Genomic DNA, 57,671 nt, shown 5'->3' with positions numbered 1-57,671 from the left:
AATTGGTGTAACCCACAGCAATTACAACACACTTAGTTTGGTAGGTTTCTTTGTTTGTAAGTATGGTATAGCCAGCTTCTGTTTTAGTGATCTCAGAAACCTTTTCGTTTTCTACTTGTACAACATGTGGGTATTGTGTGGTAAGTTGCTCTTTACCTTCTTCTAAAATAGTTGCTCCAGTAGTTCCAGGTGTTAAACCCAATACATTATTAAATAAGGCATTTTGTAAATGTGAGGATTTTTGGTGCATGATAATACCAATACGCTTGTTTTTAGCAAAGGCCTTGTTTTGTGCAGATCCTAAAACCAAAGCACAAGACATTCCTGCTGCTCCACCACCAATAATTAGAGCATCAAACATTATTTGCTGTTTTTAACTTGTTTGTTTACTTTTTTAGAAAGCCTTAAAACTTGCAATAAAGCAATACCACATAGAGAAGTGAAAATAGTAATTAGTGCAACGACGCTTTGTCCTTCAAAAAGATTATTAAAATCTATTTGTGTGACATTAAAAATTATCAAAATAGCAGCTATAACGGTAAATACGATGGTGAATATTTTCATGTGTTTTTATTGGTTTTAACCTTTAATTTTGGCTGTTCTAATTATATGAACAGCGCTTTAATATTATGAGCAAATAACTTTACTGCAATAGCTAAAAGAATTACACCAAAAACTTTTCGGATAATACTAATTCCGTTTTGGCCAATAAGCTTTTCTATTTTAGCAGATGTCTTTAAAACAATAAAGATAATTAAAACGTTAAGCAAAACAGCGATTATAATATTTTCTATTCTAAATTCGGCACGTAAAGAAAGTAAGGTAGTTAAGCTTCCTGGTCCTGCAATTAATGGGAATGCTAGCGGGAATACCGAAGCGGTTATTGCGCTGCTGCCTTCATCATCTTTATATAAGGTGATACCTAATATCATTTCTAATGCAATAAAAAACAAAATAAAAGAACCTGCAACGGCAAAACTATTTACATCAATACCAATTAGAGAAAGTAAACTTTGTCCTAAAAACAAAAAAACAATCATAATAATACCAGCAATAATGGATGCTTTTTCACTTTGTATATGACCTACTTTTTTTCGTAAGTCGATAATAATAGGAATATTTCCTATAATATCGATTACCGCAAAGAGTATCATAAAAGCGGTAAGTATTTCTTTAAAATTAAGTTGCATGATTTTTAACTTTTAATTTTCGGTGCAAATGTCGTTATAATAAAAGGATTCCTAACATTAAATAATTGTAAATTTTATGTGCAAAAATTGTTAGCTTTTTTATTTCAATATCTAGTATATTTGCAATATGTTTCAACTAGGAAAAACAATAGTTTCAGAAGATATTATTCAAAAAGATTTTGTGTGTAACTTATCTGCATGCAAAGGTGCTTGTTGTATAGATGGAGATGCTGGAGCTCCTTTAGATAAAGAGGAAGTTAAAAAATTAGAGGATATTTATCCAAAAGTAAAACCTTATTTACGTAAAGAAGGTATTGCTGCAATTGAAGAACAAGGCACTTCTATTGTTACCGATTTTGGTGATTTAGAAACACCATTAATTAATGGTGCAGATTGTGCATATGTGATTTTTGATGATAAAAAAACAGCGCTTTGTGCTATTGAAGAAGCGTATAATCAAGGAGATATAGATTGGAAAAAGCCAGTTTCGTGTCATTTATATCCTATTCGCGTTAAAGAATATTCGGAGTTTTCTGCTGTAAATTATGATAAATGGGAAATTTGTGATGATGCTTGTACGCTTGGTGCAGCCCTTCAGGTTCCTGTTTATAAATTTGTTAAGCAAGCTTTAGTAAGAAAGTTTGGTGAAGATTGGTATACTGAACTAGAAAAGGTTGCAGATAAAATGAATAGGTAATTAAGCAGTTCTTAATTTTATCTCTTCCGTAGGAATTTCAATAACTACTTTGGTTCCGCTTGCTAGATTATTAGCATCATATAAATCGATGATTTCTAATTTATAATCGTTTGTAAATTGTTTAGAAAAATTATCTAATCGCTCTTTTGTAATAGAAATACCTACAGATTTTCGTTTTAGTGTTTTTTGCTTATTGATTTTTTCGGAAGCCACTCTACCAATACCATTATCTGTTATGTAAATGGAAACCGAATTGTGTTTTGGTTTTTCAATATGTACATGAATTTCTTTGTTTTTTGTTTTTGAAGACAAACCATGCCATAAAGCGTTTTCTAAAAAAGGTTGTAAAATAAGGGATGGCACTTTTATGTTTTCGGCATTTACATTTTTATCAATTTCTATTTTATACTTAATTTCGTTGTCAAAACGAATATTTTCAATATTCATGTAAAGCGTCATGGTTTCTACTTCTTCGGCTAAAGAGATTTCTTTTTCTGTAGATGCGACTAAAATTTTTCGAATAAGTTTTGAGAACTTGTTTAGGTAGTAAACTGCATTTTCCTTTTCGTTATTAATAATGTACAGCTTAATAGAATTTAGGGTATTGAATATAAAATGCGGATTCATTTGATTACGCAACATGTCTTGCTCTAGCATGATAATTTGCTTTTCGCTTTTTAAACTTTTTTGTCGGTTTAAAACATATAGAATCCCTAAAGTTAATAGTGCGCCAAATACACTTAATAGTAGTATTCTTTTGTTTTGTGCTAAACGTAGTTTTACAATTTCATTTTCGCTAGCTAACTCTTTTATCTGATTACTTTTCTTTTCGCTTTCATATTTAATAACCAAGTCATTTACATATTGTAAATTTCTTTCGTTAGTTACGGTTTGGTCCAGAGCTACATGTGCTGTGAAGTATTCGTGAGATTTTTTGTAATCTCCTTGTAGCTCATATAATTGGGAAAGGTATTTGTACGCGTCAATTTTTGAAGTCACTAGATTTAAATCATTAGATTTTTGTAATCCTTTTTTTAAATTTATTTCTGATTCTTCAAATTTCTTTTGTTTTAATTGTAGCCATCCTAGATTTATATAAACGGGGATAATGTGGTATTGGTCAGTTAGTAGTAAAGCTTTTTGTAAAGCAATGTTGAGGGTGTTTTGTGCTTCTTTATATTTCCCTTGTTTGATGTAGATTACAGCAATACTATTGTTGCAAATTACGCGACCAATATTAGAGTTTATTTGATTATTATAATCTAAAGAGGTTTTGTAATCATCAAGTGCGTCTTCTAGCAAACCCTTGCTTTCTTTAACATAACCAATGTTTTGGTAGTTAATAGCTAGTCCTAGTTTATTGTCTAGCGCTCTTTCAATTTCTAAAGAGTGGTTGAATTGTATAAAAGCTAAATCATATTGCTTTAGCGATAAATAAATGTTACCCATGCTATTTCTGGAAACGGCAATACTTCGTTTTAAATTTAGAGAGGGTTCTTTTACTGTTTCGGCAAGATCTAAAGCTTGTTTGTGGAAGTCTAAGGCATAGCGAATTAGGTCTAATCTCCTATTTACTACACCAAGCATGTTTAGGCTTATTACTTGTAGTTCTAAATTGTTGGCCTTTAATGCTAGCTCTTGTGCTTGTTTGTGAAAGGCTAAAGCTTCGGTGTATTTTGATGAGTTTCTATAATAAATACCCAGCATGTTTAAAGCATAACTTTCTCCTTCTAGGTATTTTGCTTCTTTACTTTTTGTAGACAAGTACTGCATTTTTAAGGTGTCATTACTAACGGTATTAAAAAGCGAATACAGGTCTTGGTAGCTATTAGGTTTCTTGGTTATAATGCTTTCTACTTGTGCTTTAAAATCAGGAGTTGCTGGCTCTTGTGCGTGCAGGTTGTTTCCTAACAACAAAATTGTAATTAGTATAAAACATTGTAATGGTATGTTTTTTAGTCTTTGCATCTTTTAAAGTCTGTCTAGAAAATCTAATTTACGCTGTCTAGCAACAGGGATTTTATGGTTAGATTGCATAACAACATAGCCTTCGGTTTAATAAACTCTTTTACTTTGTTTAAGTTTATAATATACGAGTTGTGTATTCTAAAAAACATTTTGTCTGGCAATAAGGCATCGACCTCTTTTAGTTTTTTGGTTACTACTAGTTTTTGGTTGTCTTTTAAAATAAGTGTGCTATAGTTGCCATCAGACTCGATAAAAATAATGTCGTCTACATTTAAAAAAATGAGCTTTCCGTCGGTGTTTATCGTGATTTTTTGCCTGCTGTTTTCTTCATTAAATTTATAAAATAATTCTTCTAGCTTATCGTAATTAATATTTTTAGTAGTTAGGTTTTTTAGCTTATTAATGGTGCTGCTTAAGTCGTCGGAATCTATTGGTTTTAATAAATAATCTATAGCCTCATGTTTTATGGCTTTAATAGCGTACTCATCATAAGCAGTTGTAATAACAACAGCAAAATCTTTATTGGTTAGTTTTTCTAGAAACTGAAAACCATCCATTGTTGGCATTTGTATGTCTAAAAATAGACAGTCTGGAGTATTTGAGGTTTTGTTTAAAAATGAAATGGCCATTTCTGGGCTAGAAAAAGTTTCAATAACTTCTATGTCTTTACTGAAATGATTAAGCTCCCAAGTTAGACTTTGGATTGCTTTTGGTTCATCATCTACAATTACTGCTTTTATCATAATATCAAATATAATAATATAAAATGAGGCGGTAACTTTATTATGTGTAGCTGGTTGCTTTTTTTGTATACTAAGCGCTGTTTCCTGTTTTATTAGATGGTATTGCTGTTTTATATACCAACTATACAAAATTTCTTACCAACTATACATTTGTGTATGTGAGTTTTGTATAAAATCGAGATATTAGCATTGCTATTAATTGTAAAAAACAATCAGTATTAATTTGCTATTAATCGACATACATGATTTTGAAAAACTAAAATCATGTATTTATATTGATTGATTTTTTTAGTTATTTCAGTTAGTTATTTTAGGGAGAAAAACGAGTGCTATAGGCGCTCGTTTTTTTTGTTTTGTAAAATTATGAAACCCCTTGTTTTACTGATGTTAACAAAACTTTAATATTTTAAACATCTAATAATCAGTAAGTTAGTTTAAATGGGTCAAATCCGTTGAAAAACTAGGTAAATACTCAGTTGTTAAAAACTTGTTGACAACGTTTACAAAATACCCTTTCTTTTTTAACTACAATTGTCAATCTTTGTTCAAGCCAAAAAACGAAATAGATTTTCTATATTTTTTATTAAAAAAAGCGATAGGAAATCCATTTTTTTTGAAGAAAGCTTCCTTTTTGATACCTATAAAAGGAAAATTATAACACGTTTTTACAGATTTATTATTAAGTTTTTGAATGATAGAAGTCATTCCAAATAACAAACTAGCTATTTAATTAAAAGATTATGGAGATTACGCAGATTATTAAAAGAGATTATGAAACAAGCCCTTTTGTTTTAAATAAGATTTCTAATGCCATTGAGAAAGCAATGCTTTCCGTAGGAAATGGTTCTAAAGAAGATGCGAATGCCATTTCTGTAAGCGTTTTAAAAACGTTGTTAGATAGAAAAGAAAAAGACTTTAAATATATTCCAACGGTAGAGCAAGTACAAGATCTTGTAGAAGAAAAATTAATGGGAAGCCAATTTCCTGATGTTGCTAAAGCATATATCTTATATAGAGACGAGCAAACAAGAAGTAGAAAAACAAATATTTTTGAAAAACGTATCAACCTTAAGCCATACGAATATCCTGCGCTTAACGATTATGTAGATGCGATTAGACATTCTTATTGGATTCATTCAGAATTTAACTTTACAAGTGATATTCAGGATTTTAAAACAAGACTTACCGTTGTAGAGCAAAATGCGATTAAAAATACCATGCTTGCTATTTCTCAAATTGAAGTTGCAGTAAAGAATTTTTGGGGAGAGATTTATAATAAAATGCCAAAACCAGAAATTGGATCTGTAGGAGCAACCTTTGCAGAAAGTGAAGTGCGCCATCAAGATGCATATTCGCATTTATTAGAGATTTTAGGACTTAACAACGAGTTTAAAAACATAAAGAAAAAGCCAGTAATTATGCGTCGTGTGCATTATTTAGAAATGGCTTTAAAAAATTCTAAAAGTGAAGACAATAAAGAATATGCAGAGTCAATTTTATTATTCTCTCTATTTATAGAACACGTATCTCTATTCTCTCAGTTTTTAATAATCATGGCATTCAATAAGCATAAAAACATGCTTAAAGGAGTTTCTAATGTGGTAGAAGCAACTTCTAAAGAAGAACAAATCCATGGGGATTTCGGAATTGATATTATTAGAATTATAAAAGAAGAAAACCCAACGTGGTTTGATGAAGCACATGCGGCTTCCGTACAAGAATTATGTAGAGAAGCATTTGAAAGTGAAAGTAAAATTATAGACTGGATTTTTGAAGCAGGCGAATTAGATTTCTTACCAAAAGACGTTATTAACGAGTTTATTAAAAATCGTTTTAACAACTCTTTAGAAAGTATTGGAATTGAAAAAGTATTTGAAGTAAACGAAAAATTAGTAGCACAAACCGAATGGTTTGATGACGAAATTATAGGAACAAAACATGGAGATTTCTTCGTGAAAAGATCTATAAACTATAGCAAAAGAACAAAAAGTATAACTAGCGACGACCTATTTTAAGATGAGCAACCAAACAAAACAGAACACCGAGGCAAATTTAAGTCAAGAAGCAAAAGCTTCTAATTATGACGAATTAATTAACGCTAGAAAAGAAACTAGAGAAGAAATTAAAAAGGAAGCAGGTAATAAAGAACCTGAAATTAAATGGTTAACCGAAAACAGTCGCAAGTTTTTAGCTTCAGGGTATTTAACAGATGATACTACACCAGAAGAAAGAATTAGAGAAATCGCGGAAAGAGCAGAAGACATTTTAAAAATTGATGGCTTTGCAGATAAGTTCTATGGTTATATGGCAGAAGGTTATTACTCACTAGCTTCTCCTGTTTGGTCCAACTTTGGGAAAAGAAGAGGTTTGCCAATTAGCTGTTTTGGTTCACATATCTCAGATGATATGGGAGATATCCTATATACACAATCTGAAGTAGGAATGATGTCTAAATTAGGAGGTGGTACTTCTGGTTACTTTGGTAAATTACGTCATAGAGGTGCTCCTGTTAAAAATAACGGAGAGTCTTCAGGAGCAGTACATATCATGCAACTTTTTGAAAAAATGGTAGATGTAGTAAGTCAAGGTTCTGTACGTAGAGGACGTTTTTCTCCATACTTACCTATTGATCATGCAGATATTAATGAATTTCTAGAAATTGGTACAGAAGGAAACCCAATTCAAGAGTTAACACATGGTGTAACTGTTGGTAATGAGTGGATGGAAGACATGATTGCTGGAGATCAAGAAAAAAGAGCTATTTGGGCAAAAGTATTACAACGTAGAGGAGAAATAGGATATCCTTATATCTTCTTTAAAGATAATGCAAACAGTACTGCACCAGATGTATATCAAGATAAAAATCATGAAATCTACGCAAGTAACTTGTGTTCAGAAATCATGTTACCAACAAACGATAGATGGTCATTTGTATGTGTACTTTCTTCTATAAACTTATTACATTATGATAAGTGGAAAGATACCGATGCAGTAGAAACAATGGTGTACTTTTTAGATGCCGTTTTAGAAGAGTTTATCACCAAGTTAGAAGTATATAGAGATTCCGATAACAGAGACGATAGACAGACGTTTATGTTCATGGAAAAAGCATATAACTTTGCTAAAGAAAACAGAGCTTTAGGATTAGGAGCTTTAGGATGGCATTCTTTATTACAATCTGAAAATGTAGCTTTTGATAGTACAGAAGCTTTCAATTTAAATAGTGAAATATTTAAAACCATTAATGATAAGTCTAATAAAGCATCACAAGAATTAGCAAAATTATTTGGTGAGCCAGAAGTTTTAAAAGGATACGGAAGACGTAATACTACATTAAATGCTGTAGCACCAACAACATCTTCAGCATTTATTTTAGGACAAGTATCTCAAGGTATTGAGCCAATTTGGTCTAATATATATGTAAAGGATATTGCTAAGATTAAAACCACGATTAAAAATCCGTTTTTACTAGCTCTTTTAGAAGAAAAAGGAATGAATACGAAAGAAATTTGGAATAGCATTCGTGATTATGATGGTTCTGTACAACATTTAGAAGGACTTACAGACCATGAAAAAGAGGTGTTTAAAACCTATTCTGAAATTGACCAAATGAGTATTATATACCAAGCGGCAAACAGACAAAACCATATCGATCAAGGACAGTCTTTAAATATCATGGTACATCCAGATATGCCAGTAAAAGACATCAATAAACTATATGTTACAGCATGGAAGTTAGGCGTTAAGTCGCTATACTACCAACACAGTATTAATGCTGCACAACAGTTTAAGCAAAAGAAAGAATGTGCTAGTTGCGAAGGGTAATTAGTAATATTTAATTAAGTGTTAAGGAAAAAACCATCTCGTCATCGAGGTGGTTTTTTGTTTGGTATAAAGAATATTAAATTAGAAGTATGTAAAAGCAATTGGAGGTGTTTATTTGTTATTAATGAATAGTAATCATTGCCTTCTTACCCTAAAGGAGTTGTTTAAAAACAAGAATTGTACATTAGATCATAAAAAAAACCATCTCAATCGAGATGGTTTTTTGTTATATAAGAAAAGAGAAAACTATGCTTTCTCTGCGTCGTCTTCGGTAATTACAGCAGGTTTAATACTGCTATCGTGTGCACCGTGATATTCTTCTAATAAATTCATAGTAGCGTTTAGTAAATCTTTCGTTTCTAATAACAATCCAAAATAAAGGGTTGTATTTTTCGGACTAGATTCTTCCGTACGGGTACGAGCAACTTGCGCTTGAATCTTTTGTTTTACTAAATCGTATACTTCGGTCTTTTCATTTAAGATCGCTCCAATTTTTTCAAAAGAACCAGAATCGAAAGCTTCCTTAATATCATTAAATAATACTTCTACTTTATCATCTACTTGCTTCAATTCTTTAATTTGATTGAATTTAAGTTTTTTATGATTGTTATTAATGTGTTTATGACTTACTCTAGAAATGTATTCTAAAGACTGTGTCATATCTTGTAAATAACCTAAAATGTTTATGTAGAAGTTACTCGCTCCAATACTAGATTCGTCTAAGTTTTTAATAAAATAGAAGATGTTATCTCTAAGTTCATCTACTTCATCGGATAGCTTAATAACTTGTTTTTTATTCTTTTTAAGTAAGGTTAAATCTTGTTTAGCAAGTCCTTTAACGGCATTGGTATAAATTCTGTTTCCACGTTTTACAACACTTGCAATATTACTTGCACTTTCGTGAATTACTCCTTGTACAGAACTACTTTCTGCTTTAGTTAAGGTGTCTTCTGCCTTTTCTTCTTTACTCTTTTTATTGTGTGCTATATAGTTTCTTAATAATAAACCAAAAGCAGCAACCAATAATAAAGGAAACATTACTTGTAGGTTTAAGTTTAGTAAGTAAGCAACTAAGGCAGCAGCAACAAAGGCACTAAAAGCGGTAAAGAACCAACCTCCAATTACATTTAATACACCAGCTACTCTATACACCGCGCTTTCTGCTCCCCAAGCTCTATCTGCTAAAGAGGTTCCCATGGCAACCATAAAAGTTACATAAGTTGTAGAAAGTGGTAATTTGTAAGATGTTGCTAAAGATATTAATACCGCAGCAACCATTAAGTTCACCGCAGCACGAACCATATCGAAAGCTGGTAACTCATGCACCTTGTCTTTAGATATTTTTATTACTGGAACTTCAAATTGTTTGTCAATTTTGGCTTGCCATGTTTCTGGTAATATATAAGATGACATTTGAGACATTCCTATTGCTACTCTTACAAAACCACGAGATAAAAAGTTAGGTTGAAAACGTTCTTTAGTTGCGCTTTGACTAGATAAATCTAAAGATGTTTTAACTACATTTCTTGCTTTGGTAGAAAACCAGATGGTTAATACCATAATTATTCCTGCTATAAAAAGAAGCAAGTTGTTGGTTGGTACTTTTTCTGCTAATACATCCATAGGAAAAGCATCTGCAGCTAAACCAGAAGCAGTCCATTCTGTAAATGCATTATAAGCAGCTATTGGTACACCAATAAAGTTAACTAAATCATTTCCTGCAAAAGCTAATGCCAATGCAAAAGTACCTACTATAATAATTAGTTTATAAATGTTTGTTTTGAATAAGGTAATAGCAGCAAAAGCTAATAAAGACCAAATTACAGAACTTATAAGGATAATATAAAGTACTTGATGTTCTAAATAGTCTTTCATCGTGTCACCACCTAAAAGATCGAACGGTTGGTTTGCGTAAGAAGTTCCTTTTAAACCTTTCATGAAGATAAAATAGGTAATTGCGGTAAGTGCTAATCCGCCAAATAAAGCACCAACCCAATTTGCTTTCTTCTCAAAATTATAAGATAATAATAATCTGGAAACCCATTGTACTAAAGCACCAATGGAGAATGCGACGACTACCGAGAGTACGATTCCGAATATAATTTGGGAAGCTTTAGAGGTGTTTATGTAATTTACTACATCATCAAAATTTCCACCATCATGACCAATTTTTATTAAAGCCATGGCAACAGCAGCTCCTAATAACTCAAATACAATAGATACTGTGGTTGAGGTTGGCATACCAATGGTATTAAAGAAATCTAATAGTAGAATATCGGTTATCATTACTGCCATGAAAATAATCATGATTTCATTAAACATAAATTCTCCAGGGTTGAAAATTCCTTTACGTGCAACTTCCATCATTCCGCTAGAAAAAACAGCTCCTACTGCAACTCCTAAACTAGCGACAATCATCACTGTTTTAAAAGTAATCGCTTTAGAACCAATAGCCGAATTTAAAAAGTTTACAGCGTCATTACTCACTCCAACCACTAAATCGGCAACAGCCAAAATAGCAAGAGCAATAATCATATATAAGTATATATTTTCCATAATTTAATTTAAAAATGTTTGCAAATATCTTTAGTCTTCTTGATTAATATGTTACCTAATTGTTATGTTTTAAAAATGAATGTCAAATTGTAATCGGTACATCAATTCGTTATTCCCTTGAGTTACTTCTAGGTGGCTAATATCGGACTGTATTTTTAATTTATGACCAACAATATATTTGGAAACACCAAGTGTATATTGACTTTGATTCGCGTTACCTGTTAATTTGTCCCAATCTATATTGGTGAACCTTCCAGAAATTTCCCAATCTTTTTTTAATAAATATCCTGCTTGTAGGTTGATAGCACTACCTATTTGAACAGCGTCTATGTCGCCTTCTTCATTAGTAAAGAACACATCGTCTGCATTTCTATCTGCATATTCTGCCATAAAAGAAATGCCTTGGTATTTAAACATAGCATCTATGTATAAGGTAGAGATATTGGTTTCGTGAAAAACACCTTCTTCGTTTACCATGTAATCTCCTTGGTTACTTCTCGTTTTTACGGCGTTGTTATTAAAATCATAACTAACACCTAAAGCTAACTTTGGAGTTGGTTCGCGTTTTAAATCACTTCCTTTATAATCTCCTTGACTTGCAAAGTCTCCAAAAGGTAAAAATTCTAAACGACCAGTATATTGATGGCCTCCAAGGTTACCAGAAGTGATGTTTCTTCCTTCTCCTTGCGAAATAGCAAGTGCTTCTTTAATAATAAAGGTGTCTGTAATGTTAAAGTGATGTCTTAATTGAATCCCTAAATCGCGATCAATATTAAATCTGCTATTTAATAAAGAACGATCAACTTGTTGCAGATTGGCCGAAGAAATGACACGCTCTCTGTTTCCTGGTAGTTTGGTTTGTCCAAACCAAAGCACGAAGTTTTCATGGAAGTTCCATTTTATAACAGCATCCAAAATATATCTTGGTGCATTACTGGTATACTCTGAAGCTCCAGAAATATCTCTATTGGATAAGCCTAGTTCTAGTTTGTATTTTAGTTTTGGGCTATATGCAAAGCCGTTAAACTTTAATCTAGCACGACGAACTAAAAAATTGGACTCGTTAGCTTCTCCATCTTCCCAGTTGGAGATAGCAAGAAATTGCATTCTAGCGCCAATTTTCATGGTGAATGTGCTATCCTTTCCTACTAGGTTGAATAATCCTTTCCCAAATTTGGGAGATTGGTTTTCTTGCCCACGTATGGAGGTAATTGCAAATAGTAGCATTGCAATTAATAAAGAGTTAAGCTTCATTAAGTTACTTATTAGTTTTTGTCGCTACAAAGAACCAACACTAATGTTAACTTAATGTTTCTAAATTATTAAATTTAACAAACAAAAAAAGGCTGCTTTGGCCAAAAGCAGCCTGTAGAATTCATGATAATATAGTCGACAAAAACTAATAGATTATATGAAATACTAAAATTTGTATTTTAAAATACAAGCAAATATCTAATACAAAAATGATTTTAATGTAATGTAAATATTAAGTAATTATTAATAAATATCATTATTTTAACAGCGCTCAATAAATTGATAAACAGATAGTTATTGGTTTAATGTTAATTTAATGTTACGTAAATGTTTCGTAATTATTAATAAATGTGTATATTGTGGTATTATTAATTAAAAACCCATAATAATGAAGAAGCAATTTATTTTGTTTTTCGCTTTAATGCTTTCAGTGATTTCTTTTGCACAGCAAGAGAGAACATTAAAACTTAACGAACAAACTAGCTTAATTGAAGTAACGTACTATCACGACAATGGTGTAGTGAGTCAAACAGGATTCTATACAACAGATGGTAAACTTCAAGGAGAGTGGTTACGTTTTGATACCAAAGGCGATAAAACAGTTTCGGCGAATTATGATAATGGGAAGAAAGTCGGCAAGTGGTTTTATTGGAATGATAAAACTTTAAAAGAAATAGATTATACAAACAATGCAATTGCAAATGTGAGTGAATGGACAAACAAAACGTCTATTGCTACTAGACAATAAATAGCATTAAGAAAAATAAAAAAGCATCCTAATTAGGATGCTTTTTTTGATTTAGGGACTATTCAAATAAATTACTTATTCCACGGTCCAAGATGCTCCCCATGTAGCATAATCTGTTCCTGTTCCGTTTCCGTTACCAGAAATAAATTCAGCTTCTGTAAAGATTTCAGCAGTATCATTTTTCATGTTTAAAGTGACATCGGTAAAAGTGACATTGGTAACACTTAAATCTCCACTAATAACTCCAGCTCCTGTTGGGCTATCTCCAGCATCTCCATCTAAATCAAAACCTTCTTCAAAACCTTGAATTAAAACATTGTTGAATATTCCTTGTGTACCTGCTCTTAAACGAATTGCTTCATTTCCAGTTGCAGAACCTAATCCTATAATTGTTAAGTTAGTAACTGTTGGCTTAGAGTAATAACCAGCAGCATTACTAAAGTCGGTGTTAAAACCATCTGCTTCAATACCTTTATCGTGATCTACTCCATGCTTCACGTATGCATTTGTAATGGTTCCTGTGTAACCTTCTGTCCAGTCAATAGAATCATCTTGTGCATTTACTACAGAAACATAACTAGCGTTTACTGTTCCTCCAAAGAATTCGATACCATCATCTTTACCTTCAAAAGCTTGAATGTATTCTACAGAAGTTCCGCTTCCAACTCCATAAAAAGAGAATCCGTTGTTTTCCGACTGTCCATCTGCAGCACCACCAGAATATTCTACACGAACATAACGTAAGCTTCCAGAATTATCTGTTGCATCTGTTCCTCCAAATGGTAAGCTAGCAATTTCTGAAGTAGAAGTAGATGTTCCAGTTACTGAGTTGATAGGCGCTTTTCCTAAAAGAATTAATCCTCCCCAATCTCCAGCACTTGGTGCAGCAGCATCTGATGTTAATACAATTGGGTTGCTTGCAGTTCCGTTTGCAATAATTTGTGCACCTTGAGAAATAGCAATGTAAACATTTGCTCCAGCTGCTAAAGCTTCTAATGTCATTCCAGCAGGAATAGTTAATGTTGTTCCTTCTGCCATGATTAAAGAACCGTTTACTTTATAACAGTTGTTTGCGTCTAAAGTTAAATCTTCGATATACGTTCCGGAAAGGAAAATACAATCATCACTCGGCGTTTCACCACCAGAATTGTTGTTTACCGTACTGTTGTCATTGATTACGATATCTGAAGTATCATCTGTTGTGCAAGAGAAAAGCACTGTTATAATTGCTAATCCTAAAATTAAAGTATTTTTCATTGTTTCAAGTTTAATTAAATTCGTTTTTGATTTTATAGTTGTGATTAAAATTTATATTTAAGTTGTAGTCCAAGGTCGATACCTCTTTGGTAATCGGTTACTCCTTTACCGTTAGCAGAGTTTACTGAAACATCACCTAATGTTGTTTCTCTGTAATAATCGATGTTCGCGTTTAAAATATTTTTTGCGCTTAGGTTTATCTCTAGCTTGTCGTTTACTTTGTTTTTCCAGATGAAGTCTAATGTTGGTACTCCTTTTTCTATAACATTTCCTAATTGTCCGGAACCTAAAGCGTCAATTCGGTTAGAGAAATATGAGAATACTACGTTTGCTGTTGGTTTGTAGTTTCCAAAAGTTGGCGAATAACTAATATCAGCATTAAGTATTAATGGCGAAGCACCTTGTAGTTCTTCTTCACTTTCAGTAAAACTTACATCGTAAAAAGCACCATCTATATTCTCGTATAAATCTTGTTTTGTGTGCATGTAAGTTGCGTTAAAACCTGCAGAAAGTTTGGTGTTTTCATCTTCATCTGTCAGTAGGTTTTTTCTGATTTCTACTTCTAGACCATATACATTTGCTTTGTCTCCTGTTCTAAAGTAACGTTGTGTACCAGTTGCATCTGCACCAACCACTAAGTTTACAGGATCTTTAATTTCTTTGGTGAAAGCGGCTACAGATAGTATTTCGTTTTTGCTGAAAAACCATTCGTATTTTAAATCGATGTTTAATATTTTAGAATATCCTTTTTCTAATAAATCTGGATTACCACCAATTCTAGTAGAGATATCTTCGTAAACAAAAGGAGCAACTTCTTTAAATTCAGGAATAGAAACTGTCTGACTAGCAGAAAAACGAAGGTTCGCATCTTCCGTTAATGCATATTTTACATTTAAGGTAGGAAGGACAAAAGTTTCTTTAGAGGTTATTTCGCTATTTCCTAAGTTTCCTAAGTTGATAACATTAAAAGCGATTTTTTGTTCGAAAGACTCTAGGCGTACACCCGGAACAAATAGCCATTTTTCGCCAGATTTAATTTCAGCATCTACATAACCAGCATAAACATTAAGGTTTCCGGTATATGTGTTTTCGTATAATCCAGGTCTGTTAACATTAGATAACGTAGGAATAGGGTTAATTACTTGTATTTCATAAATCCCATCATCCCCATCGTTAAGGTTTAAATTATCTAAATTAAATACCGCATTAAAATTATTTGAATCTGCAATGGCGTATCCAGAATCTAAAATATCATATCCATAGCGAATGTTGTTAAACGTTCTTTCTTTACTTCTTCCGTTATATCCTACGTTGATTTTTACATTATCATTGGCATTGTATGCTAGATTGATTCTTCCGTTGTATTCGTTGTCTTCAATATTTTGAAAATAGCGTTGGTTATCAAAAACTACATTGCTGTAAAATGAAGGGTTTGTGTTAATGTCATTGTCTAATGCGAAATGATAATTTTCAACACTTACACGCTTTCTGTCTGGTTGTTTTGAGAATACATAGTTGTAACCAAATCCCCAATCTACATCTAGTTTTCCTGAAGAATGCTTTCCTAATAATTGGTTGACATACATTTGTGTTTGGTCAAATTGTACATTCATTTGGTAAAAACCTTCGTCTGTATTTAGAATAGCGTCACGACTTCTACCTTTTCCGTCTATACCAAAATAGCCAACTTTATCGGAAGAGTTATTAATAAATAAGGAGTTGTATTTAATGCTATTGTCGCTATCTATTTTGTAGTTAATAGATGCCATTGCTGTGGTGGTTGTGCCATATTCGTATTCTTCGGCATTATCTATAAAGGCTTTCTTTTCGGTTAGTGTGTAATCTACTGCAGAACCTTTTCGGTATTCGTAGGCATTTTCAAAAGAAGCAGTAGCAAAAACACTTAGTCTAGAACCATTGTTAAAGTTGAAAGACTTTCCAGCGGAAGCGCCATAACCAATATTAATTGGTGTACCTGCATTTTCAGGATCTACACCATGCGATAAAACTACAGCAAAAGGATTATGGTCATATCTGCCATAGTAGCCAAAATAACCAGTTCCTTCACTTCTTACAAAGTCTTTATCTATTGCATTTGTGTTAAACCCAGTGGAAACATAAGCGTCAAAGAAACCATTTCCTTTATAATCTTTCGAACTAATATCTACGTTACCAGCAGAAAAGTCTCCATAATATTTAGAGGAATATGCTTTGCTTATCGATACGTTTTCTATCACGTCGGAAGAAAATAGATTCAAATCAATATTCTTTTTATTCACATCATTAGACGGAAGCGATAAACCATTCATGGTGGTGTTTAAATATCGATCTCCTAAACCACGCACGTAAACATTACTAGATCCTTCTTGTTTGGAAACTCCAGAAATTTTAGCAACCGCACCAGCAGCATCGCTAACTCCTTTTCTAGAAAGTTCTTCGGCACCAATACTTTGTTTAATTTCTACCGCTTTCTTTTGTTCTAGTAATAAAGCAGTTTCACTTTCTCTTTTGGTAGTGGTCGTAATTACAACTTCATCTAAAGAAGCAGCACTTGCTCCCATAGTTACATCTAGGTTAGTAACTTTGTTTGCTGTAATTTCTACAACAATCTCTTGACTTTCGTAACCAACAAAGCTGTAAATAACGGTGTAGTTTCCAGCTGCTAAATCATTTATTGTATAAAGACCATCCATGTCAGAAGTTGTTCCTGTAGACGTACCCTTTATTATAACATTTGCAAAAGGAAGCGGCTCGTTGTTATACTCTTTGTCTATTAATTTTCCAGCTAAAGAACCAGAAGATTGTGCAAAGGTTGCTAAAGAAGTTAATAGTGTTATTGCTAATAAAAAATTTCTCATTACTTGTTTTAATTTCTTGAGGCAAAGAAACCCTAACTATGTAAAGTTGGTGTTAAGTGCAGGTTAAACAAGCGTAATAAAACGGTTAGCTTAATGTTATGAGATTTGCATATTATTTTTATTTGGAAATAATTTCTTAACACTAAAAATGTATCTTGCAAAAGATAAAATTGATATGATGAACTGGGAACAACTACTCTCTTTAAAGCGCTTTGGCGACACCAATAAAAGATTAAGAAAAGAACAAGACGAAACCCGTTTGGGGTTTGAGGTAGATTACGATCGTTAATCTTTTCTTCAGAATTTAGAAGCCTTCAAGATAAAACACAAGTAATACCGCTTTCGCAAACCGATTTTGTTCACACTCGCTTAACACATAGTTTAGAAGTTAGTGTTGTTGCAAGATCCTTAGGAAGGCAAGTAGGAAGAAAATTACTAGAGAAATATCCACACTTACAAAATATTCACGGATACCAAGCAAATGATTTTGGAGCCATAGTTGCTTCTGCTGCATTGGCACATGATATTGGAAACCCACCTTTTGGGCATTCGGGAGAGAAGGCTATTGGGGAGTTCTTTAAAACAGGAGCAGGGAAACAGTATAAAGAAAACCTTACCGCAAAAGAATATCAGGATTTATGTGATTTTGAAGGTAATGCAAATGGTTTTAAAATAGTTACCGAAAATAGAGAAGGTCGTCAAGGTGGTTTGCGTTTAAGTTATGCAACCCTTGGTGCTTTTATGAAATACCCCAAAGAGTCTCTTCCTAAAAAACCTACCAAACATATTGCAGATAAAAAGTATGGCTTTTTTCAAAGTGAAAAGGAAGCGTTTTTAGATGTAGCCAAAGAGCTTGGTTTAATTAGTAGAAGTAAAACAGATGTTAGTTTTTCACGTCATCCTTTAGCTTTTCTTGTAGAAGCAGCAGATGATATTTGTTACACTATTATTGATTTTGAAGACGGAATTAATTTAGGACTTATTCAAGAGGAGTACGCTTTAGAGTATTTAATTAATCTGGTTAGAGAAACTATAAACACCAAAAAATACCATCAATTAAGTAATACGCAAGATCGAATTAGCTATTTAAGAGCATTGGCTATTAATACACTTATTAATGAAGCTGTTGCTATTTTTATTGCAAATGAAGAGGCTATATTGAAAGATGAATTTAAAATCGCTTTGTTAGACAAAAGTAAATATGAAGCGCAAATAAACGATATCATTAAGATAAGTGTCGATAATGTATATCAATCTATAGAAGTGGTGGATAAAGAGATTTCTGGTTATCAAGTCTTGAATACCTTATTAAGTGTTTATACCAAAGCAATTAATAATAATTATAATGGCACACCTACTAATTACGATACACTTGTACTTAAGCGATTACCCAAAATGATTAATATAAATGAAGATAATTTATACTTAAGATTATTGAGTATTTGTAACTATGTTTCTTTGCTCTCAGACAGTAAAGCCATTATGGTCTATAAGAAAATTAAAGGATTAAGCTTTAACATATAAGATTTTTTTATATGTCTCTAGTTTTGTTATATTTGCTTTTACTAGAAAAAATAAATTATGAAAAAGATTACCTATCTATTTAGTGTTTTTTTTGTTTTCGTTTTAGTTGGATGTAATTCTAACCAAGAATCGAAAAATGATACGGCACAATTAAAAAAATTACATGCTGAAAATTTAGCAAAAAGCCCTTTTACAGAACAATTGAAGTTAAGTAAAACGGAAAGAAAAGAGCATAGGTTGACTCCTAACAAATATAATGAGGAAATGTGGGAATTAACCATGAATCCTGAATTAGGAAGACCAACTCCAGAAAAAGTATCCCAATTACAAAAAGAACTTCTTGAACAAAGAGCAGAAGCATTTGTAGAAGGAAGAGTTCCTGGTGATGCAATGGATAATGGTTGGGTTTCACGTGGACCTAATAATGTAGGAGGTAGAACAAGAGCTGTTATGTTTGATCCAAATGACACATCAAACAACACCGTATTTGCTGGTGGTGTAAGTGGGGGTTTATGGAGAAATTCTAATATATCTAGTGCTAGTACTGTATGGGAACGCGTAGGTATTCCAGAAAATTTAGCAGTTTCTGTTATTGTAGCAGATCCTAACGATTCACAAATATTTTATGTTGGAACTGGTGAATCTTATGGAGGTGGAGATGCAACAGGAGATGGTGTATGGCAATCTACAGATGGAGGTAGTACTTGGACAAGAATTTTTGGTGAAAGCACTGGAGATAGTTATTTTGTATCTGCTTCTAGTATTTCTGTTAATTCACCTGCTAGTATTGCAGGAGATTATCAATCTTTTGCAACAACAGCTTTTGGTACAGAAATTACCACTACTGTATCTGGAGATTTAATCTTAGCAAATGATCCTAGTCCTGTTTCTCCTCAAGTTGCAGAGAATGGATGTAATGGTTTTGGGCCAAGTGCATCTGGTAAAGTTGCATTAATACGTCGTGGAAATTGTGATTTTGATATTAAAGTAAAAAATGCAGAAATTGCAGGAGCAATAGCTGTTATTATGATGAATAACGTTGCAGGGGAACCTGTTCCAATGGGAGGAGATGATACTACGATTGGTATACCTTCGGTAATGATTTCTAAAGAAGATGGAGACGCAATTGAAGCTGCTTTAGCTTCTGGAACCGTAAGTGTTTCTTTAAATCCTGCTTCAGGAGATTTTACAGCAACTGTAATTCCTGGTGTATTATTGGTTAACGATATTATTGTTGTAGATAATAATGGAACTTCTGATATTTATGTTGCTGCTGGAGATGGAGTTTATAGTGCTTCTAATGCTACAACTTCAATAGGTGGAGAAACGTATGGTATCTATAAATCATCAGATGAAGGTGCAAACTGGTCTCAAATAAATATGCCGCTAACAGCAGATGTAGATGGTCATAAATTTGAACCTAACGATTTAGATTACGATGCTGCAGGTACCATATGGGTAGCTACAAATAATAGTACGCTTTATGGCGATGGAGGTGGAACCATTTTATCTTCTACAGATAATGGTGCAACATTTAATATAATTTATACGGTTACAAATGGTGTTAGAACGCAAATAGCAGCATCAAAAACAACTGCAAATAAAGTATATCTTTTAGCAGAATTGTCAACAGGAGGTGTAACAATGAAATATACTACCTCTGGTTTTTTCCCTGCATTCTTTATAGATGATAAAGCGCTACCAAATGATGCAGATCCTAGTATTGAAGCAACTGACTTTCCTAGATTACAAGCTTGGTATAATTTATATCTATCCTTAGATCCTAATAATGATAATGTATTATATACAGGAGGAATTGATTTATTTAAAACCACAAATGGAGCATCTTCTTGGACGCAACTTTCTCATTGGTATGGTGGATTTGGTAAACAGTATGTACATGCAGATCAGCATATCGCTGTTTTTGCTCCTGGAGATTCTAATAAAGTACTCTTTGGTAATGATGGTGGTGTTTATTATTCTAGTAATGGAGGTGTAACTATTGAAGATAGAAATAATGGTTTTGTAACTTCTCAGTTTTATACGGTTGGTGTAGGTCCAACAACAGCTTTTACTGGAGATTATTTTGCAGGAGGTTTACAAGATAACGGTACGCAACTTTTTCAAAATGCGAATCCTACAGGAACAGATAGTTCTTCGGAACCTTACGGAGGTGATGGTGCCTATACCTTTTTTGATCAAGATGGTACAGATAGATATTTTATTAGAAACTATGTGTATAACAGTGGTGTGAATCTTTATAATTTTGATGGAGCAAATGTTACTATTAATAATGAGTCTTCAAGTAATGGGTCATTCATTAATCCACAAGCATTAGATTCTAATTTAGATATATTATATTCTAATTATTCTTCTGGAACAAATAATATTATTAAAAGATACTCCGGAATTAAATCTAATGCAACGTTAGCTAGTACTAATTTAACAAGCACTGTAGAGTTAACTGCAGCGCCTACTGCATTAACGGTTTCTCCTTATACTACCACTTCTTCTAAGTTGTTAGTAGGAACAAGATTAGGGGATATTATTTTAGTGGAAAATGCAAATACAGGTTCACCAACTTGGACGAATCTAGATAATAGAGTAATTGTTGGTAGTATTTCTGATATAGAATACGGACAATCTGAAAATGAAATTTTTGTTACTGTACATAATTATGGTGTAAACAACATTTGGTATTCTGGTGATGCTGGAGCTAACTGGGAACAAAAAGATGGTGACTTACCAGATTTACCAGTGAAAGCAATTTTACAAAATCCTTTAAATTTAGAAGAAGTACTTATTGGTACAGAATTAGGAGCTTGGTATACTAGCAATTTCTCTGATGCATCTCCTACTTGGACACAAGCTTATAATGATATGAGCAATGTAAGAGTATTAGATATTGATTTAAGAGATGATAATATGGTATTTGTTGCTACGCATGGTCGTGGTGTTTTCTCTGGACAGTTTACTCCAGATTCTTTAAGTATTGATGAAAATACAGAGAATGCATTTAGCATTTATCCTAACCCATCTAACGGAACAATACATATTAAAACAACCCAAAATTACGGGAAGGCTGTCGCTGCAATTTTTGATATGAATGGTAGAAAAGTGTTTTCAGCAGAATTATCTTTAAACCAACAATCTACAATTGAAGCGAATAATTTGGCTACAGGTATGTATGTATTAAAAATTCAAGGTGCTAATTTCTCTCATTCAGAAAAGTTAGTTATCAAGAAGTAATTATAAGATACTATTAGATAAAAAATGCCACTTTTTAAGTGGCATTTTTTTATGCAATAAACTTTAGTGTTAAGTGATATTATTCCTACGTATAATGTGTGAATAGTTAAAAATCAGGCGTTTTGCGGATTAAAATTGCTTTTAATCGATATTTTTATTAAGTTTGATTTCGAATAGTATAGATGTTTAATAAAATTGTTTCTTGAAAACAATATTAAAAACTAAATTATGAAAAAGAACCTACTAGGAGCAATTGTTATATTCTTTGTAACGTTTGCGTGTTTATTGGTTATTAATGAAGTGTCCAGTAATCAGGATTCAGAAGTGGAAAATGATCAGTATTACGTTACCGATTAACAGATCTCTTCTATTTTTTTAGCAATACTTACTGCGTTTAACTCCAGTACGTGTTGTAATTCTAATGTACTACCTTGTTCTATAAAGTTATCTGGAACACCTAAAACGATTATTTCATTTTTATAATTGTTTTTTGCTGCAAATTCTAGAATAGCACTTCCAAAACCACCTTTAATAGTGCCATCTTCGATAGTAATAATGCTTTTGTATGTATTACATATTTTGTGTAATAATGTTTCATCCAGAGGCTTTATAAAACGCATGTCGTAATGTGCAACATTAATTTTATTAGAAACCAAATCTATTGCGTCTGTTACATTCGTTGCCATAGTGCCAATACTTAAAACGGCTATATTTTTTCCTTCTTTTAAACAGGTTCCTTTGCCAATTTCAATAGTAGTAAAAGGTTGTTTCCAATCTATTATTTCCCCTCTTCCTCTTGGATAGCGAATTGCAATTGGTAATTCTAATCCAAGTTGTGCAGTATACATGATATCACGAAGTTCTATTTCGTTTCTAGGAGAAAATAGGATGAGGTTTGGTATGCATCTTAAATAGGCTATATCAAAAACACCATGATGTGTGGCTCCATCTTCTCCAACTAATCCAGCTCTGTCTAAACAAAATATTACTGGTAGTTTCTGTAAAGCTACGTCATGTACTACTTGGTCATAGGCACGTTGTAAAAAAGTAGAGTAAATGTTACAAAAAGGAATATAGCCTTGTGTTGCCATTCCTGCTGCTAATGTTACTGCATGCTGTTCGGCAATACCAACATCTAAAGCACGATCTGGGAATTCCTGCATCATGTATTTTAAAGAACTTCCAGTAGGCATTGCGGGAGTAATACCAATTATTTTATCATTTTTTCTAGCAAGTTCTACAATAGTATGACCAAAAACATCTTGAAATTTTGGAGGCTGTATTTGGGTGGTTTTCTCATATAAATCTCCAGTTTCTGCATTAAACTTCCCTGGAGCATGATAGGTTACTTGGTTTTCTTCAGCTTGTTTTAAACCTTTTCCTTTTGTGGTAATGATATGTAAGAACTTTGGACCTTTAACTTCTTTAAGACGTTCCAATTCTAAAACTAGAGCAGGTAAATCATGACCATCTATTGGTCCCGAATAATTAAAATTTAAAGCTTCAAAAATATTATCTTGTTTTTGTGTTCCTTTTTTAACGTTGGTTAGATATTGTTTTAAAGCACCAACACTAGGGTCTATACCAATAGCGTTGTCGTTTAAAATAACCAATAGGTTAGCATTGGTAACTCCGGCATGGTTTAGTCCTTCAAAAGCCATTCCGCTTGCAATAGAAGCATCGCCAATTACTGCAATATGTTGTTTGTTTACTTCTCCTTTTAATTGGGAAACTAAAGCCATTCCTAAAGCAGCCGAAATAGAAGTAGAAGAATGCCCAACACCAAAAGTATCATAAATGCTTTCTTCGCGTTTTGGAAAACCAGAAATGCCACCAAGTTGTCTGTTGGTGTGAAAAGTATTTTTTCTACCCGTAAGTAGTTTATGCACATAGGCTTGGTGACCAACATCCCAAACTAATAAATCTTCGGGAGTATTAAACACATAATGTAAAGCAATAGTGAGTTCTACAACACCAAGACTAGCACCTAAATGTCCTTCTTTGGTGGCAACGATATTAATTATAAAGGCACGCAGTTCTTTGGCAAGTGCAGGTAATTGCTCTTGTTTTAGAAGGCGTAAATCTTTTGGGTAATTAATATGGTCCAGCATGGTATTCATCTACTGCAAATGTAATATTTGAAAATGATACTATTACTAATATCATTTGAAATTGTACTTTTACAAGAATTATTAATCCTTGAAGTTACCGCTATGATTACACCTTTTGATGACACGTATTTTATGAAAAAAGCACTTCAAGAAGCGGAAGCTGCTTTAGAAAAAGGGGAGGTTCCTGTTGGTGCTGTTATTGTTGTAGAAGACAGAATTATTGCAAGAGCACATAATTTAACAGAAATGCTTAATGATGTTACTGCTCATGCCGAAATGCAAGCTATTACTGCTGCTGCAAATTTTTTAGGAGGAAAGTATCTTAAAAACTGTACCTTATATGTAACGTTAGAGCCTTGTCAAATGTGCGCAGGTGCTTTGTATTGGAGTCAGATTTCAAAAATTGTGTATGGTGCTACAGACGATCATCGTGGTTGTGGTGTTATGGGAACAAAACTACATCCTAAAACAAAAGTAGAAGGTGGTGTTTTGCGGAAGAAGCTTCTGCAATTATGAAACGTTTTTTTAGTGATAAGCGGAATTTGAATTAGTGTTTTTATTTTGTTGGTGAAAAACACCAACAAAGGCAAGAATTAGTGTGTTTATAATTTGTTTTTTTTGGGTTGCTGAAAAACACCAACAAAGACAATAAAAAATACATGCAAAGGCTAAATTAAATTAGCCAATGTTGGTGTTTTTCACCAACATTTAAAACTAATGTTGTTGTTTCACCAACATTTTAAAGCTGTTTTATTGGTAAAAAACACGTGCAAAGACTAAAGGAATGAAACTTAGTTGGTATGTATAAAGAAATACTTGCAAAACAAAATCTACATGTGTGCGAAAAAGAACGCTAGTAGATTGGTGCATTAGCGATAGAAACGGCATCCTTTTCAAGAAGCTTTGATAAACAAGTAATAAAACTTCAGGCTTTTCTGATTATTAAAGTGATTCCATAACAAATATGGGACTGCTTCGCGGAAAAGATATAGTGGATAGCGCGACGCTTTGTAGTTTTTACGGAAAAGGGTAATGCCCAAATTATAACTTTCGGTTATCACCTTCTCGTTCGCGCATTTTGTCTAAATTCTCTTTAGTTAGCATATAATCTTGAAGGTTTTTGTTTTTCCAAGTGTGGTAGGTGAATAGCGGAAAGAAAAGTAAGAAAAGACCTAAAACGCCAAATCCGATTAGTTTTTCGGAATAGTCTACTTCTAAAAAATAACCAGCAATAATACTAGAAGAGCAGGCGATAAATAAAAGGTATAGGAAATATTTCATGGGTTCGAATTTGTTGTTTTAATGGGCTAAAGTAGTTTTTATGTTTTAGACTACTACGTGAAATTTATTAATTGCTGTCTGTATGCGGTTAATAGTTTGGATCTTGAAATATAGCCATAATATTTTCCGTCTTTAATAACTGGTAAATTCCATGCGCCGCTAGACTTGAATTTATCCATAATAACATGCATTCTGTCTTCTTCATAATTAATGATGCCAGCATCGGCGTGCATGAGGCTAGCGACATCTACGGTGTCGTAAAGTTCTGTGTTAAACATCATGTGTCTAATATCGTCCAAGCGAATAACGCCTAAAAATTCATGTTTATCGTTTACCACTGGAAAATGATTTCTAGAAGATTTAGCCACTGCATTTTTGAGTACCTCTCCCAATTTCATTTCTGGTTTTAAAATGATGAAATTGGTTTCAATAACTTTATTAATATCTAAAACCATTAAAACATTTTTGTCTTTGTCGTGTGTCATCAATTCGCCACGTTGCGCTAGTTTTAAGGTGTAAATGGAATGGGATACATAATATTTTGTGATGGCGAATGAAATGGCAGAAACGGTCATCAATGGTACAAAAAGTTCATAACCACTAGTGATTTCTGCAATCAAGAAAATAGCTGTTAATGGCGCATGAAGTACTCCTGCCATTAATCCAGTCATTCCGATAAGGGTGAAATTAGATTCGGATACATGAAAACCTAATCCGATATTATTGATAATTTTAGCAAATGCATTACCTATGGCGCTTCCCATAATAAGTGTTGGTATAAAAACACCTCCTACACCTCCTGCTCCAAAAGTTGCAGTCATAGCAATGGCTTTAAAAACGGCAATGCCTATTAAAAGACCAATAACGATCCAGATATTGGATAAATCTAAATCCAAAGGCGTTTTTCCTATTGCAGAAAGATGATCTCCTTTTAAAAGGTTGTTCATTATTCCGTAACCTTCACCATAAAGTGGTGGAATAAAATAAAGAATGGTGCCTATGGCTAAGCCACCTATTAATAGTCTAATTGCTCGACTTTCAAACTGTTTAAAAAAATTGGTTATTGCGAAAAATACTTTTGAGAAATAGACAGAAGCTAATGCCGTTACTAAACCTAAAACTAGATAAAAACCAATGTCGTTTACTTCAAATTTATCGGTTAATTCAAAACGAAGCAGTACGTCAGTTCCTAAAAACATATACGATGTTAATACTGCCGAAACGGAAGCCAATAATAGAGGGACTAAAGAGGTAAAAGCAAGATTCAGACTAAAAATTTCTAAGGCAAAAACGATGGCTGCAATGGGAGCTTTAAACATAGATGCCATAGCGCCTGCAGCAGCACAACCGATTAATAGTAATCTCGTTTTTGTGCTCATATTAAATAATCGTGCAACGTTGGAGCCTAACGCTGCTCCTACGCTAACAGCAGGTCCTTGTAATCCTACCGAACCCCCAAAACCAGCAGTAAGTGGTGCGGTGATTAAAGATGCGTAAATATTATACTTTGGAATTATTCCGTTGAGTTTCGATATGGCGTATAAGGTGGATGAAATGCCATGGCCAATATGCTTTTTTAACCATATTTGTTTAATAATATAAACTAATAATAAGCCTATTATTGGGAATATAAAATAAAGTGCATGGTGGTTATTTCGGAAGAAGCTTAACTCAAAAAGCAAGCGAATATAATGCGTTAAATTTTTTAAAACCACAGTACCCATTCCTGCAAGAAAACCAACTAAAATACTAAGAATATACACAAACTGACTTTCGGAAATGTGCTTGTATTTCCAAATTAAGAATCTGCGTAATAGATTTTTGGTGGTTAATGGCATGTTTTTAAAGGACTAAATTTTCTATATCCTGTTTGTTATTACTAGTAGCTTCTAATTTCTTTGTTACTAGTAACTTATAAGATATACTAATTTCAATATTTTTTTTGGTAAAACAGGTTATAATTTCACAAAATTAGGACTTTCCGAATAAAATAATCGAATATAGTATTAAAACACTATCATGTAATAGGTTGTGTTTGTGGATTTGGACTATTGGATATGTTGTATTATGACTCGCCTTGTAAGTTTATTAGCTGGCGTCGATAAGCTGTTAATAGCTTCGATTTGGATATGAATCCGTAGTATTTCCCATCTTTTTTCACAGGTAAATTCCAAGCGCTACTATCTTGAAATTTTTTCATAATATCGGTCATTTTATCTTTGTCTAAGTTAATGACTTCTGGTGGTTTCTGCATTAAATCGGATGCAATAACATTATGATATAAGGATTGATCGAACATGATAGGGCGTAAATCATCTAAGAGAATAATGCCTTCTAACCTTTGACTTTCTTTGTTTATAACTGGGTAAATATTACGTTTCGATTGGATGACTGCTTTTTGGATTATTTCTTCTAAAGTCATATCGGGGCTAAGTTTAATGAAGTTTGTTTCAATAACTTTATCAATATCCATTAAAGTTAAAACAGCATGGTCTTTGTCGTGGGTAATTAATTCGCCTTTTCTTCCAAGTTCCATGTTGTATACGGAATGTGGTTTAAAATACTTGGTAATACTATATGAAATAGTTGCAGTAAGCATCAGTGGTATAAAAAGCTCATAGCCTCCAGTAAGTTCTGCTATTAAGAAAATAGCGGTTAACGGCGCATGCAGAACACCTGCAAGAAGACCAGCCATACCTACTAAAGTGAAATTACTTTCGGAAATGGATGTTTTAAATAATCCGCAATGATTAATAATTTTCGACATGGTAAAACCCATGATACTTCCCATAAAAAGGGTTGGAGCAAAAATACCTCCAACACCACCAGCTCCAAAAGTAAGTGCGCTTGCAATAATTTTAAAAAGCATCAGTCCGATTAAAAGAAAAACAACCGTCCAAATGTTGGTTAAATCCATATCAAATAGATTGTTTGTCAATGCTTTTTCTGGATTTCCGACAATTAAATTATTAATAACATCGAAGCCTTCCCCATAAAGTGGCGGAATTAAATAAACAAGAATTCCAATACCGATACCACCAACAAGCAGCTTTTTAATCGGACTGTTTAGTTTGTCGAAAAGCTTCTGAATACGGTCGTAAACTTCGGTGAAATATTGGATATAAAAGCGGCAACGATTCCTAAAATAATATAAAAAGGTGCATCAGAAAGATAGAATTTATCTTCAATGCTAAAAGGTAATAGTACATCACTTCCAAAGAAGAATCGAGAGGTTAAAATAGCGGAAAGCGATGCTAATAATAAAGGCAACATCGAAGCAATGGTTAAATCTAAACTAAACACTTCAATAGCAAAAATAATAGCAGCAATGGGTGCTTTAAAAATAGAACTCATGGCACCAGCAGCAGCGCAACCAATAAGTAAAGTTCTAGTAGTTTGATTCATGTGAAACATTCTAGAAATGTTGGAGCCTAATGCTGCTCCTGTTGCTACTGTTGGGCCTTCTAGTCCAACCGAACCACCAAAACCTACCGTTAGAGGAGCGGTTAATATAGAACCGAACATTTGGTAGCGTTTCATGATCCCTTTGCGTTTGGAAATGGCATAGAGCGTAGAAGGAATCCCGTGGCTTACTTTGTTTCTTATTATGTATTTAATACTGAAATAAACGAGCGTTAATCCTAAAATTGGAAACAAAAAGTAAAATGCGTGATGGTAATCTTTTATTAATTTAGTTTCTAATAAGTGCTGAATAAAATGCGTTAAATTTTTTAATACCACTGCGCCCATACCGGAAGCAAAACCAATAAGGATACTTAGTATGTAAACAAATTGCCGTTTGGAAATGTGCTTGGCTCTCCAAATAAGAATTTGTTTTAAAATGGTTTTTTTTGGCATTATTATTAGGACTAAAAAATCCTGCAAAAGCAGGATTTTAAAATTATGATTTCAAATTAAGTTTTAAGCTTAACTCGGTTAACTGTTCATCATCAATTGGAGCAGGAGCGTCTATCATGACGTCACGGCCAGAATTGTTTTTTGGGAATGCTATAAAATCTCTAATGGTTTCTTGTCCGCCTAAAATAGAAACCAATCTATCTAGTCCGAAAGCAAGTCCACCATGCGGTGGTGCACCATATTCAAAAGCATCCATTAAAAAGCCAAATTGCGCTTTAGCTTCTTCTTCGCTAAAACCTAAATGCTTTAACATGATTGCTTGTGTTTTTTTATCGTGAATTCTAATCGATCCTCCACCAATTTCATTTCCGTTTAAAACCAAATCATAGGCATTGGCTTTCACTTCTCCAGGGTTGGTATCTAATAATTCTATTTGTCCAGGTTTTGGTGATGTAAATGGATGATGCATGGCATGGTAATGTCCGGTTTCTTCATCTAATTCTAATAAAGGGAAATCGATTACCCAAAGAGGTGCGAATACTTTTGGGTCGCGTAAACCTAAGCGTGTTGCTAATTCCATACGTAAAGCACTTAACTGCGCTCTTACTTTATTAGTGTCTCCAGATAATACACATACTAGGTCGCCAGGTTTTGCTCCTGTAATTTCGGCCCATTTTGCTAAATCTTCTTGATCGTAAAATTTATCTACAGACGATTTAAAAGTACCATCATCGTTACATCTAGAATAAATCATCCCTAAAGCACCAACTTGCGGACGCTTCACCCAATCAATTATTTTATCTATTTCTTTTCTTGTATATGAGTTTCCGCCAGGAACAGCAATACCAACAACTAATTCTGCGCTATTGAAAACGCCAAATTCTTTGTGTTGTGCTACGGCATTAAGTTCACCAAATTCCATTCCGAAACGAATATCTGGTTTGTCGTTTCCGTATAAACGCATCGCGTCATCATAAAGCATTCTTGGAAATTTCTCTACTTCAACACCATTTACTTCTTTTAATAAATGACGTGTCAATCCTTCAAAAGCATTTAAGATATCTTCTTGCTCTATAAAAGCCATTTCACAGTCAATTTGTGTAAATTCTGGCTGTCTGTCTGCACGTAAGTCTTCGTCTCTAAAGCATTTTACAATTTGAAAATACTTATCCATTCCACCAACCATAAGTAGTTGTTTGAATGTTTGTGGCGATTGTGGAAGTGCGTAAAATTGTCCTGCATTCATTCTGGATGGCACAACAAAATCGCGAGCTCCTTCTGGAGTAGATTTAATTAAATAAGGCGTTTCTACCTCTATAAAACCATCGTTAGACAAGTAGTTTCTTACCTCTTGTGTTACTTTTGCTCTAAAGATTAAATTGTCTTTAACAGGATTACGTCTAATATCTAAGTAACGATATTTCATACGTAGTTCTTCACCTCCATCCGTTTCATCTTCAATAGTGAAAGGAGGAACTAATGCTTCGTTTAAAATATTTAATTCAGAAACTAAGATTTCAATGTCTCCAGTAGTCATCTTAGGGTTTTTAGATGCACGCTCAATAACAGTTCCTTTGACTTGAATTACAAATTCACGACCTAATTTTTGAGCTTGTTCTAGCATCGTTTTAGAAGTACGCTCTTCATCAAACACTAATTGTGTTATTCCGTATCTATCTCGTAAATCTACCCAAGCAATAAACCCTTTATCTCTCGATTTTTGAACCCAACCTGCAAGAGTTACTTCTGTATTTATATGTGATGCATTTAACTCACCACAATTATGACTTCTGTACATAAATTTTTATTTAAAGTGCAAATTTAACATTTATATTGTGACTTTAATTGGTATTGTGAAAACTAATTTTAATAGTGTATATCGGGGATTATAGTATGTTTTTATTATTATATACTCATAAAAAGTGATTAAAATTTAAATAATTAACAATTTTGTTGTTTTTTTGTTTAAACAATATAAATCAAAAGTTATGGTAAAAAACTTCTTTATGGTGCTGTTTCTATTATTAGGGACTTCACATTTTATGAGTGCACAACAAGTAACAGGTAGCGTTTCTGACGATTCTGGACCAATACCAGGAGCCTCTGTTATTGTAAAGGGAACCACCAATGGTACAACTACAGATTTTGATGGTAATTATACTATTGATGCCAATGCTGGTGATGTTTTGATATATTCATATGTTGGATATGAAGAACAAGAAGCAACAGTTAGTGGTAATGTAATGAATATTACACTGCAGTCTGGAGTTTCTCTAGATGAAGTTATTCTTGTAGGTAACAGAGCAAAACCAAGGTCTATTTTAGATTCACCAGTTCCAATAGATAATATTGGTGTTGAAGAATTAAAGAATACAGGACAGCCAACAGTAGATAAGATGTTAACGTATATGGTGCCATCTTTTAACTCTACAACGCAATCTATCTCTGATGGAACGGCTCATTTTGATCCAGCAGATTTACGTGGATTAGGTCCAAGTAGAACTTTGGTGTTAGTGAACGGAAAACGTAAAAATCAGAGTGCTTTAGTATATATTAATGATACGCCTGGTAAAGGTGAAGTTGGTGTAGATTTAAAAAGTGTACCAGCTGCAGCAATAGAACGTATAGAGGTTTTAAGAGATGGAGCTTCTGCACAATATGGTTCTGATGCCATTGCGGGAGTAATAAACATGGTATTAAAAAAAGGGGTAGAGTTTACCACTGTTAGTACAAAAGCAGGAGTAACTACTGAAGGAGATGGCTTTAATTTTGGAGCAGATTTAAACACTTCTATTGGTTTAGGTAAAGAGGGGAGTTATTTGAATTTCACTATTGGTTATTACCAACAAGAAAAAACAAACCGTGCTGGAACACCAGGAAAAGATGATTTGTTTGGAGTACAAGCAGATGATGCAACTTTTGGAGATTGGTTATCAGCAAATCCAGATTTAGGAATGACTATTGGGCAACCGGAAATGAAAATAATGGATATTTTTGTTAATGCAGGAGTGCCTATTGGTAATAAAGGAGCGGAGTTTTATACGTTTGGAGGATTGACATACAGAACAGGTAAGAGTTTTGCTTTATACCGTACACCTTACTGGGTTACAGATCCTCATAATTTATTACATGAAGCTGGAACAGAATATCAAGGTTTTCAACCAACATTTGAAACAGATGTTAGAGATAACAATATGACAGCAGGTTTTAAATGGGATTTACTAGGATTTAAAGTCGATTTAAGTGGTACTTATGGTAGAAACGCAGTGAATTATGAGGTAGGTAATACCTTAAATATAGACTTAGGAGCAAATAGTCCAACCTCTTTTGATGTTGGTGCATATACTTTTAGTAATACACTGGCTAATCTTGATTTAAGTAAAGAAATTGGAAAGTTTGTAGTTTCTTTTGGAGCAGAAGTAAAAGGAGAACGTTTTACAGCTAAAGCAGGAGAGTGGGCTTCTTATTATAATCCGTCAGGATCTGGAGGAGCACAATCTTTTCCAGGATTACAACCTAATAACGCTGTAAGTGCAACTAGAGATAATTATGGTGTTTATGGTGCCTTAGACTGGGAGCCAACGGAAAAACTGTTAATTGGTGGAGCTGTTCGTTATGAGGATTTTAGCGATTTTGGTGACAATACTTCTTGGAAATTACACGGTCGTTATTCTTTAGGAGAAAAAGGAGCAATAAGAGCATCTTATGGAACAGGATTTAGAGCGCCTTCATTACATCAAATTTATTTAAGTAATGTACAAACGCTAGTTTCTGGAGGTTCTATCTCTAATCAAGGGACTTTTAATAACGTAGATCCTATAATTAGAGATGGTTTAGGTGTACCGCAATTAACAGCAGAAACTTCTAAAAATATTTCTGCTGGAATCACATTCAAACCGGTAAATAATTTATCGCTATCTCTAGATTTTTACAATGTAAAAGTAGATAATAGAGTATTATTTACAAATGAAATTGGTTTTGATGACATTGCAAGTGACACCAATCCTGTAGAACAGATATTGATAGATAACTCTATTACAAGTTTAAAATTCTTTGTTAATGCAGTAAATACCAATACTACAGGAGTAGATTTAGTTGCTAATTATAGAAATATAGAATTAGGAAGTGGAAAATTGGGAGCAACATTAGCAGCCAATTTTAATAATACAGATATTGATGGTAAGATTGATACGCCAGCTTTACTTGAGGCTAATGGATATGATATGTTTAATAGAAAAGAACAAGCTAGAATTCTATCTGCAAGACCAAAAACAAAAGTATTATTAGGTTTTGACTATGAATTAAACAAATGGAACTTTGCCTTAAATAATACTTATTTTGGAGAAGTAACTTGGCAACATGCTACAGATGCAAGTAAAGACCAGACGTTTGCTGGAAAAGTAATTACAGATTTAATTTTCGGTTATGCATTTAGTGATCGTCTTTCGGCATCCATATCTGTTACCAACTTATTAGATGTGTATCCAGATGAAATAGAAACAGGAGGTGATGTAGTTACAGATCTTGGAGGTAGATTTAAATATCCTTGGGAAGTAAATCAATTTGGGACTAACGGAACAACTATTAGTGGAGGACTGAATTTTAAATTTTAAAAGTAGATACGATTTTTTAAATCAATAAAAAAAGCCAGAGAGGTAACCCTTTCTGGCTTTTTTGTTTTAAAAAAATACAGATGAATTATATTTGGTTTATTATCATTTTTATTGTGGTTATTTCTTTTTTTATGTGTAAAATTTGAAAATAACATAAATAATTAGTAATTTTTGTTGTTATTTAGTAGTAACTAATAAAAAACCAAAAATTATGATTAAAAACTACCTAGTGGCAATGATGCTTTTCTTTGGATCTTCTCAAATCATTGCACAACAGCAAATTACCGGAAATGTTTCGGATGATACTGGACCTATTCCAGGAGCTTCTGTGATTGTAAAAGGAACTACAACAGGAACCACCACAGATTTTGATGGTAATTACACCATTGAAGCAAACAATGGGGATGCATTATTATTCTCTTATGTTGGTTATGATGAAAAAGAAGTAATTGTAACCGGAAAGGTAATGAATGTGACTTTAGTCTCAGGAGTTGCTTTAGATGAAGTTGTATTGGTTGGATCAAGAAGAGCAGGAAGGACTGTTTTAGATTCTCCTGTACCTATTGATGTTATTGATGTTAAAGAAATAGCGTCGTTAGGAGCGCAAACAACAGTAAATGAAATTTTAAATTATGTGGCGCCTTCCTTTACATCTAATGCGCAAACGGTTTCCGATGGAACAGATCACGTAGATCCAGCTTCATTAAGAGGATTAGGTCCCGATCAAGTATTAGTTTTAATTAATGGGAAAAGACGTCATAAATCTTCTTTAGTGAATGTAAATGGTACCGTTGGTACGGGAACAGTAGGTACAGATATGAATTCTATTCCTTCTTCTGCAATTTCAAAAATAGAAGTATTACGCGATGGTGCTGCTGCACAATATGGATCAGATGCTATTGCTGGTGTAATTAATATTGTATTAAAAAAAGCAACTAACGAGTTAACTTTAAATGTGAATAGTGGAGCCAATATTAGTCAGCATGCAGAGCAATATGACGAAGGCGGTATCGATGGTGAGAAATTTCAAATTGATGCCAACTATGGTGTAGATTTAGGTAAGAACGGTGGTTATATTAACTTTACTGGTTCTTTAGAAAATAGAGGTGCAACCAATAGAAGTGATGCTATGGGACAACCAATATATACCATGTTTGATGTTGCAGCTAGAAACTTAGGTTATGATGAAGCTTATAATATGAATCCTAGTGCGTTAGCAAATTATGTTGCAGGTTTAGATCCAACTTTACAAGCGGTTTATGATGCAGGTGTTGCTAATGGGGATTCATATTTAGATATAATCGCATCAGATGGAGCTACTTTTGGTGGAGATACTTCTAACCCTGCACCAATATCTGAATATGAATTAGCACAAAGAGGTCTTACTCGTGATGATTTTAGAATGAAAGTCGGACAATCAAAACTTCGTGGTGGAAAATTCATGATGAATATGGAATTACCATTAGATGATAATGGTGCTACACTTTATTCTTTTGGAGGTATTAGTTTTAGAGATGGTTTAGGAGCTGGATTTTTTAGAAGACCAGCATATACAGATGGTAGAGGTAATCAAGAGGCATTGCCAAATGGTTTTTTACCACATATAGCATCTAAAATTATAGATAAGTCTTTTGCTGCAGGTATAAAAGGTAAAATTGGTGATTGGGATGTAGATTTCTCTAATACTTATGGAACTAATAGTTTCGATTTTACGATTGAAAACACCGTTAATGCAACTTTAGGGACATCTTCTCCTAGAGAGTTTGAAGCAGGAGGTTTCTCTTTTGCGCAAAACACTACTAATTTAGATATTTCTAAATTTTATGAAGATACTTTTTCAGGGTTTAACGTCGCTTTTGGTGCCGAGTATAGAGTAGAGAACTATCAAGAAATAGCAGGTGAAGAAGCTTCTTGGGCAAGTTATGATCTTAATGGTCAAATTGTAACAGGAACTACACCAGACGCGGATTTAGTAACTAGTTATTTTGGAAATGTTGTTCCCGGTGGAGCGCAAGTTTTTCCAGGATATAGACCAGAAAACGAGGTGAATCAAAACAGAAATAGTTATGCTGGTTATCTAGATTTAGAGGCAGATATTACAGAAGCTTTTTTAATAAGTACTGCTTTTAGATATGAAAATTACAATGATTTTGGAGATACCTTTAACTGGAAATTAGCTAGTAAATACAAGTTCTCCGATAACTTTGCAGTAAGAGCTGCGTATAGTACAGGTTTTAGAGCGCCAGATTTACATCAAATTTATTTTAATGCAACTGCAACACAATTTGTTGGAGGAATACCAATAGAGCAAGGTACTTTTTCAAACAATAGTAGATTAGCGCAATTGCTAGAAATACCAAGCTTAAAAGAAGAAACTTCTAAAAACTTTAGTTTAGGTTTTACCGCTAAATTACCAGACTTAGGTTTAAAATTTACAATTGATGGCTATATAGTACAAATAGAAGATAGAGTAGGATTAACTAGAAGTTATGGGCCAATTGATGATAATGAAGATAGTGTTATAGATGAAAATGATGAATCACAACAAGCATTTAATGATGCATCTGCTACTGCTGCTAAATTTTTCACCAATGGATTTGATTTAGATAATAAAGGGGTAGATTTAGTAATTGCACACAACATGTCTTTAGGAGATGCAAAATTAACAAACAACCTTTCTGCTACTTTTAGAAAAGTGGAAGTTAAAAATGTAAGAGAAATTCTTGGCGAAGAGATTTTAGACGAAACCTTAAAAGGGTATATTGAAGATGCTATGCCAAGAACTAAAATAAACTTAACGAATACGTATAAACGTGAAAAATGGAGTGCTATGCTTCGTAATGTGTACTTTGGTTCTGTGAATGATCCAGACTTTAGAGGTACAGCAACACCTGTAGAATATGGTGCTAAAATTATAACCGACTTAACAGCTTCTTATGATTTATTCGATAATTTAAGAATTACCGCTGGGGCTAATAATTTATTTGATATATATCCAGACGAAGTACCTTTTGAGGGATCTCAATATGGAGACCAATTTATTTTCTCTCGTAGAACTTCTCAATTCGGATTTAATGGCCGTTATGTATTTGGTAGATTAACCTTCACTATAAAATAAAAAATTATGAAAAATAAAAAATCAATTTATAAACTATTCTTACTACTTGCTGTCGTGTTTGTAGTAAGTTGTGATGATAGTGATGACGTGAATGATGTTGTCTCTAATGCAAATACAGTACAAGGAAACTCTGTTTTTATTGAAACAGATGATGTAAGTGAAGGAATCTTTACCTTGACAGGGTTAAATGCTGCAGATGAAATAAATATATCGGTAAACCAAGCGATTGCTGCTAATTTAACTCCTGGTTTTACAGTCTATAATTATGCAGATAGTTCTACAGCTGTTTTAGGTACAGATTATACTATTAGTGTAACTGATATTGCAGCAGGAAGTATGAATAGTACTGCGCAAATTACTTTTTTAACCGACGGAATTTATGAAGTTGTTTTAGATACTTCTTCAGATGCTTCTGTAGATGCAGCAGGAAATAGCAGGTTTTTCTCAACAGACTCCGGAAGCTATAGAGCTGTATTAACTTGGACAGATGCGACTGTGGATTTAGATATGGATTTAGATTTAATGACAGAAGATTGGCAGTGGGGTTTTGTAACATTCGATTCTAGTAGTTCTAGTACTGCCGTAGATTTATCAGAAACAGTAGAGTTGTTAAGTGTCGCAGGACAAGGTAATTTAGCTTTATGGTTTTGGGGAAATAATAATACTGCTGTAGATTATAAAATTCAGCTTTTTGATGTTGAAACAGCGCTCCAAGTTGGAGATGATTATTTAGGTACTTTTCCTGCAGCAACAAATGCTTGGAGATTATGGTTTTCTTTAGGGGCAGATGGAGATGGAAATTCTTCTATTATTGAAGTATTTGAAGAAGATCCGGCACTTTAATACATTACAGGTGTTTTATTAAAATCAAAAAAATCCGAAGCTTCTGCTTCGGATTTTTTATTTCTTCTATTGTTGGTTTTCTAATCTTCAGTAATAGCAACCGCAGTATTACTTCTATTTCGTAACCACATTTTAAATCTTGTTACTAAGTAGAATAAAATAGGTACTACAATTAGTGTTAAGAAAGTTGCAATGAATAAACCATAAATTACTGTCCAAGCTAATGGACCCCAAAATACTACGTTATCTCCTCCCATATAAATATGCGGATTAAACTCACTGAATAAAGTAAAGAAGTTAATGTTTAAACCAATTGCTAAAGGAATTAAACCTAGTATAGTAGTAATTGCTGTTAATAATACAGGACGTAAACGTGCTTTTCCTGCTCTAACAATACTTTCAAATAGATCATCTTCTTCTAAGTAATCTTCTTTATCCAGATTTAAATCATGCTTTTTTCTATCAATTAGTAGTTGTGCATAATCGAGCAGTACTACACCATTATTTACTACAATTCCAGCTAGTGATATAATACCAACCATCGTCATCATAATAACAAAGGCACTTCCTGTAATAACAATTCCACCAAATACACCAATGAAACTCAAGAAAATAGCCAACATAATAATGGTTGGTTTTGAAATGGAGTTAAATTGAAAAATTAGAATAAAGAAAATTAATCCTAATCCAGTAAAGAAAGCACCAACTAAGAAAGTCATTTGTTTGTTCTGTTCTTCAATTTGTCCGGTATAATCTATTTTAACATTTTTTGGTAAACCTTCATAGTTTTTCATTTCATTTTGCACTTGTGCAACAATTACTCCAGCATCGGTAAAACCAGGAGAAAGTGCAGAATAAACAGTAACTACACGCTTAGTGTCTTTATGTTTAATAGCATTGAAACCAGAATTGTTTTCATATTTTGTAACCGCAGAAACAGGTACACTTTTTAACTGACCAGTATTATCTCTAAAAGTGATGTTCTGATTAAATAGTGCACTTGTGTTATATCTAATGTCTTCATTAAAACGAACATAAATATCAAAATCATCACCATCTTCTTTATAGATTCCGGCTTTAGATCCAAAAATAGAATTACGTAATTGTTGTCCTACTTGTAATGCGCTAACACCCAGTTCTCCTGCTTTTTCACGATCTACAGTAACACGCATGGTTGGCTTGTCTTTGTTCACGTTAATTTTAAGCTCATCAATACCAGGAATGTTTTTAGTATTAATAAACTCACGCATGTTTTCTGCTACAGCAATTAACTCATTATAATCATCTCCTTCAATCTCAATGTTAATTGGCGATCCAGCTGGTGGTCCGTTAACATCTTTTTCCACAGAAATTAAAACACCAGGATAAATCCCTACTAATGAAGATTGCACTTTTTGTCTTAGCAACTCACTATCTTCTCCTCTACGGAATTTATATTCTCGCATAGAAGCTGTAATCTTTGCTTTATGTGGCGTTTCTGCTGCAGATCCCATATCTGTTTGGGCATTTCCAGCACCAGCACCAACTTGTGATACAGCACTTTCTACCATGAAGTTATGGCCGTTGTCCATATATTGCGAGCTGTTTAAAACAGTTACAACGTGCTTTTCTATTTCTTTAGTTATCGCATTTGTTTTTTCAATTGCTGTACCTTCCGGATATTCTATATAAACAATAATTTGATTCGGTTTATTATCTGGAAAGAACTCTACTTTAGTTCGTTGGGAGCTTAATGAAGCTCCAAAGGCTACAAAAGCAAGTATTAATAAAGCAAAAGTACCAGCCGTTAATACATAAGGTTTCCACCCAGAAAGCGCCCAACGTAATTTTTTCTCATACCAACGCTCTAATCTAACCAGCGTTTTTGTTTGAAAATTATTCGCCCACTTACGTATAAACCATCTGTAAAACCATAGCATGATAGCAGTAAAAATCATTAATGTTCCTAATCCTCTGTACGCACCACCAAAAAGTAAAATAAGTACACCAAGGATTGCAATAATACTTGTAGTTTTAATAATTTGCTTTAATGGCATGTCCTTGTCTTCAATACTCATGAATTGAGAAACTAAAACAGAGTTAAAGAAAATAGCAACAAATAGAGAAGATCCTAAAACTACAGAAAGTGTAATTGGTAAGATCATCATGAAATCTCCCATAATTCCTGGCCATAAACCTAAAGGTATAAATGCTGCAACCGTAGTCGCTGTAGATATAATAATAGGAAAGGCAATCTCGCTAATTCCTTTTTTAGCCGCTTCAATTCTACCCATGCCTTCTTCATCCATAAGCCTGTACACATTTTCAACAACTACAATCCCGTTATCTACCAGCATACCAAGTCCCATGATTAACCCAAAAAGAACCATAGTATTTAAACTGTGCCCTAGAAGGTTTAATATCATTAACGACATAAACATAGACATAGGAATTGCAAACCCAACAAAAATGGCATTTTTAAATCCTAAAAAGAACATTAAAACGGTAACTACTAAGATAATTCCGAAAATAATATTGTTTACCAAATCATCTACTTGACCAATGGTTTTTGGCGATTGATCATTAGTAATAGTTACTTCTAAGTCTTGTGGAAATATATTGTCTTTCGCTTCTTGAACAATTAACTGTACTTGTTCTGCAGCCGCTACCATGTTTTTACCTGCACGTTTTTTTACGTCCAGCATTACCACAGGCTTTTCAAACTCTCTGGCAAATGTGTTTTTGTCTTCTTCTTTAAAAGTAACGGTTCCAATATCTTTCAGGTAGATGGCGTTACCATTTTCTGCTTTTACAACAAAGTTGTTCAGTTCGGTAGGTTTTTCTATTTCACCTATTATTCTAATGGTACGACGTTGTCCACTAGTGATTAAATTACCTGCAGACATGGTAACATTACCATTTTTTATGGCGCCAATAACATCATTAAAAGTTACGTCGGCAGCCATCATTTTATAAATGTCTACAGCAACTTCTACTTCTTTTTCTTGAGCACCACGAATATCTGCTTTTTTAATTTCTTGAATATCTTCAATTTCATCTTGAAGGTATTCTGCAAAATCTTTTAATTTTTCAACAGGATAATCACCAGAAATATTAATATTAAGAATTGGCATTTCTTCCGATAGACTTAAATCAAAAACATCCGGTTCTACTTTAGCATCATTAAAAGTAGGCCAATCTTCACCAGAAGTTTCGGTGTCTATTTCGTCTTTAACTTTTTGTTTTGCTTGCTCTACAGTAATGTCTTCATCAAACTCTACCACTACCATCGAGTAATCTTCCTGTGATGTTGAGGTGATTTCAACCACATTACTAACCGATTTTAATCGATCTTCTAGAGGGTCTGTGATCAGTTTCTCTATGTCTTCGGCAGTATTTCCAGGAAACACAGAACTTACATATATCTTCGTTTCATTTACTTCAGGGAAATTTTCTCTTGGCATACTAAAAAAAGCAGTGATACCAATGTAAAAAATAACAGCAATAAGCACATACATGGTAGTCTTATTGTTAATTGCCCAAGAGGATAAACCAAACTCCTTCTCTACATTTTTTTTCTTTTTTGTCATTGTCTTTGGTTTAGTAATTTATTACTTTAACAGTTTGACCATCTTTTACACTTCGTGCGCCTTCTTTAATCAGTTCTGCATCATTTTCAATACCTTCTAAAACTTCAATGACATCTCCTTGAGTTCTCCCTGTTTTGATAATAATTTTCTTGGCAACCCCTTCTTTGTTTGCGTTCTTATCGTTTACTACATAAACGTATTGCTCTCCTTCTGCGTTTTCAGAAATGATACTTTGCGGAATTAATAGCGCTTCTTCGTTAGTGTAGTCGTTAATTTTAAGCTTCGCAGTTAAATTAGGTTTTATGGTTTTGTCTTTATTAGGAATAGCAACTTCTATTTTAAATGTGCGGTTAGACGGATTGATAAAATCTCCTGCTTGGCGGATTGTAGTTTCTATCGTTTTTCCTAAAATCGGAAACTCTGCAGTCACATCTTTACCTTTTACAACGTTTGCAATGTATGCTTCTGGAACATCGGTTTCAATGTACATGTCGTCTAGATTAATAATTCTAATTAATTGCGATTGGCCAGCAGCAACAACACTACCTTGCTCTGTAATTACATCGTCTATAGTTCCTGTAAAAGGAGCTTTTACATTTGTTTTACCTAATTGTTGTTGTAATTGATTTACAGCCTGGGTTTGTGCATCGTAGTTAGATTTTGCTTGTAAATACTGAATTTCGCTTCCAATTTTTTGTTTCCAAAGTCTTTCTTGACGCTCAAAAGTAGTTTTTGCTAAATCTACTTGAATTTGCAATTGTGCTACTTGTTGACTTAATCCACCATCATCAATTTTAGCAAGTAATTGTCCTTTGGTTACTTTCTGTCCTTCTTTAACATATACCTTAGTAAGTATACCGTTGTACTCTGGATAGATTACAATTAGATTTTTTGTAGTTACATTTCCTTGTATTTCTAATACGTGTTTAAACACTTCATGTTTTGCTGTAAAAGTGGTTATTAATGGCACTTTTTTAACCGTATCTAATTTTGAAATAGCTTCGTCTAATACTGTAATTTTATCATGAATTACTTTTTGCTCATCAACTAATTCTGTTCTTTTTGTTCTTATTTTTTCTAAGTTTTCAGTAGCTAAAATGTTTTCTACAGAGTTTTTCTTTTTTTCACCTCCGCAAGAGACAATTAAAAGCGTAAGAATTAAGATGGAATATATATTTTTCATTATAAAGTGTTTTCTGGTTGTTTTAGTTTTTTGGTATTTCGTTTAAAACAGTCTCAAGTTCTGCTTTGGTATTTATTACATTTAGCATGGCTTGTAATAATTCTTGCTGTGCTGTATATAACTGTGTTTGTGCTTGACGTAAATCAAAACTAGAGGAAATACCTTCAAAAAATTTGGTTTGATTTTTTTGTTCAATGCGTTCTGCTAAGTTTAGATTAGAAGTCTTGTTTTCATAATCTTCCATTGCAAATTGGTAATCGCTTTTTGCTGCAGCGATTTGTAGTTTTAATTGTTGTTGTGTTTCTGTTAAATCGTCTTGGGCTTTTTCAAGATTTACTTTCGCTCTTTGTGTAGAAGCGCTTCGCATACCAGAACTAAATATTGGAATGTTTAAGCTTACACCAAATAAAGAAGAACCAAACCATTTTTGGTCGCTATTTGCAAAATGAAACTTTTCATTATATGCGGCATAGCCTCCATTTATAAAAGCATCTAAAGTTGGTAAAGCTTTACTTTTCTCCAGTTTAAGTAATAACTCTTTTGCTACTTTGTCGTTTTCAGCAATTTTGAAGTCTATGTTGTTTTCTATATTTTCATCGGCTTCTAATAGGCTTGTAACCGAATGATAATTCGCTAAACCACTAAGATTTTCTGTTAACTTAGAATCTGTATTTACATCTAGTCCAAGTGTGATATTAAACATTTGGTAGGCTAGTTTCTTAAGTCTTTCGGTATTTTTTAACTGACTTTCAACTCCCGAAAGGGTAATTTGTAATTGCTCTACACTTTCTTCTTCCTCTAAACCGTTTTCATAGATTTTAGTGATTTCGAAAATATTTTTTTCTAAAACACTAATGTTTCTGTTTAAAACAGAAAGGCTTTCTTCGGCTAGCAATACATTTCCGTAGGCGTTAATCACAGCTTTACGGACTTCCAAATCTGTTTTTTCTTTAGCGTTTTTAGAAATTTCTAAATACACTTTAGCAGATTGTAGTCCTACTAGATAAGAACCATCAAATAGTTTTTGAGTTAATGTAGCTGTCGCTGTTGTGCTTTGTTTTGTGCTAAAATTAACAGGAACAAATGTGCCAGGTGTTCCTCCTGTTAGTTCGGCAGGAAGTAAAGTGACTTGCTGTTTAATCCAGTTTTGGTAATCTACAGATGCGTTTAACTGTGGCAAACCAGATGCTGTGGTTTCCCATTTTTGTAATTCTGCTGCCTTAATATCTCGAACGGCGTTTTTTGCTGTTCTATTATTTTCTAAAGCATAATCTATTGCTTCTTGTAAACTAAATTGCATAGTCGTTTCTTGCGAAAAAATAGCAGTACTTATTAAGAAAAATAGAAGTGTGATACTTTTTTTCATTGGATTTTATGATTGATTGGTTTTAATAAATTTGTGTAATGTTAGTAGTCCATTTTCATTGCAAATAGCTCTTAAGTGATATTCTAGGTAGCTCTCCATTAGGTAATCCATGGTGAATCTATCCAATGGGAAAATGTTTTCATCCTTAATTCCTGTCATACCATTAAAGTACATTCTAGAAATAAAATCTACATCTATGTTTTCTCTAAATAAGCCGGTATCTACACCTTTTTGTATACTGTCTTTTACAGAGACATACATTTTCTCAAATTGCTTCATTTGTAAACTTTGAAAAATTTGAGGATAGTACTTTTTTAATTGAAACTGTGGGGATGTTTTTTCGTCTTTTAAATAATTCATCACATACATTTTAATGTCGTATAATTCCTCAATAGGATTGTGTGATGCATCACAAATACAATCTATTCCGCCACAAACGTTTTCAAGCATATTTGTTGTGGTAGCTTCAATCAATTTCGTTTTATTATCAAAATGTTGATATATCGTTTTTTTAGATATACCTAATGCGTTAGCTATATCATCCATAGTGACACTCTTAAAACCTAAGGTTAAGAATAGCTCGCCGGACTTATGTATAATTTTTTCTCTCATAATTGGATGCAAATGTACGTCAGGAAACTTTAAAAACAAAAATAGTTTCCAAAGTTTTAATCATTTTTTAACATTAACAAAAAGAATGCCTTTATTTTTTTATAATTCTCTTATTTTTGCGGGATGCAAAATATTTCATTTTATCAAGAAGCATTTGTTTCCTATTTAGAGAAATTTGTTTCCAAGCGAGAACCAGAATCACTTTATGATCCTATTCATTATATTTTACAATTAGGAGGTAAAAGATTACGTCCTGTATTAACTTTAATGACTGCTGATATTTTTAATGGCGATCATAAAAAAGCTTTAGATGCCGCCTTAAGTATTGAGGTGTTTCATAATTTTTCATTGGTTCATGATGATATTATGGATGATGCTCCTTTACGTAGAGGAAAAGAAACGGTGCATGAAAAATGGAATATAAACACAGGGATTCTATCTGGAGATGCGATGCTTATTTTAGCATATCAACTTTTTGAAAACTATGATCCAAAGACCTTTCAAGCACTTGCAAAGCTTTTTAGTAAAACAGCGTTACAGGTTTGCGAAGGGCAACAATATGATATTGATTTTGAAACTCGTGATGATGTTACCATTCCAGAGTATTTAAAAATGATTGAATACAAAACTGCAGTTTTGGTTGGTGCGGCAATGCAAATGGGAGCCATTGTAGCCGAAGCAACAGAAGAAGATCAAGCTGTAATTTACCAATTTGGTAAAAACTTAGGAATAGCATTCCAATTACAAGATGATTATTTAGATGCCTTTGGTGATCCGGAAACTTTTGGTAAACAGGTTGGTGGTGATATTATTGAAAACAAAAAAACATACTTGTATTTAAAAGCATTAGAATTTTCTTCGGAAGAAGATCAAGTGCAACTGCAACATTTGTTTAGTATAAATCCTACGGATGCTTCCGATAAAATTGAAGCTACAAAAGAAGTTTTTATTACTAGTGGTTCTGCTGAAGCTACAAAACAAGCCATTGAAACATATACCAACAAAGCGTTTTCTGTTTTAGAAACTTTACATATTTCCGAAGAAAGCAAAAACGAATTAATACAGTTTGGTAAACAATTAATGAATAGAAGTGTATAATTAAATTTTTATGTTTCCACGAAGATGGAAATCTGTTTTATGAATCTACCTACCACTTTTAATGATTTAATTGAAGAAGCAAATAGCCTTCAGCTTTATAAAAAACTAATAAAACAGCTTAATAAAGATTTTCTGTTTGCTAATATTGACTTAGATTTTGAAGAAGAAATTCTTCCAACTAGCTTGAAATTAATGCTTCATGAAACGGTTTACAGACTCATACAAGAAAAATTTGCAGAGTATTTAAACCTATTGTACATCATAGATGTGCCAGAAAAACAAGTGAAAGCATTAAACGGAAACGACACGGTGCAACTAGCCGAAGAAGTTTCGTTTTTAATTTTAAAACGCGAATGGCAAAAAGTGTGGTTTAAAAATAAGTATAGTTAAACCTCCTTGATTTTTAAGCTGTGTTTAAAAATAGACTCTCACAAAAGGAGCCCAAGAACTTGCATAAACACTTTTATCTTCCTTATAAAGTAAATCATATTTTACGCCAATAGTGACGTTTTGTGTTCTATAACCAGCACCTACAAAAAGGGCAGGCGACCAGTAGTTATCATCTTTTAATAGGGCGCTATCAAAATTCCGACTCACATTATTTTGCTCCAATTCTGCAGAAAGTTGTATTTCGTTTAAAGGATTATACAAGCCAATTAAGCTTCCGCCAATAATAGTAGATTTAAAAGCATCTTTTCTGCTAAAATAAGAGCCACTTATGCCAATACCTAAAGCAAAAGCATTATCAAATTGATAAATAGCACTTGGCGCTAATGTTGCGCTAAAAGTTTTATTTCCAGTGCTTAATCCAATTCCGCCTCCAAATCGAACTTTTTGCCAAAAAGCACTTTTTTGCTTCATATTATCTTCTTGTGCTTTTACAGATGTAGCAACAAAACACGAAAACACTAAAAAAACAATAATTTTTTTGGAGAAAAGATGGAATAAAGTCATAATTATATAAAATGTTAAATTAGAATGTTATAAATATACTAAAACTGCATCTAATTTTAGTAAAAGTTGTATTTTTGAAGAAATTTTGTTGAAGCTAGATTCTCTCAAAAAATATAATGGATAAATATTCCTTTTTAAACGCAGCACATACAGCATACTTTGCTGATCTTTACGACCAATATTTAAAAAACCCAGACTCTGTTGAGCCTAGTTGGAGAGCCTTTTTTCAAGGTTACGATTTTGGTTCTGAATCTTTTGGAACAGAAGGGGAAACTGTGGAAGCAGTTTCGACACAAATTCCCGAGAACCTTCAAAAAGAGTTTCAGGTAGTAAAGTTAATCGATGGTTACAGAACCAGAGGTCACCTTTTTACAGCAACCAATCCCGTTCGTGCAAGACGAAAGTACGCACCAACATTAGAAATTGAAAATTTCGGATTATCAGTATCTGATTTAGATACCGTTTTTAATGCAGGAGAAATCCTAGGAATTGGCGTGCAATCACTTCGTGAAATACGTAAACATTTAGAAGCAATTTATTGCAACTCTATTGGTGTAGAGTATATGTATATTAGAAATCCAGAGCGTATGCAATGGATTCAAAACAAGTTAAATGTTAATGACAATCAGCCGAGTTTTTCTGCCGATGAAAAAAAACATATACTTAAAAAACTAAACGAAGCCGTTTCTTTTGAAAGCTTTTTGCATACCAAATATGTTGGTCAAAAACGTTTTTCTTTAGAAGGTGGAGAATCTTTAATTCCAGCATTGGATGCTTTAATTGAAAAAGCTTCCGAATATGATGTGAAAGAATTTGTAATGGGAATGGCGCATCGTGGTCGTTTAAGTACACTTACAAATATCTTTGGAAAATCTGCAAAAGACATCTTTAGTGAGTTTGATGGTAAAGATTATGAACAAGAAGTTTTTGATGGCGATGTAAAGTATCATTTAGGTTGGACTAGTGATAGAGTTACAGACGCAGGAAAAAGAATAAACTTAAATATAGCACCAAACCCTTCGCATTTAGAAACGGTTGGCGCTGTAGTAGAAGGAATAACAAGAGCAAAGCAAGACGATAAGTACCCAGAGAACCCATCACAAGTATTACCAATTGTTGTACATGGTGATGCTGCAATTGCAGGACAAGGTTTGGTGTATGAAATTGTACAAATGGCACAATTAGATGGTTACAAAACAAATGGAACCATTCATATTGTTGTAAATAACCAAATTGGTTTTACAACTAATTATTTAGACGCAAGATCTAGTACATATTGTACAGATGTTGCTAAAGTAACCTTATCTCCAGTACTTCATGTGAATGCAGATGATGCAGAAGCTGTAGTGCACGCGGTTTTATTCGCCCTTCATTTTAGAATGAAATTTAAACGTGATGTCTTTATTGATCTATTAGGCTATAGAAAATATGGACATAACGAAGGGGATGAACCAAAGTTTACACAACCTTTATTATACAAAGCAATTTCAAAACATAGAAATCCTAGAGATCTTTATGCTGAAAAATTAATTGCAGAAGGTATTATAGATAATACACATGTTGCTAAATTAGAAGCAGACTATAAAAATTCTTTAGAGGAAAAATTAGAAGATTCTCGTAAAATAAAGAATACAGAGATTACACCATTTATGAGTAATGAATGGGTGAATTATTCTCCTGCACAAGAAGATGAAATGATGCAGCCAGTAGATACTTCTTATGCTACAGAAGGATTAGCTAAAATCACGAAAGTACTATCTAACCTTCCAAAGGATAAAAAGTTTATTCGTAAAATTTCTAGACTAATCGAATCAAGACAAACGATGTTTGACGAAAACCGATTAGATTGGGCAATGGCAGAACATTTAGCGTATGGAACCCTTTTAGAAGAAGGTTACGATGTTAGAATTTCTGGTCAAGATGTAGAAAGAGGAACTTTCTCTCACAGACATGCCGTTGTAAAAGTAGAAGACAGTGAAGAAGAAATTATATTACACAATGACTTAAGCGATACACAAGGACGCTTTTTTATATACAACTCACTATTATCAGAATATGGTGTTGTAGGTTTCGATTATGGTTATGCCATGGCAAGTCCACAAACCTTAACCATTTGGGAAGCACAATTTGGAGACTTTAGTAATGGAGCACAAATTATGTTAGACCAATATATAACAGCAGCAGAAGATAAGTGGAAGTTGCAAAATGGTTTAGTAATGTTGTTGCCACATGGTTACGAAGGTCAAGGAGCAGAACACTCTTCGGCACGTATGGAACGTTACCTTCAAATGTGTGCAAAAGACAATATGTTTGTAGTAGATTGTACTACACCTGCAAATATGTACCATTTGTTACGTAAGCAAATGAAAGCGAATTTCAGAAAACCATTAATTGTATTTACACCAAAAAGTTTATTACGTCATCCATTGGTAGTATCTAGTGTAGATGAAATGGCAAACGGAAGTTTCCAAATGCTAATAGATGATCCAAAAGCAAAAGCAGAACAAGTAAAAACATTAGTTTTTGTTACCGGAAAGTTCTATTATGATTTATTAGAAGAACAAGGAAATTTAGAAAGAGAAGACATTGCTTTAGTACGTATAGAGCAATTATTCCCTCTACCGGTAGAAGATATTCGTAAAGTATTAGGCAAATATAAAAATGCAGACGATATCGTTTGGGCACAAGAAGAACCAAGAAATATGGGAGCTTATAGTCACATGTTAATGCATTTAGACGAGGCTAAGACTTTTAGAGCAGCAAGCAGAAGACCTTATGGAGCACCAGCAGCTGGTAGTTCGGTACGATCTAAAAAACGTCATCAAGAAGTAATTGATTTCGTGTTTGATAAAACAAAAAATAATCAACGATAATATAAAATAAAATTATAGCGCATGATTTTAGAAATGAAAGTTCCTTCACCAGGAGAATCTATTACAGAAGTAGAAATAGCAACATGGTTAGTTGAAGAAGGTGATTATGTAGAAAAAGACCAAGCTATTGCAGAAGTAGATAGTGACAAAGCAACCTTAGAATTGCCTGCTGAAGCTAGCGGAACAATTACTTTTAAAGCGGAAGAAGGAGATGCTGTCGCTGTTGGAGCAGTAGTATGTTTAATAGATACAAGTGCTGCAAAACCAGAAGGTGGAGCTGCACCAAAAGCAGAAACAAAAGCGGAAGCTCCTAAAGTAGAAGCGCCAAAAGTGGAAACGCCTAAAGCGGATACTTATGCAACAGGAACAGCAAGTCCTGCAGCAAAAAAGATTTTAGCAGAAAAAGGTATGCAAGCATCTGCGGTTACTGGAACAGGAAAAGATGGTAGAGTAACTAAGGAAGATGCAGTGCAAGCGGTCCCTTCTATGGGAACACCAACAGGTGCAAATAGAGGTTCTTCTAAAAGTAAAATGTCTATGTTACGTCGTAAAGTAGCAGAACGTTTAGTAGAAGTAAAAAACACTACTGCAATGTTAACTACGTTTAACGAAGTTAATATGACTCCAATTTTTGCATTGCGTAATGAATATAAAGAAGCCTTTAAAGCAAAACACAGCGTTGGTTTAGGTTTTATGAGTTTCTTTTCACTAGCAGTAGTAAGAGCATTAAAAATGTATCCTGCAGTAAACTCTATGATTGACGGGAAAGAAATGCTAACCTATGATTTTGTAGATATTTCAATTGCAGTTTCAGGACCAAAAGGACTTATGGTTCCTGTGATTAGGAATGCGGAGAATTTATCTTTCAGAGGTATTGAATCGGAAGTAAAGCGTTTAGCACTTCGTGCAAGAGACGGTCAAATTACTGTAGATGAAATGACGGGTGGTACATTTACCATTACTAATGGAGGTGTTTTTGGAAGTATGTTATCTACGCCAATTATTAATCCACCACAAAGTGGAATTTTAGGAATGCATAATATTATTGAAAGACCAATTGCCGTAGATGGTAAAGTAGAAATACACCCAATGATGTATTTAGCATTATCTTATGATCATAGAATTATTGATGGTAAAGAATCTGTTGGTTTCTTAGTAGCTATTAAAGAAGCGCTAGAAAACCCAGTAGAGTTATTAATGAATAACGATATTAAGAAGGCTTTAGAAATGTAAAAGTTTTAAAGTCTATAAATAAAAAAGCGCGATATCCCTAAAATCGCGCTTTTTTTGGTTTAAATAATTATACTAAAACTAAAAGAAATTTACATAAATGTTTACTAGTATTATTGTAATAACTAATACAACTAAACCAGCAATAAGAAGTTTGTGTGTGAAATTTAGATTGTTTTCCATTTCTAGAGTGTTTTCCATACCTTTTTAATTTAAACCCTGCAGCGTATAATTCTGCAGAGTGTTGAGTTTCCTCTTTATAAGTGATTGATTAATAGCTCTGTAAATATAGCACACATAAAGCATAAATAAAATACGTATAACTACGTATTTTTAAAAATTCATTTTTGTATTTTTTTTCTTACAAAAACACCTTAAAGCACTTATAGTGTGATGATTAGGTGTTATTTTGAGTAAAAAACGTAAGAATTTAGATTTTTGTGCATATAGTAGGAGGAGCTAAAAGCAAGCTTTTTAAATCAAAGAAATTATAAGGATTAAGGAAATGCTATAGCTGTAAAAAGCGAAAACTCCACATTATAATAATGTAGAGTTTTCATGCAAAAATAATTTTCCCTAAAAACTAATTAATAGCATACCGTAAAGATAAGTTATGTTCTTGATATAAAAAATACGTAGTTCTACGTATTTTTTAAGAAATAATAAGGTATAAAATAAAAAGGCTCCAGCTTAATTAAAAACTAGAGCCTTTTACAATTCTCCCTAAAGAACCGATTAATAGCATGGTAAAGGTATATTATGTTTATGACATATGAAATACGTAGTTCTACGTATTTTTCACGAAACAACCTGTTGTAAAAAAAAGGCTCTAGCTTGGTTAAAACTAGAGCCTTTAACAATTCTCTTTAAAGAACCGATTAATAGCACTGCAAAGATATAGTATGTTTAGGATATATGAAACACGTAGATATACGTGTTTTTTAAGAAATAGTAGGATATAAAATAAAAAAGGCTCTAACTTAATTAAAAACTAGAGCCTTTTACAATTCTCCCTAAGAACTGATTAATAGCACTGTAAAGATATAATATGTTTGTGATATAAAAAATACGTAGTTCTACGTATTTTTCTAGAAATTATGCGAGGTAAAAAATAAAAGGCTCTAGTTTTAATTAAAACTAGAGCCTTTAACAATTCTCCCTAAGAACTGAATTAATAGCTCTGTAAAGATATAATATGTTTGTGATATAAAAAATACGTAGTTCTACGTATTTTTAAAAGTTGTCTTTATTTAGATTTGCCCAAATGGATAAAGCTGTTGGTTTGTTATCTAGGTTTAACTTGGCTACTATATTAGAACGATGTTTTTCAATGGTTCTAACCGAAATAAAAAGTTTATCTGCTATTTGTTGGCTAGTCATATTTTCTGCTATAAATAGTACAACTCTTCTTTCCGATTTAGTAAGTTTTTCAAGTACGCTTGTACCTACAGTACATTCCGATTTGTTAAGGTAGTCTGCAATTTCTTCACTAAAATAAGGCTCATCCATTTCTACATGTGCGATACATGTTTCAATTTCTTCAATGGCAAACTCTTTTAAAATATAACCATAAATACCAAGGGATTTTGCTTTATCAAAAATCTCTTCCTCTTTATCAAACGTGATTAAGATTATTTTGGTTTCCAGATTGTTTTTCTTGCATTTTTCAGCAACCTCCAAACCTGTCATGTAAGGCATTCGTATGTCTAAAAGGGCAATGTCTGGTTTTTCTTTAACAATAAGATTGTAAGCCGCTTGTCCGTCTGGAGCACTTCCTAAGATATTAAAACCTTTAGAGGTCAAAAAATCTTGAATGCCACGAAGCATTAAAGGATGATCGTCTGCTATTATTATAGAAGTGTTCATTAATCAAGAGGGAGTAATAGTTGCTATTACACGTAAATGTAAGAAAATTGTTTTGTTATTTAGGGCTTTTTCAAATACAAATATTTCTTTTCGTAATCTATGATCGCTTTTCCCTTTTTTAATATATCTGCACCAATAATTCCATCTACCGGTTTTGCATTATGCGTAGTGAGTGCAGTATTGACATGTGTAAGGTTAAATAATATAAGTGCTGTTTTTTCGTTTTTCCAACGACCGATCTTTATTTTATTTTTTTTAGAAATTTGCGTTAACATATTTGTAGCGCCAGCACCAGCTGCTTTAATTTTAGAATCTTTCACCTTAAGGCTAAAAGTTTCTATGGCTTCAAAACCAACGCAGGAGTTAGATGCTCCTGTATCTAAAATAAAAAGGCCTTTAGTACCATTTATAGAGGCTTTAACTTCAAAATGATTGGTTTTAGTAAGCTTGAGCTTTATTTTTAAATACTCCTGTTTCTCTAAAAACTCTTGTAAAGTTTTCATTAATTTTTTCTGTTTAATTTGAGGAATAAAAATACGAGTAATCCTATTAAAAACAAGCCAATAATACTATATAATAAGAAAGATGTTTCAGTTTTAGGCGTTACACTACCATAATAAACAAAAGCACTCCAGTAATAAGGTGATTTTTTAATGTTCGCTATTTTGTCATTATTTAAGTATTCTAGTTTTGAAGTGTTGTTTGCAATAAATTCGGAATCATATTTATGGTAGTTTTTATAAAACGAAGTCATAATTTGTGAGGTAGACAAATCATTGATTTGCCATAGCGAAAACAAAACACTATTTGCTCCAGCATATTGAAAACCTCTAGCAATACTTAATGCGCCTTCGCCTTTTTGTAAAGCACCAACTCCGGTTTCGCAAGCACTTAAAACAACCAAGTTTACATTCATGTTTAAACCATACAATTCGTTAATGTTTAAGGTTTCATCATAAAATTCTATACTTGCAGGTTCGTTAAAATCACCACTTTTTGCATGTGTGGATAAATGGAGTATAGCATAGTTAGACGCTTTACTAATAAAACTACTTTTGGTTGCCTGCTCTTTTAAAAGAAGCGCAGTATCCATAATGTTTTCTATGTTTTCGGCTTCCTCTTTAGAGTATATTAATTCTTGATTGGTATCTTCAAAAACCGGAAATACACCAAGAACTTTTTGGTTTTTTTGTGTATTTACTTCATTCAGATATAAAGAAGTGTTGGCATTGTAAACGAGTTTGTGTTTTTTTACCAAAAAGGGCATCATAGCATAAGAAGTGCTTTCTGTTTCGCTAGTTAATAAAGCATCGAACGGAATAAAATTTAATTTGCTATCGGGAATAAGTATCACATTTTCTTTATCTGAAAAATCTTCTAGTAAAAGTGTTTTGTATAGCGAAAAGGCATCTTTTGTAAACTTCGGGATGTCATTATTTATGGTAGCGCTTTTCTGAAAGTAATTCACAAACCTAGTAATCAAGTCCTTGGTTTCTTCCTTTAATGCTATACGATTAAAGCGTGCTGTTTTGCTAGAAAATATAAACTGATAGATGTGGTGCTTGCCATAGAAATATTCGACTAAAACCGCATTGTCTTCTGTTAGTTTCTCTTTTAACCTTTTAAAATGAATAGTCTTTTCTTTTTTGTGGACTGCATATTTGTTATCTATGGTAGTGTTTAGCTTTTTTAAAGCAATACTAATGGCGTTAAGCTCTTGTCTTAATGTGTTTTTATCTTCAGCTGAAGCATTGTTAATAGGTGTTTTTATTAATTTATTGGTAAGCTGTTCTTCTTGCTTAATCAGCGAATTCTGTTTAAGTAATAAGCTGTCTGTTGGGTGAAGTTGAAGTAATGTATTTTTGTTTTTAATATCTTTTAAAATGCTTGCTTTCTGACTTTCAGCATAATTAAAAGCACGTTCTGTGTAGTTTGCAGCATTTGTGGTTTGTAATTGGTATAAGATATTTAAACATTTTTCGCTTCGTACTCTGTTGGCATAAAGATTAATAAGTTGCCCTTTTTGGGAAGTAATATTTTTTTCGATCAAAGACGAAGCATGGAAACTTAAATCGTAATACGCTAAAGCTTTTTCAGGACTCGTTTGCAATTCGGCTAATAAATCAAAAATATCGATAAAGGTGTTTTCTGGATATAGTGCGTCTTTGTTCGGTAGTTTTTTATCTTCTAATCCTGGAAGCAATGTTTTTAAAGCAGCATGTACCAGTTTATTTGCTTGTAACGTGTCTTGTAATAAAAAGTAAAGCTGTCCTTCTTGAAAAGCTAATTTGGCAAAGTCTCTAGATGAGGTTAGACTTCTTGATTTTTGGTTTATTATTTTATTTAAGTTTTTTTGCGCTACTTTATAATCTTTGTTTTTTAATGCTTGCTCGTATTTTAAAGTAATATCTATTTCCGATTCTTTATTAAAACTATTAGAAGTTATACCTCCTTTGTCTATAATGATGATGTCCTTATTTAAAAATAAAGCACTTCTTGATTTTAAGGTTTTTAGTCTTCTTAACTGATAGGCTTTTATGTCTTTAAACTGTAAACCTTTATTTGCTGTTTCATTCGCTAACGTATAGCTACCAATAGATTGATATAGATTCGCAAGGTTTATGGTTCCTGCTATTTTTTGGTGGTTGTTGTTTTGCTTTTCGGCAAGAAAGATATATTGCTTGATAATGTTTTCTGCATTCGCATAATCTTTTGTTTTGTGATATAATGTACCTAACGGAATTAAACAATACTCCGTAATATCATAATCGTAAACCTGATGCTTTTTGTATAAGGTCCACGCTTTTTCATAGGTTGTAATTGCTTGTTGCTGTTTATTAGATTTGTCTAAATAATAGGCTTTATTGGCTAGTAAGTTTATGAATGCAAAATAGGCATCGTTGGTAGTTATTTGATTTTCAAAAACACTAATTTTCTCATTCAGCTGAAGCAAAGAAGCTTCCGTTTTACTTGCATTAAAAGCTTCCGTTGCATCATAAATTGCATTTTCAAGATCTTGAGAAAAAATATTTCCGAAGACAAAAAAACAAAGAATGAAGATGTATTTATTCATTTTAAAATTTAAAAATTACTTAAGTAGGAATGTATTGCTTAAAGAATCTTAGACTTTAGAATTTCCAGATGGCATAAAATTGCCAGTAATTAAAGTCTTCTTTAAAGTTAATCACATAACGAGCACCAACGCTTGGGCCAATTCTAGCAAAACCAGCTGTGGCTTCCAATAACAATCCGGTTCTAAAATTATTAAAGGAATTATTGGACTTGTTTGAAGACTCGCTTATAAAACTATATGGACCATAATCGATACCATTAATTATCTCTGCACGTTCTATTGTGGTTTCATTAGTCGTCTTTTCACTAAGCGTAAAAGCACCTTGTAAACCAGCACCTAAACCAATAAAATTATTTACGTTATATCTTGCTAAAACAGGAATTTCCCAATCTACATTATTATAAGTGTCTAGAATTGTAGTTCGTTCTCTTCCAATAAAAGTAGGTTCGTCTATTTCACGTACGGTTACTGTTTTAGTACCATCATAACTATGAAAACTATTTAGCAACTCTACTTGCCAATACCATTTGTAGGACTTGTAAGGAGATAGTGTTGCTCCTAAAAAGTAACTTTTAGAATTATCTAGATTTGCATACGAATTGTAACCGACTTTTGCTCCTATAGAAATACCAGGAAGAAATCGTGTTGTAGAATAATTGGTAATTATAGGATCGTTTTTATCGAAAATGATAGCGGTTCTACTTTTGGTTTTTTGCTTGTGAAAGTCTTCACTAAACTTTAAACTGTATTTTACAAAACCTTTGGTCGAATCATATTCTTTTACATTTTTTTGTTCGCTTCCAGGAAGGTAGATGTTTTTAAAAGTAAATATGGCTTGTGTTTTTGTAAAGGTAGTATCTAAGCAACTGTATGCTACTTCGCGTTTCGGACAAATTTCACACTTGGGATACATGTCTTCTACACGAATAGAAGTTTTGTCAAACATATCTGGAATGTCTGTTTCTAAACGAATTGTACTTGCAGGACCTTCACCATTATTTTGAAATTTTATTTTAAATTTTGGACGTTTATGTCTAACCAATCTGTAGTTTAAAAATGTAGCAGAGGTGGACATTTTGTTAGGATCATGAGAGGTTACAATCTCCATTTCCATTTCTTTTACATTGTGGTTGTCAAAATTATCATCTGGAATATACACACCACGAACAGAGATGATTGCGCTGGTATCTTTAAGCATTTCTGGTGTTGTTTTTAAAGTGTAAAAGACATTGCGTTCTTCGTTTGGTTTCATATTGTCAAACTCTAAAACACTTGCGTTTTTATAATAAGCTTTGGATTCCTCTAAGGTTAACGGTAAGTTTTGTTTTTCGGTAGAGTCTTGAAACTTTACACGTAGCTTGGCTATGTTGTCTTCAATAGAAGCAACAACACTTTCTTGGTCGTCATAGTCATAGGTGTAAACAAAGTCGGATGCATGACTTGCTCTTTCCTTATGGTATGTTCTGGTATCTGTTAATTCAAAATTATTGGCTTTGTATTTTTGTTCGTTATAAAACAAATGCAGTTTACCGTTAGTCGCATAATCTTTTGTGTTTTTATAACTCATGATTACCACAATTTCTTCTTCAGGCATTGGTTCTGTATTGCGTTGTAAATCTAAATTACTTGTCATGCTTGCGACTTCGGTATAACTATCTGGATTAGCATCTTTAGACATGCTTATTTTTTTAGGTCTGGAAGTTGGTGGTTTTCCGGTATCGTAATTGTTGGTCGACCAGAGTTTTACTTCGTATTCTCCAGCTTTTTTGTAGGTATGTTTCGGATTGGCTTCTTTGCTGTATTCACCATCACCAAATTCCCAGTAATGGCTATAAAATGCTTTTGGTGCTCCTGCAATTTGATTGAGTTCTGGAGCGTTAGGAGTGAAGTCTACGTCATTTCCATTAGTATTATACTCAATAATTGCTACTCTTCTTAGCGTATCTATTTGCTTTGTTTCTTGAGAAAACGAATGCCAAGAGAAAATAAGGCAATATAATAATGTAGTAAATTTCATATAAGTTAGATTAAAGCATTTAAGGATACAAAATAGGATAATTTATAATCAAGACCAATATAGTTTAAATCATATTACCATTTGCTTATGGTTTTATAAAGAGATGGTTTCAGTCTATTAAAGGTTTTATTGGTAGT

35 protein-coding genes and 3 pseudogenes (1 of these 38 only partly in view) are annotated in these 57,671 nt (G+C 33.1%); 15 read left to right on the top strand and 23 right to left on the bottom strand.

Going from position 1 to position 57,671, the window contains the following annotated elements; translation table 11 throughout:
- The 3 genes in view from AMD28_RS09440 to AMD28_RS09430 are tightly spaced (at most 41 nt apart) and all read right to left on the bottom strand, a layout consistent with a single transcriptional unit that may run on beyond the window.
- Positions 1–361, bottom strand: partial view of an FAD-dependent oxidoreductase gene (locus AMD28_RS09440; protein ID WP_055443883.1) — the 5' portion only. The gene continues 254 nt to the left of window position 1, outside the view; the window shows 361 of its 615 coding nt (coding positions 1–361); its start codon is at positions 359–361; its stop codon lies beyond the left edge, outside the window.
- Positions 361–564 (bottom strand): hypothetical protein, encoded by a 204-nt coding sequence (locus tag AMD28_RS09435; protein ID WP_055443882.1) that lies wholly within the window; start codon positions 562–564, stop codon positions 361–363. The genes AMD28_RS09440 and AMD28_RS09435 overlap by 1 nt, the downstream gene beginning before the upstream one ends.
- A 41-nt stretch (positions 565–605) precedes the next feature.
- A complete protein-coding gene (locus AMD28_RS09430) occupies positions 606–1,190 on the bottom strand; it encodes a MarC family protein (RefSeq protein ID WP_055443881.1) in 585 nt (194 codons plus the stop codon).
- 127 nt (positions 1,191–1,317) lie between these two features.
- Between AMD28_RS09430 and AMD28_RS09425 the strand changes: the two genes are divergently transcribed.
- Entirely contained in the window at positions 1,318–1,887 is a 570-nt protein-coding gene (locus tag AMD28_RS09425; RefSeq protein ID WP_055443880.1) for a DUF3109 family protein, read from the top strand.
- Here AMD28_RS09425 and AMD28_RS09420 read toward each other — a convergent pair whose 3' ends face one another.
- Both AMD28_RS09420 and AMD28_RS09415 read right to left on the bottom strand, forming a co-directional pair.
- Positions 1,888–3,855 carry a tetratricopeptide repeat-containing sensor histidine kinase gene (locus tag AMD28_RS09420; RefSeq protein ID WP_055443879.1) on the bottom strand — a complete coding sequence of 656 codons (1,968 nt, stop codon included), beginning with the start codon at positions 3,853–3,855 and terminating at the stop codon, positions 1,888–1,890.
- A 23-nt stretch (positions 3,856–3,878) separates the two neighbouring features.
- Positions 3,879–4,598 (bottom strand): LytR/AlgR family response regulator transcription factor, encoded by a 720-nt coding sequence (locus AMD28_RS09415; RefSeq protein ID WP_420806048.1) that lies wholly within the window; start codon positions 4,596–4,598, stop codon positions 3,879–3,881.
- Positions 4,599–5,338: 740 nt separating this feature from the next.
- Here AMD28_RS09415 and AMD28_RS09410 point away from each other — a divergent pair.
- Both AMD28_RS09410 and AMD28_RS09405 read left to right on the top strand, forming a co-directional pair.
- Positions 5,339–6,613 carry a ribonucleotide-diphosphate reductase subunit beta gene (locus AMD28_RS09410; RefSeq protein WP_055443878.1) on the top strand — a complete coding sequence of 425 codons (1,275 nt, stop codon included), beginning with the start codon at positions 5,339–5,341 and terminating at the stop codon, positions 6,611–6,613.
- A 1-nt stretch (position 6,614) separates the two neighbouring features.
- Complete coding sequence (locus tag AMD28_RS09405; RefSeq protein ID WP_055443877.1) at positions 6,615–8,423, top strand: ribonucleoside-diphosphate reductase subunit alpha; 1,809 nt, start codon at positions 6,615–6,617, stop codon at positions 8,421–8,423.
- Positions 8,424–8,669: 246 nt separating this feature from the next.
- Here the strand turns inward: AMD28_RS09405 and AMD28_RS09400 are convergent, their stop codons facing one another.
- Together AMD28_RS09400 and AMD28_RS09395 are read right to left on the bottom strand one after the other, a co-directional pair.
- On the bottom strand, positions 8,670–10,979 hold the full coding sequence (locus AMD28_RS09400; RefSeq protein WP_055443876.1) for an inorganic phosphate transporter: 2,310 nt from the start codon (positions 10,977–10,979) through the stop codon (positions 8,670–8,672).
- Between the two features lie 69 nt (positions 10,980–11,048).
- Positions 11,049–12,233 carry a porin gene (locus AMD28_RS09395; protein WP_055443875.1) on the bottom strand — a complete coding sequence of 395 codons (1,185 nt, stop codon included), beginning with the start codon at positions 12,231–12,233 and terminating at the stop codon, positions 11,049–11,051.
- A 388-nt stretch (positions 12,234–12,621) separates the two neighbouring features.
- Here AMD28_RS09395 and AMD28_RS09390 point away from each other — a divergent pair, with 388 nt between their 5' ends.
- Complete coding sequence (locus AMD28_RS09390; RefSeq protein WP_055443874.1) at positions 12,622–12,981, top strand: toxin-antitoxin system YwqK family antitoxin; 360 nt, start codon at positions 12,622–12,624, stop codon at positions 12,979–12,981.
- A 75-nt stretch (positions 12,982–13,056) separates the two neighbouring features.
- On the opposite strand, the gene AMD28_RS09385 is transcribed toward AMD28_RS09390, so the two are convergent.
- Positions 13,057–14,238, bottom strand: a complete 1,182-nt coding sequence (locus AMD28_RS09385) for a hypothetical protein (protein ID WP_055443873.1) — start codon at positions 14,236–14,238, stop codon at positions 13,057–13,059.
- A 44-nt stretch (positions 14,239–14,282) separates the two neighbouring features.
- On the bottom strand, positions 14,283–17,096 hold the full coding sequence (locus tag AMD28_RS09380; RefSeq protein ID WP_055443872.1) for a TonB-dependent receptor: 2,814 nt from the start codon (positions 17,094–17,096) through the stop codon (positions 14,283–14,285).
- Between the two features lie 178 nt (positions 17,097–17,274).
- On the opposite strand from AMD28_RS09380, the pseudogene dgt reads away from it, so the two are divergent.
- The 3 genes and pseudogenes from dgt to AMD28_RS19035 all read left to right on the top strand — a co-directional run bounded on the left by dgt (position 17,275) and on the right by AMD28_RS19035 (position 22,226).
- Positions 17,275–18,620 (top strand): annotated as a pseudogene (dgt, locus tag AMD28_RS09375) (dGTP triphosphohydrolase).
- Positions 18,621–18,677: 57 nt separating this feature from the next.
- Positions 18,678–21,869, top strand: a complete 3,192-nt coding sequence (locus tag AMD28_RS09370; RefSeq protein ID WP_055443871.1) for a PA domain-containing protein — start codon at positions 18,678–18,680, stop codon at positions 21,867–21,869.
- 228 nt (positions 21,870–22,097) lie between these two features.
- Entirely contained in the window at positions 22,098–22,226 is a 129-nt protein-coding gene (locus tag AMD28_RS19035; RefSeq protein ID WP_275077404.1) for a hypothetical protein, read from the top strand.
- Here AMD28_RS19035 and dxs read toward each other — a convergent pair.
- Positions 22,223–23,989, bottom strand: a complete 1,767-nt coding sequence (gene dxs, locus AMD28_RS09365) for a 1-deoxy-D-xylulose-5-phosphate synthase (protein WP_055443870.1) — start codon at positions 23,987–23,989, stop codon at positions 22,223–22,225. The two genes, AMD28_RS19035 and dxs, sit on opposite strands and share 4 nt — an antisense overlap.
- A gap of 93 nt (positions 23,990–24,082) precedes the next feature.
- On the opposite strand from dxs, the pseudogene AMD28_RS09360 reads away from it, so the two are divergent.
- Positions 24,083–24,531 (top strand): annotated as a pseudogene (locus AMD28_RS09360) (nucleoside deaminase).
- A gap of 490 nt (positions 24,532–25,021) precedes the next feature.
- On the opposite strand, the gene AMD28_RS09355 reads toward AMD28_RS09360, so the two are convergent.
- From AMD28_RS09355 to aspS, 4 genes and pseudogenes are all read right to left on the bottom strand, one after another.
- Positions 25,022–25,261, bottom strand: coding sequence for a hypothetical protein (locus AMD28_RS09355; protein WP_055443869.1), 240 nt, complete (start codon positions 25,259–25,261; stop codon positions 25,022–25,024).
- Between the two features lie 53 nt (positions 25,262–25,314).
- Entirely contained in the window at positions 25,315–27,099 is a 1,785-nt protein-coding gene (locus AMD28_RS09350; RefSeq protein WP_055443868.1) for a chloride channel protein, read from the bottom strand.
- Between the two features lie 227 nt (positions 27,100–27,326).
- Positions 27,327–29,119 (bottom strand): annotated as a pseudogene (locus AMD28_RS09345) (chloride channel protein).
- A 43-nt stretch (positions 29,120–29,162) separates the two neighbouring features.
- A complete protein-coding gene (aspS, locus tag AMD28_RS09340) occupies positions 29,163–30,917 on the bottom strand; it encodes an aspartate--tRNA ligase (RefSeq protein WP_055443867.1) in 1,755 nt (584 codons plus the stop codon).
- Positions 30,918–31,125: 208 nt separating this feature from the next.
- On the opposite strand from aspS, the gene AMD28_RS09335 reads away from it, so the two are divergent.
- The 3 genes from AMD28_RS09335 to AMD28_RS09325 all read left to right on the top strand — a co-directional run bounded on the left by AMD28_RS09335 (position 31,126) and on the right by AMD28_RS09325 (position 37,693).
- The gene (locus tag AMD28_RS09335; RefSeq protein WP_241492475.1) at positions 31,126–33,732 is read left to right on the top strand and encodes a TonB-dependent receptor; all 2,607 of its coding nucleotides are present in this window, start codon (positions 31,126–31,128) and stop codon (positions 33,730–33,732) included.
- A gap of 211 nt (positions 33,733–33,943) precedes the next feature.
- Complete coding sequence (locus tag AMD28_RS09330; protein ID WP_055443865.1) at positions 33,944–36,850, top strand: TonB-dependent receptor; 2,907 nt, start codon at positions 33,944–33,946, stop codon at positions 36,848–36,850.
- 6 nt (positions 36,851–36,856) lie between these two features.
- Complete coding sequence (locus AMD28_RS09325; protein WP_055443864.1) at positions 36,857–37,693, top strand: hypothetical protein; 837 nt, start codon at positions 36,857–36,859, stop codon at positions 37,691–37,693.
- Between the two features lie 80 nt (positions 37,694–37,773).
- Here the strand turns inward: AMD28_RS09325 and AMD28_RS09320 are convergent, their stop codons facing one another.
- The 4 genes from AMD28_RS09320 to AMD28_RS09305 are packed head-to-tail and all read right to left on the bottom strand — an operon-like array spanning position 37,774 to position 44,423.
- Entirely contained in the window at positions 37,774–41,262 is a 3,489-nt protein-coding gene (locus tag AMD28_RS09320; protein WP_055443863.1) for an efflux RND transporter permease subunit, read from the bottom strand.
- Between the two features lie 10 nt (positions 41,263–41,272).
- A complete protein-coding gene (locus AMD28_RS09315) occupies positions 41,273–42,445 on the bottom strand; it encodes an efflux RND transporter periplasmic adaptor subunit (RefSeq protein WP_055443862.1) in 1,173 nt (390 codons plus the stop codon).
- 22 nt (positions 42,446–42,467) lie between these two features.
- On the bottom strand, positions 42,468–43,811 hold the full coding sequence (locus AMD28_RS09310) for a TolC family protein (RefSeq protein ID WP_055443861.1): 1,344 nt from the start codon (positions 43,809–43,811) through the stop codon (positions 42,468–42,470).
- Positions 43,812–43,817: 6 nt separating this feature from the next.
- Complete coding sequence (locus AMD28_RS09305) at positions 43,818–44,423, bottom strand: TetR/AcrR family transcriptional regulator (protein WP_055443860.1); 606 nt, start codon at positions 44,421–44,423, stop codon at positions 43,818–43,820.
- A 123-nt stretch (positions 44,424–44,546) separates the two neighbouring features.
- On the opposite strand from AMD28_RS09305, the gene AMD28_RS09300 reads away from it, so the two are divergent.
- Together AMD28_RS09300 and AMD28_RS09295 are read left to right on the top strand one after the other, a co-directional pair.
- Positions 44,547–45,521: a polyprenyl synthetase family protein gene (locus AMD28_RS09300; protein WP_055443859.1), complete on the top strand. Its 975-nt coding sequence runs from the start codon at positions 44,547–44,549 to the stop codon at positions 45,519–45,521.
- A 39-nt stretch (positions 45,522–45,560) separates the two neighbouring features.
- Positions 45,561–45,911 (top strand): hypothetical protein, encoded by a 351-nt coding sequence (locus AMD28_RS09295; RefSeq protein ID WP_055443858.1) that lies wholly within the window; start codon positions 45,561–45,563, stop codon positions 45,909–45,911.
- Between the two features lie 24 nt (positions 45,912–45,935).
- Here the strand turns inward: AMD28_RS09295 and AMD28_RS09290 are convergent, their stop codons facing one another.
- A complete protein-coding gene (locus AMD28_RS09290) occupies positions 45,936–46,475 on the bottom strand; it encodes a hypothetical protein (protein ID WP_055443857.1) in 540 nt (179 codons plus the stop codon).
- A 116-nt stretch (positions 46,476–46,591) separates the two neighbouring features.
- Here AMD28_RS09290 and AMD28_RS09285 point away from each other — a divergent pair, with 116 nt between their 5' ends.
- Both AMD28_RS09285 and odhB read left to right on the top strand, forming a co-directional pair.
- Positions 46,592–49,348 carry a 2-oxoglutarate dehydrogenase E1 component gene (locus AMD28_RS09285; RefSeq protein ID WP_055443856.1) on the top strand — a complete coding sequence of 919 codons (2,757 nt, stop codon included), beginning with the start codon at positions 46,592–46,594 and terminating at the stop codon, positions 49,346–49,348.
- A gap of 21 nt (positions 49,349–49,369) precedes the next feature.
- Positions 49,370–50,581 carry a 2-oxoglutarate dehydrogenase complex dihydrolipoyllysine-residue succinyltransferase gene (gene odhB, locus AMD28_RS09280; RefSeq protein WP_055443855.1) on the top strand — a complete coding sequence of 404 codons (1,212 nt, stop codon included), beginning with the start codon at positions 49,370–49,372 and terminating at the stop codon, positions 50,579–50,581.
- A gap of 1,230 nt (positions 50,582–51,811) precedes the next feature.
- Here the strand turns inward: odhB and AMD28_RS09275 are convergent.
- The 4 genes from AMD28_RS09275 to AMD28_RS09260 are packed head-to-tail and all read right to left on the bottom strand — an operon-like array spanning position 51,812 to position 57,534.
- Positions 51,812–52,444, bottom strand: a complete 633-nt coding sequence (locus AMD28_RS09275; RefSeq protein ID WP_055443854.1) for a response regulator — start codon at positions 52,442–52,444, stop codon at positions 51,812–51,814.
- A gap of 59 nt (positions 52,445–52,503) precedes the next feature.
- Positions 52,504–52,947, bottom strand: a complete 444-nt coding sequence (locus AMD28_RS09270) for a retropepsin-like aspartic protease (RefSeq protein ID WP_055443853.1) — start codon at positions 52,945–52,947, stop codon at positions 52,504–52,506.
- The gene (locus tag AMD28_RS09265) at positions 52,947–55,517 is read right to left on the bottom strand and encodes a CHAT domain-containing protein (protein WP_055443852.1); all 2,571 of its coding nucleotides are present in this window, start codon (positions 55,515–55,517) and stop codon (positions 52,947–52,949) included. The genes AMD28_RS09270 and AMD28_RS09265 overlap by 1 nt, the downstream gene beginning before the upstream one ends.
- 55 nt (positions 55,518–55,572) lie before the next feature.
- On the bottom strand, positions 55,573–57,534 hold the full coding sequence (locus AMD28_RS09260; protein ID WP_055443851.1) for a DUF7849 domain-containing protein: 1,962 nt from the start codon (positions 57,532–57,534) through the stop codon (positions 55,573–55,575).
- Positions 57,535–57,671: the final 137 nt, after the last annotated feature.

It is taken from the genome of Lacinutrix himadriensis (assembly GCF_001418105.1).
GTDB classification, from domain to species: Bacteria; Bacteroidota; Bacteroidia; order Flavobacteriales; family Flavobacteriaceae; genus Oceanihabitans; species Oceanihabitans himadriense.
Note: the sequence above shows the minus strand (reverse complement) of the source record. Positions and strands in the feature narration are given on the sequence as shown.

Coding starts and splice junctions, on each gene's coding strand:
- AMD28_RS09395 (WP_055443875.1), bottom strand. CDS start 12,233: ATGAAGCTTAACTCTTTATTAATTGCAATGCTACTATTTGCAATTACC.
- odhB (WP_055443855.1), top strand. CDS start 49,370: ATGATTTTAGAAATGAAAGTTCCTTCACCAGGAGAATCTATTACAGAA.
- AMD28_RS09330 (WP_055443865.1), top strand. CDS start 33,944: ATGATTAAAAACTACCTAGTGGCAATGATGCTTTTCTTTGGATCTTCT.
- AMD28_RS09335 (WP_241492475.1), top strand. CDS start 31,126: ATGGTGCTGTTTCTATTATTAGGGACTTCACATTTTATGAGTGCACAA.
- AMD28_RS09385 (WP_055443873.1), bottom strand. CDS start 14,238: ATGAAAAATACTTTAATTTTAGGATTAGCAATTATAACAGTGCTTTTC.
- AMD28_RS09325 (WP_055443864.1), top strand. CDS start 36,857: ATGAAAAATAAAAAATCAATTTATAAACTATTCTTACTACTTGCTGTC.
- AMD28_RS09270 (WP_055443853.1), bottom strand. CDS start 52,947: ATGAAAACTTTACAAGAGTTTTTAGAGAAACAGGAGTATTTAAAAATA.
- AMD28_RS09300 (WP_055443859.1), top strand. CDS start 44,547: ATGCAAAATATTTCATTTTATCAAGAAGCATTTGTTTCCTATTTAGAG.
- AMD28_RS19035 (WP_275077404.1), top strand. CDS start 22,098: ATGAAAAAGAACCTACTAGGAGCAATTGTTATATTCTTTGTAACGTTT.
- AMD28_RS09295 (WP_055443858.1), top strand. CDS start 45,561: ATGAATCTACCTACCACTTTTAATGATTTAATTGAAGAAGCAAATAGC.
- AMD28_RS09370 (WP_055443871.1), top strand. CDS start 18,678: ATGAAAAAGATTACCTATCTATTTAGTGTTTTTTTTGTTTTCGTTTTA.
- AMD28_RS09415 (WP_420806048.1), bottom strand. CDS start 4,598: ATGATAAAAGCAGTAATTGTAGATGATGAACCAAAAGCAATCCAAAGT.
- AMD28_RS09435 (WP_055443882.1), bottom strand. CDS start 564: ATGAAAATATTCACCATCGTATTTACCGTTATAGCTGCTATTTTGATA.
- AMD28_RS09310 (WP_055443861.1), bottom strand. CDS start 43,811: ATGAAAAAAAGTATCACACTTCTATTTTTCTTAATAAGTACTGCTATT.
- AMD28_RS09390 (WP_055443874.1), top strand. CDS start 12,622: ATGAAGAAGCAATTTATTTTGTTTTTCGCTTTAATGCTTTCAGTGATT.
- AMD28_RS09260 (WP_055443851.1), bottom strand. CDS start 57,534: ATGAAATTTACTACATTATTATATTGCCTTATTTTCTCTTGGCATTCG.
- AMD28_RS09350 (WP_055443868.1), bottom strand. CDS start 27,099: ATGCCATTAACCACCAAAAATCTATTACGCAGATTCTTAATTTGGAAA.
- AMD28_RS09315 (WP_055443862.1), bottom strand. CDS start 42,445: ATGAAAAATATATATTCCATCTTAATTCTTACGCTTTTAATTGTCTCT.
- AMD28_RS09380 (WP_055443872.1), bottom strand. CDS start 17,096: ATGAGAAATTTTTTATTAGCAATAACACTATTAACTTCTTTAGCAACC.
- AMD28_RS09425 (WP_055443880.1), top strand. CDS start 1,318: ATGTTTCAACTAGGAAAAACAATAGTTTCAGAAGATATTATTCAAAAA.
- AMD28_RS09305 (WP_055443860.1), bottom strand. CDS start 44,423: ATGAGAGAAAAAATTATACATAAGTCCGGCGAGCTATTCTTAACCTTA.
- AMD28_RS09400 (WP_055443876.1), bottom strand. CDS start 10,979: ATGGAAAATATATACTTATATATGATTATTGCTCTTGCTATTTTGGCT.
- AMD28_RS09265 (WP_055443852.1), bottom strand. CDS start 55,517: ATGAATAAATACATCTTCATTCTTTGTTTTTTTGTCTTCGGAAATATT.
- AMD28_RS09320 (WP_055443863.1), bottom strand. CDS start 41,262: ATGACAAAAAAGAAAAAAAATGTAGAGAAGGAGTTTGGTTTATCCTCT.
- AMD28_RS09285 (WP_055443856.1), top strand. CDS start 46,592: ATGGATAAATATTCCTTTTTAAACGCAGCACATACAGCATACTTTGCT.
- AMD28_RS09420 (WP_055443879.1), bottom strand. CDS start 3,855: ATGCAAAGACTAAAAAACATACCATTACAATGTTTTATACTAATTACA.
- AMD28_RS09355 (WP_055443869.1), bottom strand. CDS start 25,261: ATGAAATATTTCCTATACCTTTTATTTATCGCCTGCTCTTCTAGTATT.
- dxs (WP_055443870.1), bottom strand. CDS start 23,989: ATGAATACCATGCTGGACCATATTAATTACCCAAAAGATTTACGCCTT.
- AMD28_RS09410 (WP_055443878.1), top strand. CDS start 5,339: ATGGAGATTACGCAGATTATTAAAAGAGATTATGAAACAAGCCCTTTT.
- AMD28_RS09405 (WP_055443877.1), top strand. CDS start 6,615: ATGAGCAACCAAACAAAACAGAACACCGAGGCAAATTTAAGTCAAGAA.
- AMD28_RS09275 (WP_055443854.1), bottom strand. CDS start 52,444: ATGAACACTTCTATAATAATAGCAGACGATCATCCTTTAATGCTTCGT.
- AMD28_RS09290 (WP_055443857.1), bottom strand. CDS start 46,475: ATGACTTTATTCCATCTTTTCTCCAAAAAAATTATTGTTTTTTTAGTG.
- AMD28_RS09430 (WP_055443881.1), bottom strand. CDS start 1,190: ATGCAACTTAATTTTAAAGAAATACTTACCGCTTTTATGATACTCTTT.
- aspS (WP_055443867.1), bottom strand. CDS start 30,917: ATGTACAGAAGTCATAATTGTGGTGAGTTAAATGCATCACATATAAAT.